At 70.0% G+C, this 46,241-nt stretch carries 42 protein-coding genes and 1 pseudogene; 27 read left to right on the top strand and 16 right to left on the bottom strand.

From position 1 onward, the window contains the following. Positions 1 to 676: 676 nt before the first annotated feature. A complete protein-coding gene (locus GF068_RS41790) occupies positions 677 to 1,819 on the top strand; it encodes a S1C family serine protease (protein ID WP_153825156.1) in 1,143 nt (380 codons plus the stop codon). Positions 1,820 to 1,826: 7 nt separating this feature from the next. On the opposite strand, the gene GF068_RS41785 is transcribed toward GF068_RS41790, so the two are convergent. Beyond that, on the bottom strand, positions 1,827 to 3,383 hold the full coding sequence (locus GF068_RS41785; RefSeq protein WP_153825155.1) for an MYXO-CTERM sorting domain-containing protein: 1,557 nt from the start codon (positions 3,381 to 3,383) through the stop codon (positions 1,827 to 1,829). Between the two features lie 32 nt (positions 3,384 to 3,415). On the opposite strand from GF068_RS41785, the gene GF068_RS41780 reads away from it, so the two are divergent. The 3 genes from GF068_RS41780 to GF068_RS41770 all read left to right on the top strand — a co-directional run bounded on the left by GF068_RS41780 (position 3,416) and on the right by GF068_RS41770 (position 7,660). Beyond that, positions 3,416 to 4,183 carry a fumarylacetoacetate hydrolase family protein gene (locus GF068_RS41780; protein ID WP_153825154.1) on the top strand — a complete coding sequence of 256 codons (768 nt, stop codon included), beginning with the start codon at positions 3,416 to 3,418 and terminating at the stop codon, positions 4,181 to 4,183. A gap of 39 nt (positions 4,184 to 4,222) precedes the next feature. Then, entirely contained in the window at positions 4,223 to 5,410 is a 1,188-nt protein-coding gene (locus GF068_RS41775) for an SUMF1/EgtB/PvdO family nonheme iron enzyme (RefSeq protein ID WP_240808206.1), read from the top strand. A 198-nt stretch (positions 5,411 to 5,608) separates the two neighbouring features. Beyond that, entirely contained in the window at positions 5,609 to 7,660 is a 2,052-nt protein-coding gene (locus GF068_RS41770; protein ID WP_153825152.1) for an ATP-binding protein, read from the top strand. Here the strand turns inward: GF068_RS41770 and GF068_RS41765 are convergent. From GF068_RS41765 to GF068_RS41755, 3 genes are all read right to left on the bottom strand, one after another. Further along, positions 7,657 to 9,291 carry an LA_2272 family surface repeat-containing protein gene (locus GF068_RS41765; RefSeq protein ID WP_153825151.1) on the bottom strand — a complete coding sequence of 545 codons (1,635 nt, stop codon included), beginning with the start codon at positions 9,289 to 9,291 and terminating at the stop codon, positions 7,657 to 7,659. The genes GF068_RS41770 and GF068_RS41765 overlap by 4 nt on opposite strands. A gap of 61 nt (positions 9,292 to 9,352) precedes the next feature. Beyond that, positions 9,353 to 10,189, bottom strand: a complete 837-nt coding sequence (locus GF068_RS41760) for a tetratricopeptide repeat protein (protein WP_153825150.1) — start codon at positions 10,187 to 10,189, stop codon at positions 9,353 to 9,355. Beyond that, a complete protein-coding gene (locus GF068_RS41755; protein WP_153825149.1) occupies positions 10,186 to 10,788 on the bottom strand; it encodes an RNA polymerase sigma factor in 603 nt (200 codons plus the stop codon). Before GF068_RS41755 ends, GF068_RS41760 begins: the two co-directional genes overlap by 4 nt. Before the next feature lie 215 nt (positions 10,789 to 11,003). Here GF068_RS41755 and GF068_RS41750 point away from each other — a divergent pair, with 215 nt between their 5' ends. The 3 genes from GF068_RS41750 (at position 11,004) to GF068_RS41740 (ending at position 13,397) form a co-directional block, all read left to right on the top strand. Further along, on the top strand, positions 11,004 to 11,642 hold the full coding sequence (locus GF068_RS41750) for a hypothetical protein (RefSeq protein WP_240808201.1): 639 nt from the start codon (positions 11,004 to 11,006) through the stop codon (positions 11,640 to 11,642). 91 nt (positions 11,643 to 11,733) lie between these two features. Then, positions 11,734 to 12,093, top strand: a complete 360-nt coding sequence (locus tag GF068_RS41745) for a hypothetical protein (protein WP_153825148.1) — start codon at positions 11,734 to 11,736, stop codon at positions 12,091 to 12,093. After that, entirely contained in the window at positions 12,072 to 13,397 is a 1,326-nt protein-coding gene (locus tag GF068_RS41740; protein ID WP_170320002.1) for a radical SAM/SPASM domain-containing protein, read from the top strand. Before GF068_RS41745 ends, GF068_RS41740 begins: the two co-directional genes overlap by 22 nt. Here GF068_RS41740 and GF068_RS41735 read toward each other — a convergent pair. After that, positions 13,375 to 14,685 carry an alpha/beta fold hydrolase gene (locus GF068_RS41735; RefSeq protein ID WP_153825146.1) on the bottom strand — a complete coding sequence of 437 codons (1,311 nt, stop codon included), beginning with the start codon at positions 14,683 to 14,685 and terminating at the stop codon, positions 13,375 to 13,377. The two genes, GF068_RS41740 and GF068_RS41735, sit on opposite strands and share 23 nt — an antisense overlap. On the opposite strand from GF068_RS41735, the gene GF068_RS41730 reads away from it, so the two are divergent. The 3 genes from GF068_RS41730 to GF068_RS41720 all read left to right on the top strand — a co-directional run bounded on the left by GF068_RS41730 (position 14,679) and on the right by GF068_RS41720 (position 18,096). Further along, a complete protein-coding gene (locus GF068_RS41730; RefSeq protein ID WP_153825145.1) occupies positions 14,679 to 15,239 on the top strand; it encodes a DUF6992 family protein in 561 nt (186 codons plus the stop codon). The two genes, GF068_RS41735 and GF068_RS41730, sit on opposite strands and share 7 nt — an antisense overlap. Positions 15,240 to 15,409: 170 nt before the next feature. Further along, the gene (locus tag GF068_RS41725) at positions 15,410 to 17,236 is read left to right on the top strand and encodes a vWA domain-containing protein (protein WP_240808200.1); all 1,827 of its coding nucleotides are present in this window, start codon (positions 15,410 to 15,412) and stop codon (positions 17,234 to 17,236) included. Positions 17,237 to 17,247: 11 nt separating this feature from the next. Next, positions 17,248 to 18,096, top strand: a complete 849-nt coding sequence (locus tag GF068_RS41720; protein WP_153825144.1) for a hypothetical protein — start codon at positions 17,248 to 17,250, stop codon at positions 18,094 to 18,096. A 19-nt stretch (positions 18,097 to 18,115) separates the two neighbouring features. Here the strand turns inward: GF068_RS41720 and GF068_RS41715 are convergent, their stop codons facing one another. From GF068_RS41715 to GF068_RS41705, 3 genes are all read right to left on the bottom strand, one after another. After that, a complete protein-coding gene (locus GF068_RS41715) occupies positions 18,116 to 19,249 on the bottom strand; it encodes a flavin-containing monooxygenase (RefSeq protein WP_170320001.1) in 1,134 nt (377 codons plus the stop codon). 34 nt (positions 19,250 to 19,283) lie between these two features. After that, entirely contained in the window at positions 19,284 to 20,486 is a 1,203-nt protein-coding gene (locus GF068_RS41710) for an aminotransferase class I/II-fold pyridoxal phosphate-dependent enzyme (protein WP_153825142.1), read from the bottom strand. Positions 20,487 to 20,598: 112 nt separating this feature from the next. Then, complete coding sequence (locus GF068_RS41705; protein ID WP_153825141.1) at positions 20,599 to 21,135, bottom strand: chalcone isomerase family protein; 537 nt, start codon at positions 21,133 to 21,135, stop codon at positions 20,599 to 20,601. Positions 21,136 to 21,339: 204 nt separating this feature from the next. On the opposite strand from GF068_RS41705, the gene GF068_RS41700 reads away from it, so the two are divergent. From GF068_RS41700 to GF068_RS41690, 3 genes are read left to right on the top strand one after another with little or no spacing between them, the layout of a single operon-like run. After that, complete coding sequence (locus GF068_RS41700) at positions 21,340 to 21,600, top strand: MoaD/ThiS family protein (protein WP_153825140.1); 261 nt, start codon at positions 21,340 to 21,342, stop codon at positions 21,598 to 21,600. A 9-nt stretch (positions 21,601 to 21,609) separates the two neighbouring features. Further along, the gene (locus GF068_RS41695) at positions 21,610 to 23,451 is read left to right on the top strand and encodes an aldehyde ferredoxin oxidoreductase family protein (RefSeq protein ID WP_153825139.1); all 1,842 of its coding nucleotides are present in this window, start codon (positions 21,610 to 21,612) and stop codon (positions 23,449 to 23,451) included. After that, positions 23,448 to 24,110 (top strand): tRNA-uridine aminocarboxypropyltransferase, encoded by a 663-nt coding sequence (locus GF068_RS41690; protein ID WP_153825138.1) that lies wholly within the window; start codon positions 23,448 to 23,450, stop codon positions 24,108 to 24,110. The genes GF068_RS41695 and GF068_RS41690 overlap by 4 nt, the downstream gene beginning before the upstream one ends. Before the next feature lies 1 nt (position 24,111). On the opposite strand, the gene GF068_RS41685 is transcribed toward GF068_RS41690, so the two are convergent. Genes GF068_RS41685 through GF068_RS41670 form a run of 4 tightly spaced genes read right to left on the bottom strand, consistent with a single transcriptional unit; the run spans position 24,112 to position 27,937 of the window. Beyond that, positions 24,112 to 24,918, bottom strand: a complete 807-nt coding sequence (locus GF068_RS41685; protein ID WP_153825137.1) for a hypothetical protein — start codon at positions 24,916 to 24,918, stop codon at positions 24,112 to 24,114. Positions 24,919 to 24,972: 54 nt separating this feature from the next. Further along, the gene (locus GF068_RS41680; protein ID WP_153825136.1) at positions 24,973 to 26,364 is read right to left on the bottom strand and encodes an ABC transporter permease; all 1,392 of its coding nucleotides are present in this window, start codon (positions 26,362 to 26,364) and stop codon (positions 24,973 to 24,975) included. Next, positions 26,361 to 27,050 (bottom strand): ABC transporter ATP-binding protein, encoded by a 690-nt coding sequence (locus GF068_RS41675; protein ID WP_338046785.1) that lies wholly within the window; start codon positions 27,048 to 27,050, stop codon positions 26,361 to 26,363. The genes GF068_RS41680 and GF068_RS41675 overlap by 4 nt, the downstream gene beginning before the upstream one ends. Further along, on the bottom strand, positions 27,047 to 27,937 hold the full coding sequence (locus GF068_RS41670) for a ferritin-like domain-containing protein (protein ID WP_153825135.1): 891 nt from the start codon (positions 27,935 to 27,937) through the stop codon (positions 27,047 to 27,049). Before GF068_RS41670 ends, GF068_RS41675 begins: the two co-directional genes overlap by 4 nt. 176 nt (positions 27,938 to 28,113) lie before the next feature. On the opposite strand from GF068_RS41670, the gene GF068_RS41665 reads away from it, so the two are divergent. Further along, a complete protein-coding gene (locus GF068_RS41665; protein ID WP_338046784.1) occupies positions 28,114 to 29,628 on the top strand; it encodes an HAD-IG family 5'-nucleotidase in 1,515 nt (504 codons plus the stop codon). Between the two features lie 18 nt (positions 29,629 to 29,646). Here the strand turns inward: GF068_RS41665 and GF068_RS41660 are convergent, their stop codons facing one another. Next, a complete protein-coding gene (locus GF068_RS41660; protein WP_170320000.1) occupies positions 29,647 to 30,402 on the bottom strand; it encodes an SUMF1/EgtB/PvdO family nonheme iron enzyme in 756 nt (251 codons plus the stop codon). Between the two features lie 116 nt (positions 30,403 to 30,518). On the opposite strand from GF068_RS41660, the gene truD reads away from it, so the two are divergent. The 8 genes from truD (at position 30,519) to GF068_RS41620 (ending at position 37,907) form a co-directional block, all read left to right on the top strand. After that, on the top strand, positions 30,519 to 31,628 hold the full coding sequence (truD, locus tag GF068_RS41655; protein ID WP_153825132.1) for a tRNA pseudouridine(13) synthase TruD: 1,110 nt from the start codon (positions 30,519 to 30,521) through the stop codon (positions 31,626 to 31,628). A gap of 91 nt (positions 31,629 to 31,719) precedes the next feature. Continuing rightward, entirely contained in the window at positions 31,720 to 32,523 is an 804-nt protein-coding gene (locus tag GF068_RS41650; protein ID WP_153825131.1) for a MotA/TolQ/ExbB proton channel family protein, read from the top strand. After that, the gene (locus GF068_RS41645; protein ID WP_153825130.1) at positions 32,523 to 32,984 is read left to right on the top strand and encodes an ExbD/TolR family protein; all 462 of its coding nucleotides are present in this window, start codon (positions 32,523 to 32,525) and stop codon (positions 32,982 to 32,984) included. The genes GF068_RS41650 and GF068_RS41645 overlap by 1 nt, the downstream gene beginning before the upstream one ends. Positions 32,985 to 33,047: 63 nt before the next feature. Then, positions 33,048 to 33,977, top strand: coding sequence for an energy transducer TonB (locus GF068_RS41640; RefSeq protein WP_240808197.1), 930 nt, complete (start codon positions 33,048 to 33,050; stop codon positions 33,975 to 33,977). Between the two features lie 73 nt (positions 33,978 to 34,050). Then, positions 34,051 to 34,521 carry a cyclic nucleotide-binding domain-containing protein gene (locus tag GF068_RS41635; RefSeq protein ID WP_136933370.1) on the top strand — a complete coding sequence of 157 codons (471 nt, stop codon included), beginning with the start codon at positions 34,051 to 34,053 and terminating at the stop codon, positions 34,519 to 34,521. Between the two features lie 73 nt (positions 34,522 to 34,594). Beyond that, positions 34,595 to 35,311: a cytochrome c3 family protein gene (locus GF068_RS41630; protein ID WP_153825129.1), complete on the top strand. Its 717-nt coding sequence runs from the start codon at positions 34,595 to 34,597 to the stop codon at positions 35,309 to 35,311. A 114-nt stretch (positions 35,312 to 35,425) separates the two neighbouring features. After that, entirely contained in the window at positions 35,426 to 36,889 is a 1,464-nt protein-coding gene (gene purF, locus GF068_RS41625; RefSeq protein ID WP_153825128.1) for an amidophosphoribosyltransferase, read from the top strand. A gap of 58 nt (positions 36,890 to 36,947) precedes the next feature. Next, a complete protein-coding gene (locus tag GF068_RS41620) occupies positions 36,948 to 37,907 on the top strand; it encodes a hydroxymethylglutaryl-CoA lyase (protein WP_153825127.1) in 960 nt (319 codons plus the stop codon). A 9-nt stretch (positions 37,908 to 37,916) separates the two neighbouring features. On the opposite strand, the gene GF068_RS41615 is transcribed toward GF068_RS41620, so the two are convergent. The 3 genes from GF068_RS41615 to GF068_RS41605 all read right to left on the bottom strand — a co-directional run bounded on the left by GF068_RS41615 (position 37,917) and on the right by GF068_RS41605 (position 40,975). Further along, positions 37,917 to 39,545 (bottom strand): putative metal-binding motif-containing protein, encoded by a 1,629-nt coding sequence (locus GF068_RS41615; protein ID WP_153825126.1) that lies wholly within the window; start codon positions 39,543 to 39,545, stop codon positions 37,917 to 37,919. Beyond that, positions 39,536 to 40,087, bottom strand: a complete 552-nt coding sequence (locus tag GF068_RS41610) for a hypothetical protein (RefSeq protein ID WP_153825125.1) — start codon at positions 40,085 to 40,087, stop codon at positions 39,536 to 39,538. The genes GF068_RS41615 and GF068_RS41610 overlap by 10 nt, the downstream gene beginning before the upstream one ends. Positions 40,088 to 40,150: 63 nt before the next feature. Then, complete coding sequence (locus tag GF068_RS41605; protein ID WP_240808195.1) at positions 40,151 to 40,975, bottom strand: peptidylprolyl isomerase; 825 nt, start codon at positions 40,973 to 40,975, stop codon at positions 40,151 to 40,153. A 78-nt stretch (positions 40,976 to 41,053) separates the two neighbouring features. On the opposite strand from GF068_RS41605, the gene GF068_RS41600 reads away from it, so the two are divergent. From GF068_RS41600 to GF068_RS41580, 5 genes and pseudogenes are all read left to right on the top strand, one after another. Next, on the top strand, positions 41,054 to 41,686 hold the full coding sequence (locus tag GF068_RS41600; RefSeq protein ID WP_206079669.1) for a DUF192 domain-containing protein: 633 nt from the start codon (positions 41,054 to 41,056) through the stop codon (positions 41,684 to 41,686). A gap of 164 nt (positions 41,687 to 41,850) precedes the next feature. Further along, positions 41,851 to 42,696 carry a lysophospholipid acyltransferase family protein gene (locus GF068_RS41595; RefSeq protein ID WP_338046783.1) on the top strand — a complete coding sequence of 282 codons (846 nt, stop codon included), beginning with the start codon at positions 41,851 to 41,853 and terminating at the stop codon, positions 42,694 to 42,696. After that, positions 42,678 to 44,069, top strand: coding sequence for a hypothetical protein (locus tag GF068_RS41590; RefSeq protein WP_153825124.1), 1,392 nt, complete (start codon positions 42,678 to 42,680; stop codon positions 44,067 to 44,069). The genes GF068_RS41595 and GF068_RS41590 overlap by 19 nt, the downstream gene beginning before the upstream one ends. A gap of 104 nt (positions 44,070 to 44,173) precedes the next feature. Beyond that, positions 44,174 to 44,356: pseudogene (locus tag GF068_RS41585) on the top strand (Rdx family protein); the annotation flags it as partial. 60 nt (positions 44,357 to 44,416) lie between these two features. After that, positions 44,417 to 45,994: a hypothetical protein gene (locus GF068_RS41580; protein ID WP_153825122.1), complete on the top strand. Its 1,578-nt coding sequence runs from the start codon at positions 44,417 to 44,419 to the stop codon at positions 45,992 to 45,994. Positions 45,995 to 46,241 lie beyond the last annotated feature (247 nt).

The raw sequence follows: 46,241 nt of genomic DNA, 5'->3' as shown, positions 1-46,241 counted from the left end.
GGTGACGGCTCATGCTCTAGGCATGACGTGATTGCTCGGCCGTGCTTGCGCAGGCTCGAGCGAGGGCCACGTCACCACACGTTTGCGTGTTGCGTACAATCCAGTTTTCAAGGACCGAGCCGAAGGTCTCCAGCAGGTACTCCTGCCATTCCTTCGTTCTGTCGTCTCGCCGTCCGTCCGGGCCGCTTGCGCGGCACCATTCCTTGCGGCGAGGTCGGTTGTTTTAGAGCGTCTCGTTCGCCCTGTCAACCTTTTTTGCTTCCGCTACGCTGGATCTTCCTTCCAGTTTCGCTTCTGCAACCCCTCTCGCTTGGGTCCGCTCGCTTGTTCAGCTCGCGTTTTCCTCGCGATCCAGCGCCTTCAGGGTTTGCCCTCCAGCGCGTCGGGGAGGCGGACTTTACTTACTGCGTTCCGCCTGTCAAGCACCCCGTCTCTTTTTTTCGTCCCGCCTCTCTCTTTCCTTTTTGAGGTGAGGGTGGCTGGGACGGCCGGGCCGGGGGGCCAGCCCCGTCTCGCCCTGGATCCGTCGTCCCGGGCGCGTCGGGGAGGCGGAACATACTCCCCCCCTCCGGCCTGTCAAGAAAATCGTCCGGGCACTCGTCCCTGGGCTTCGCTCGGTTGCCCGGCCCACCGAGCAGAGCCAGGATCCAGCCCGATTGCTCGCCTCGGTCATCGCATGAAAACCGCATCGAAAGTCCTCGGCATCCTGCTCCTCATCGCCGCCGTCTTCACCGTCGGGTTCTTCATCGGGCGATCACGACAGGGCCCGCCGCCCCCTCGTTCGTACGAGCTCGCGCCCCCCGCAGAGCCGACGCCTCCACAACAGCAGCAGCCGATCCCGCTGGATCTCACGGCCGAAGAGCGCCGCGACATCGACGTCTTTCGCCGCGCCTCCTCGTCCGTCGTGTTCATCACGAGCATCGCCGTTCAGCGCAACCTCTTCTCCTTCGACGTCATGCAGATCCCGCAAGGCACGGGCACCGGCTTCGTCTGGGACGACGCCGGGCACGTGGTCACGAACTTCCACGTGATCCAGCAAGGCGACCGCTTCTCCGTGACGCTCGCCGATCAGTCGGAGTGGGACGCGAAGGTCGTCGGCACGGCACCCGAGAAGGACCTCGCCGTCCTCAAGATCGAAGCGCCCAAGCCAAAGCTCGTCCCCCTGCCCGTCGGTCGATCACGCGAGCTTCTCGTGGGCCAACGCGTCCTCGCCGTCGGCAACCCCTTCGGCCTCGATCACTCGCTCACCGTCGGCGTCGTCAGCGCGCTCGGCCGCGAGCTCACCTCGCCCATCGGCCGGAAGATCCGCGACGTCATCCAGACCGACGCTGCCATCAACCCCGGCAACTCCGGCGGCCCGCTGCTCGACTCGAGCGGTCGGCTCATCGGCGTGAACACCGCGATCTACAGCCCGAGCGGCGCCTCCTCCGGCATCGGCTTCGCGATCCCCGTCGACACGGTGGTTCGGCTCGTCCCCCAGCTCATCGAGAAGGGCCGCGCCTCGGTCGCAGGGATCGGCCTCGAGGTGAGCCCGACCCTGGATCGCGCCGCGCGCCGCGCAGGGATCGAAGGCGTCGTCGTCTACGACGTGATCGAGGGGTCACCCGCAGAGAAGGTCGGGCTCGCGGGCGTACGCGTCACGCGCAACAAGCGCGTGGTGCTCGGCGACGTGATCGTCGCCGTCGACGGAAAACGCGTGCGGACGAACGAGGAGCTCCTCGACGCGTTTGATCACGTCGGCCCGGGACATCAGGTGAAGCTCTCCGTGATCCGAGAAGGAAAGGAGCGCGAGGTGGCCGTGGAGATCGTCGCGATGTGACGACCGATCAGGCCGAAGCGCGGCGGCGACGACGCGAGAGGACGACGAGGAGCCCGAGCAAGGCCGAGCTCGCAGGCATCGCAGGCTCGTCCGCGCCGAAGCGACATCCGCAGCCGCTCGTGTCTCCCGCATCGCCGCCGCCGTCCGCGCCGCCGCTGCCACCTTCGCCTGCGCCTCCGCTTCCGCCTGCGCCTGCGCCTCCGCTTCCGCCCGCGCCTCCGCTCCCGCCTCCGCAGACGACCGTCGGCTTGACGGCCTCGGCTGGCTTCCATCCAGGGTTTTCGCCCGCGCCTGCGTACGCGCCGCGGAACGTGAAGTCCTTGCGGGGGCTGCCGTTGAAGTCGCACGTGTGCTCGGGATCGTCCACGAGCTCGGTCGTGTCGAGCGGGCTCGTCTCGGCCTTGCCGGCGAGCGGGTAGAAGTCCATCTCGCCGAGCACGACGGACGGCTTCTGCACGTACTCGGCCGCGTTCGCCGCGACGTCGACGAGGTTCGAGCCCGTGCCCGTGCTCGGCCCGGCGACGGCCTCGTCCGCGAAGACGAGGTTGCCCGCGACGAGATCTCCCTCGGTCGCCGCGCTGCCGAAGAGGACAGCGCGCTTCGCGGCATAGAACGTGTTGTCGTAGACGCGCGCCGAGAGAAGCGGAAAGCCGTCGTGTTGCGTGAGGCGAAGCGCGACGTCGGCGGCGTCGACGAAGAGGTTGTCGTGGATGGAGACGCGGCCCGTGGCCTGCAGGAGCGACTCGCTCGTGTTGTGCACGAAGACGTTTCCGTAGACCTCGACGAGCGCGCCCGCGCCGGGGCCACTCGGAGGCGGGCCGCCGACGAGCAAGTTCGGCCGCGCGCCGTCCGGGCTCGGCTGGTCGTCCTTCACGAAGACGTTGTGCCGGATGATCGTGCGTGGCGCGTCTTCGTTCGGCAACGCGGCGTGCGAGGGCCAGGCGTTCTGGTTCTTGATCTGCATGCCGTAGCCGATCGTGCGCTTGACGAGGTTGTACTCGATCACCGCGCCGACGAAGGGATCGGCGAAGTTCGAGTTGCCGAAGTACATGCCCGTGCCGGCGCCGTCGATCACGTTGCGGCGCACGATCCAGCCGTAGGTCGGGGTCTTCGTGGAGATGCCGACCGTCTGCTGCGAGCCGTCCTGGCCGACGAAGGTGCAGCCCTCGATGCGGACGTGGTGCACGACGTTGTTCGTGCTGCCCTTGGCGCTGACGCCGAAGACGCCGGGGATGCCTTTGCCGTCGACCGTGATGTTCTCGACCGCGATGTACGACGAGTTCACGAGCTCGACGGTGTTGCAGCAGGCGTTGCCCTCGAAGATCGCGGGCGCGCCGGAGGCCGGGCCGCGGATGGTGATCCACGCGGCGTCGGTGCCGTCGAGGTTCGAGATCGGAAGGCCCTCCGTGTACGTGCCCGCGGCGAGGACGAGCGTATCGCCAGGCTCGAGCGTGCCGAGGAGGTCGCGGTAGTTCGACGGGTTCGCGTCGATGTCGGCGGCGCTCGCCGCGGCGGTGATCATGAAGAGGGAGAAGAAGGCGAGAGAAGCGGGGAGCTTGCGCATGGCCGCGCATGGTAGCCTCGGGGCCTACAGCGATGACCACGTTTGCACGCATCGATCGGGGCGAGAGGCGCGCGGCTTTCGCGCGTCTCGAAGGAGAGAGGCTCCTCTTGCTCGCGGGCGCTCCCTGGGACGGGCCGACCCCGACAGGGGACGAGGTGCCGCTCGAAGGCGCGCGACTGCTCGCGCCGGTCACGCCCACGAAGATCGTGTGCGTGGGCCGGAACTACCGCGCGCACGCCGCCGAGCTCGGCAACGATGTCCCCGCCGAGCCGCTCCTCTTCTTCAAGCCGCCCTCGTCGCTCGTGGGACCGGGCGAGGCGATCGAGCTGCCCGAGGAGAGCAGCCGCGTCGATCACGAGGCCGAGCTCGGCGTGGTGATCGGCGCGCGTTGCCGTCGCGTCTCCGAGGATCGAGCGCTCGACTTCGTCTTCGGGTACACGTGCGTGAACGACGTCACGGCGCGTGATCTGCAGAAGAAGGACGGCCAGTGGACGCGGGCGAAGGGGTTCGACACCTTCTGCCCCGCGGGCCCCTTCCTCGTCACCGGGATCGATCCGAGCGCGCTCGCGGTGCGTTGCCGCGTGAACGGGGAGGCACGGCAGGATGGAAACACGCGCGACATGATCTTCTCGATCGCGCGGCTCATCGCCTACATCAGCGGCGTGATGACGCTCGAGCCCGGGGACCTGATCGCGACGGGGACGCCGCACGGCGTGGGGCCACTCGCGGCCGGCGACCTCGTGGAGGTCGACGTCGAGGGCGTGGGGGCGCTGCGAAGCCCCGTCCGCCCGCGCGGCTAGCCGCTCTCTTCTTGGCCACGCGCGGCCGGCGTGGCCACAATGAAGGCGGACGAGCTCCACGATCCGCCGATGCCCCTCGATCCTCCCCGCCCCGACTCCGTTCCGCCGCTGGCCTCGACGCTCGTCGAGGCTCCGAGTGCGCCGCGTCCCGGGCGGCGAGTCATGGGCGAGGCGGCGCTCGTGATCTCCGCGCTCGCGACCGCCGCGACGCTCGTCCTCTCCGTCACGATCCCTCCCGAGCGGCGCCTCGAAGCGCGGCGGCTCGCGGCGCTCGTCCCCGCGCCGCCGCCTCCCCGCACGCTCGCCCCGGACGACGAGGATGAGGAGCCCGGGACGCTCGCCGAGCAACGCGCGCGCCTCTTCGAGCGTATGCGCGAGGACCTAGGTTTGTCCGAAATGCAGATAGACGCCGTCCGGGCCGTCTTCGACGCATCCCCCGTGCTCGGCCAGGGCAACCCTGCGATCTCGCGCCACCCGATGTCGCGCTCGGAGTGCCGGCGTCTCCGCATCGAGGCCGGGATCACGGAGGCGAACGTGCCCGCCTGCGGCGGCCCTTCCATGGTGCCGCTCTACGACCCTTCGTCTGGACAAACAGCGGCGGACGCGCGGGTCTGCATGGATCAGCTCGAGTTCCCGAACGTGCCGTGTGAATACCCCGTCGTGCACGTGCGCGCGAGCGAGGCGGCGGCGCTCTGCCGCGCCGTCGGCAAGCGTATTTGCGACACGCACGAATGGGAGGGCGCCTGCGCGGGCGCGGTCCGGGCGCCGGAGGTCGAGTACGAATGGGGGCGGCCGCGCGACGAGGCGACCTGGTACCACAACCTCGAGCGCGAGAAGGTCTGGGCCTACGGCGCCGTGAAGAACCACGCCCTCTGCGGCACGGCGAGCAGCCGCACCCCGGGTTGTCCGGGCGGCGGCTACGACCACTGCGGATCGAATACCTATCCCGCGGGCGCCTTCCCCGCATGCGTGAGCCCGCTCGGCGTCTTCGATCTGCACGGCAACGCCGCCGAGCACATGAACATGCCCACGCTCCCCGGAGAGCTGGCCGCGCGCGGAGGCCTCGGTTTTACCGAAATGAAGGGGAGCTGGTTCGTGTTCTCCACGATCGAGGCCCACGAGGACGATTGCCGCTGGCGCGCGCCGAGCTGGCACGAGACGCGCCTCACGAGCGAGAGTAGCCATTGGAATTACCACCTCGGCTTCCGCTGCTGCAAAGATCTCTGAGCGCATCGCCGGCGCGCTCCCGATCGCTGGAGAAACCTCCCAAGAGAGGAGCTCGCGAATCGCGGCGAAAGCCTCCGGCCTCGCCTCGGAGCTGCCCGCGCGTCGACGTGGCGCTGCGCCTGCTCCGCAGTACAATCGACGGCAAAGGCAACGGGACCGTCCCGAGGGAGAGCCCTCGGCGCCGTCTGTTCGGTACAAGTGCCGCCCAACCGGAAATTCGCCCTTGCAACCGAGACGCCCGGGCAGTCGGGGGTCGAGCACGCGCACCTGCGAATCCTGGCGAAAGCCGCGAGTCGACTGGTCCTTTGCCAGGATCCGGCGGATCTCCTCGGGTTGCTCTTCGAGGAGCTGGCGACCGACCTCGGCGTCGAGCTTTTCTTCAATTACATGGTCGGGGACGGTCCGGACGCGCTCGTCCTCGAGTCCGTCGCGGGGCTCTCCGCGGAGGGCGAGCATCGAGCCCGCCAGCTCGCGTTCGGCCAGTACATCTGCGAGACGGTGGCCGCGACCCGGAGGCCCCTCGAGACGTCGGGCGTGCAAGCCTGTGCGGGTTATCCCCTCCTGTCGCACGGGCGCCTGCTCGGGACCCTGGCCTTCGCCACCAGCAAGCGGCCGCGCCTGCGCGCCGACGAGCTCTCGCTCCTGCAGACGCTGAGTGATCAGGTCGCGGCCGTGCTCGAACGGAGTCGGCTCTGCCGGAGCCTGCGCGCGAGCGAAGAGGCCGCGCAGCAAAACCTCGCGCTCCTGCAAAACGTCTATTCGACCGCCCCCGTGGGCCTCTGCTTCCTCGGGCGGGATCTCCGGTACGTGAAGGTCAACGAGACGTTCGCGCGTATCACCGGTCGGCCCATCTCCGAGCACATCGGGCGCACGCTCGGCGAATTCATCCCCGAGGCCACGCCGTTCAAGGAGCTCTGCAAGCGTGTCCTCGAGACGGGCGAGGCGGTCACGAATTGCGAGCTCCGCCATGCGAGGCCCGAGGGGGATCGACACTGGCTGGTCAGCATTCACCCCGTGCGCGACGAGACGACCGCGCTGCTCGGCATCAACGCGGTGGTGCAGGAGGTGACCGAACGAAAGCGGGCCGAACAAGCGCTCCGCGAGAGCGAGCAGGCCCTCCGGGAGGCCGATCGTCGCAAGGACGAGTTCCTCGTGATGCTCGCCCACGAATTACGCAACCCGCTCGCCCCCATTCGTACGGCCATTCAGGTCCTCGACATCACCGGCGGCGACGCGCCGGACGCCGCCCGCACGCGCGACATGATCGAGCGCCAGGTGGCGCACATGGCCCGGATGATCGACGACCTGCTCGACGTCTCGCGTGTCGCCCGCGGCAAGATCGAGCTACGAAAAGAGCCTTGTGACCTCGCGAGGATCGTCCGTCAGGTCGCAGACGATTATGGTCCGGCCTTCCGGGGCAACGACATCGAGCTCTTGATCTCGCTGCCCGACGAGCCTGTCTGGGCGCACGGGGATCACACGCGGCTCGCGCAGGTCATCGGCAACCTCCTGCACAACGCGCTCAAGTTCACGGACGCGGGGGGGCAGGTGCTCGCCTGCCTGGAGACGGACGCGGCCACGAACACCGCGGTGATCGTGGTGCAGGACTCGGGGATCGGTATGGAGCCCGCGATGGTGCCGCGCGTCTTCGAGACGTTCAGCCAGGCCGATAGCAGCCTCGATCGGAGGCGGGGCGGCCTCGGCCTCGGGCTCTCGCTGGTGCGGAGCTTGATCACGCTGCACGGAGGGTCCGTCGAGGCCCATAGCGAGGGCCCGGGGCTCGGCTCGACGTTCCGCGTGCGGATCCCGCTCTCGTCGGTGCCCGCGTGTTCCATGGGACAACCTCCGCCCGTCCGGCCCGTGAGCCCCGCGCGGGAGGAGGCGCTCCGCGTGCTCGTGGTCGAGGACAACCGCGATACGGCGGACATCTTGAAGCAATTGCTCGTCCTGCTCGGATATCGCGCCGAGGTCGCGTACACGGGTCCTTCGGGGCTCGCCGTGGGGCGCGCGCTCGCGCCGGACGTGGTGCTCTGCGACCTCGGTTTGCCCGGGATGGACGGGTATGCCCTCGCGCGGGCGCTGCGGGCCGATCCGGCCACGGCGCGGGCGTACCTCATCGCGCAGACGGGGTATGGCCACGCGGAGGATCGCCGCCGCGCGAGGGAGGCGGGCTTCGATTTGCACATGACGAAGCCGATCGATCCCACCGAGCTCGAGCGTGTTTTGTCCTCGGTCTCGGCCCGCGCTTAAAATGTCCGCAAGCCGATCGTGACGCCGGGCCAGCCGAGGACGGGGTACGGATCCTGGAGATCGAGGCCCGAGCTGTCGTAGGGCGCGAGCAACGCGTCCTCGATCGAACGCGCGTACACGACGGAATAACTCGGCCCCCCGAAGACGCCGAGGCGCGCGCCGATCTCGACGGCGGCGACGAGGCGCACCTGCCCGAGGAACGCGGTGGGCTCGAAGCTCGGCATTTCGTGGAGGGAATAACCGAGGAGGTCGAGGTCGACGGAGAACCGCTTCGAGACCTGCACGTGTCCGCCGAGGCCCAGGCTGAAAGCGAGGCGCCGCTCGGCGCCCACGAGGCGCGTGCCGACGCCGTAGATGTTGTGCATGTAATCGCTGCCGTGCTCGATACCCGCCATCACGAGGCCCGTCTCCTGACCCCAGAGATCGATGTGCAGGCGACCGCGGCGGACGATGTTGAGCAGGCCAAACGAAAAGGACGAGCGCTCCGCGTAGTTCACGACCCCGATCTGCGCGCCTCTCACGGGCCCCGCGGCCACGTTCACGGCGCCGAGCTGCACGCCCGACACGGCGCCTCCGATGTTCAAGGCGCCGACCTGCGCGCCGACGACGTCGCCGGCGATGTCGATGGCCCCTGCCTGCACGCCGAAGACCGGGCCCGCGACGATGTCGACGCCGCCCATCTGCACGCCACGCAGGGAGGTGGCGAAATTCAATCCGATCGCCGCCTGAACGCCTCGCACCGGGCCGGCCACGATATTGGCGGCGGTCGATATCTGCACGCCGCAGGCGAACGCGCGCTCGATGTTCAGGCCGAGGCCGATCTCCAGGCCGTCGAGGCCCGTGGCAAGACCGGCGAGCAGGTTCGCCGAGAGGTGGGGAACGACGTTCGTGCCCCGGCTCGTCGACGTGCTGATCCCGGGAAGGACACTGGCGCTCGCAAAGACCTGCGTGCCGTCGGGGCGCCAGCAAGGCGCGAGCTCCTCGAGCGAGGGCGTACGCGCGGGGATGGTCGGCGGCGCAGGCGCAGGCGCGGCCCTTCGTGGCGCCGGTGCGCTCTTTTTCGGGGCCGGCGGCGCGGGGGCCTCCTCGGGGCGAGTTTCCTCTTCCTTCGCGGCGGGAGGCTCCGGCGCGGCGGGCGGAGGGTTTGGCGCGACATCCGCGGCCGCAGGTTTCTCCTCGGGTCGTTTGCCCAGCAATGCGGCGAGCTCCGCGGCCTCGTCGCGCGCGAGGTTCCCCGCCAGGAGGGCGAGCGTCTCCGCCGCGCGCTCGGGGTCGTCCGGGAGATCGATCGTGCGGCCGACGCTCGATCCCTCGCCCTCGGCGCTGTACGTCAAGGTCACGCGCCGCTCTCCCTCGCCGCGGAGCACAAAAGCCGCTCTCCCCGGGGGCGCCGCGCCCGAGAGGGCGACCGTCTTGCCAATCTCGCGCCCGATCGCCGCGCGCACGGCCTCCGGATCGACATCCCACGGCAGCCCGTCCACGACCAGGACCACCGCGCTGCCCGAAGGCTCCTCGGCGAGCGCCGCCCCGGCGAACGTGGACACGGCGAGCGGGCCCATTGCGAGCAGGGAGACGCGGAGCGCGAGGAGAATAGCGCGCGAGGCCCTCGTGGCGGCGTCGTTTCGGTTCATCGGGGGGTTCGTGCCCGGGAGGGGCGATTTCGTTCTCGCCGCGCGGACGATTCGACGCGGCTCACGGCTTCGGGCCGCGCATCGCGTCGAGCAGCGCCTTCGCCTCGGCCTTGCGATAACCACCGAAGGAGCCCGTGGCGAAGAGCTCGAGCGTCCGCTCGGCCTCGGCCGTTCGCCCGAGCCGCACCAGGCAAAGCGCGCGGTTGTAATGGGCCTCGGGCGCGAAGCGGCCGCGCGGCGCGGCCCGCAGGTAGGCGTCCCAGGCCGAGAGCGCCGCGGCCGGGTCCCGCGTGACGAAATGCGCCTGGTGCGCCGCCCGGTAGAGCGCGTCGTCCGGGTCGACCCGGGGCGCCTGCGCCGCCGCCACGGCGGGGGCCTCGGGTTCGGCGGCCCTCTCGTCCGTCTTCGCAGACGGCGCCTCCGTGATCGTGGGAGCTACAACCGTTTGAGCTGCAACCTTTGGAGCTCCAACGTCCTGCGGAGGCGCTGCTGCTCGGGGCTCGCTCGGCGGCTCGGCTTCGGGCTCGTCCGCCTCGGCGACGGGCGCCTCCTCCGGGGCCGGAGCCTCCGCGGGTGGCCCGTTTTTCGGGGCCGGGGCCGCCGCGGGCGGCGGGCTCGAGGACAGCTCCGCGGCCTCCTCCTCGCCTCGTTCGAGCCCGAGATCGTGCTTCAGCTCGTACCAGACGCTCGGCAGGCGGTGCGTCGCCGAGGCCCAGGCGACCGAACCCACGAGCACGGCCGCGATCGGGACGAACACGCGGATCGCCGCGAGCTTGCGCGCGCGGCGCGCCTTCAGCGTGGCGAGGACACGAGCGCGCGTCTCGACTTCGCGGCCCTTCGATGCGTCGGCCTCTTCGCGGAGCACGCGGGTTGCGGCGCGGAGCATGTCGTCCTTCATCGGCTCATCTCCTCGTCGAGAAGGGCCCTGAGCTTCTGCTTCGCGTGGAAGACGCGTGTGCGCGCCGTGGCCTCGGGCACGCCCATGATCTCGGCCGCCTCGCGCGCGCTGCGCTCCTCGACCTCGCAGAGCACGAACGCCACCCGTTGCGGCATGGGGAGCTGATCGAGCGCGCGGTCGAGCGCGCGGGCCAGCGCGGCGCGGCTCACGTCACGCTCCGGGTTCGGCGCGTCCGGGAGCGGCTCGTGGCCGAGCTTCTCGAGAGCCGCGCGGCGGCGCGCGGCGGCGCGCAGGTGATGGCGCGCGTGGTTGACGGCGATCGAGACGAGGAAGGTCTTGAGCGACGAATCACCGCGGAACCGCAGCGCCGCGCTGGGCAAGCTGACGAACACGTCGTGGACGAGATCCTCGGCCGCCGCGTCGTCGCCCGTGAGGCGGCGCGCGAAGGCGCGCACCGTGGCGTAGTGCTCGTCGTAGACCTCGGCGATCGCGGCGCTCTCGCCGCGACGCAGCCGCTCCACGAGCTCCTCCTCGTGCCCGGCGGCGCTGGCCGTGGGGCGCGAGAAGAAGAGGGGTGCAAGCAGATCGAGGGCCCTCATCGCCCCTCTTCGTGCCCGGAAGGACGCCCTTCGTTCAAGCCCTGATGTCGTTTTTGTTCCGCCCGTCGAACGGGCCTCACCGTCCGTGTTCTTCGCCACAAACGGAAAAAAATTGAACGAACGACGCGGCACGGGGCACCCACGGACGAATCGACGGTGAGGCGCGCGGTGGCGAGCCTTCGTCGGGAAAAACCAATTCACGTTCGAGGTGACGAATGAAGACGCGTCGCGCGGCCCACGCCTGGGCCCTCGGGTTGTTTCTGTCCATGGTGACGGTGGCGAGCGGGTGCTACATCGAGCACGACGGGTGGGACGATGACTGGTCCGAGGGATCCGGCGAATTCGGGCCCGCCGGCGTCTGCTTCGACATGTGCGACCACCTCGCCGGCTGCGGGGCCATCGACGGAGCGACGCTCGACGCGTGCATCGAGGGTTGCAATGCGAAGCACGTGTCGACGCCGTATCTGGTGGAGACGGGTTGCCTCTGCGTGATCGACGCGGGGTGCGCGGATCTCGGCGCCTACGAATGCCCGGGCGCGCCGCTGCCGCCGCAGCCGCCCGCTCCTCCGGAGCCCGGCGGCGGCAGCGGCGGCAGCGGTGGCAGCAGCAGCGGCGCGGGGGGTTCACCGGCCGGCGGCTCTTGCCAGGCCGATTGTGACTGCTCGAGCGGCGCCTCCTGCGTCGGCGGCGCGTGCAAGATCGCCTGCGCGGCCTCGTGTGAATGCCCCACCGGCCAGAGCTGCGTCGGCGGGTATTGCGAGGCTCCGCCGGCGCCGCAGATCCCCTGCCAGGTCGACTGTGATTGCCCGAGCGGCCAGGTGTGCAGCGCGGGGATGTGCGCCGGCGCCGAGTGAACGACGGCTTCTCCTCGTCCGGGGTGTCCGGCGGATTGACAAGGGCCGCCCGCTGCGGTGTCCTTGTCTCTCCCGGAGAGGAGAACCGCCGATGCCTTCCATGGTCCTCTGCCCGTCGTGCAAGCGGCACGTCTTCGCGCGAGAAGCCTCGTGCCCCTTCTGCGGCCTCGCCATTTCGGCCATCTCGACCGAGCCGGGCGCCGCCCGCGCCTCCGCCACGCAGGAGATGTCGCGCGCCCAGCGTTACCTCGTCGGCGCCGCGATCGCCGCGACCGTCGCCGTCGCGGGGTGCAACTCGAAACCTGCGCGCGACCCGAACGACGTCCAGAAGCAGGAGCACGGCAACAACGACGAGCCCGACTGGCGTCGCGATCGGCCCCCGTGCAACCCCACGTGTCCGCCTTACGGCTGCGTCTTCCCCGACGAGGCGTGCGACATCGTGCGCGTTTGACCGTGGACGACAAAACGCCGACCGGTCCCCTCGATCCCGAGGCGCGCCGCGCCGTCATGCAGGCGTCGCGGCCCCGCAGCCTGCCCCTCTTGCCGCGCGCCGGCCAGATGGCGAGCGAGGCGCGCGGCAAGCACCTCCCGCTCGCGAGCGAGGTCCGCGAGGTCGATCGCGAATGCCGGCCCATTTACGCGGTCTGGGAGCTGACGCTCGCCTGTGACCTCGCTTGCCGCCATTGCGGCTCGCGCGCCGGCGCGCCGCGCCCGGACGAGCTCACCACCGGGGAGGCCAGGAATCTCGTCCGGCAGATGGCCGCGCTCGGCGTGCGCGAGGTCGCCCTCATCGGCGGCGAGGTCTACCTGCACGACGGCTGGACCGAGGTTGTCCGGGAAATACGCCGCGCGGGCATGCAGAGCACGCTCGTCACGGGGGGACGCGGCATGACCGCCGAGCGCGCGCAGGCGGCCAAGGAGGCCGGCGTGCAGAGCATCGCGGTCTCGATCGACGGGACCGAGCCCACGCACGACCGGCTGCGCGGCCTCTCGGGCTCCCACGCCGCCGCCGTGCAGGCGCTCCGCAATTGCCGCGCCGCGGGGATCCCGATCGCGATCAACACCCAGATCAATCGATTGAACCTCGGCGAGCTCCCTGCGATCTTCGATTTGATCCTCGACGTCGGGGCCCACGGCTGGCAGGTGCAGCTCACGGTCCCGGTCGGCCGCGCCGCCGACGAGCCGGACGTCCTCTTGCAGCCGTACGATCTGCTGGAGCTCTTCCCGCTCCTCGCCTCGCTCGCGGAGCGCGCCGGCGCCGCGCGCGTCAAGATGCTCGCGGGCAACAACATCGGCTATTACGGGCCCTTCGAGCACGTCTTGCGGAGCTACACCACGGAGAAACACGCCGACTCGTGCAGCGCCGGCCGATCCACGCTGGGCATCGAGTCGAACGGCGACATCAAGGGCTGCCCCTCGCTCCCCACGGAGTCCTGGGTCGGCGGCAACGTGCGCGCCGCTCCTTTACGTGACATCTGGGAGCGGTCGTCCGCGCTCCGCCACATGCGCGATCGCACGGACGAGGAGCGCTGGGGGTATTGCCGCGCGTGTTATTACGGCGACGTGTGCCGCGGCGGCTGCACCTGGATGGCCACGGCCCTCTTCGGCAAGCCGGGGAACAACCCTTATTGCCACCACCGCGCCCTCGAAATGCAACGCCAGGGCAAACGCGAGCGTGTCGTCCGGGTCGCGCCGGCCGAGGGGCTGCCCTTCGACCGCGCCTCGTGGGCCCTCATCGACGAGGATCTTCGCTGATCAGCCCCTCGTGCGCGAGCCATTCGAGGGTCGCCCGGAGCAGCCCTTCATCCCACGCGCCGGCGCGTGGATTCTCGTAGCTCTGCGCGAGACTCTCGTGCCGGCGCATGTCGTGCCCGATCCCTTCGAGCAGCACGAAGCGCGCCCGCCCCGGCGACGCCGCCGCTATCTCGTCCGCGATCATCCGCCCCTCCTCGGGCGCCGCGGCATGATCGTAACCCCCGTGCAGCACGAGCACGGGCACGGTCGTCGTCCTCCAGAGCGCGGGCAGATCGAGGCGCTCGATCTCCTGGAACAACGAGGCATGCCGGCCGAACATCGTCTCGCCGTGGCACGAGGTCCCTTCGAGCCACGCGAGGTGGGGGCGCGCCGCGAAGACGTCTCGCGGGAACATGCCTTCCCGACAAACGCTCGTGTGCATCTCGCTCCACGCGGCGACGTATTCTTCCAGCGCCTCGCCTTCCATCCCGGCGAGGATACGCTGCCGCCGCGTCGCCCGGACCAGGCAATCGACCCACTTCAGCGAGGACGTGCCGAAGACGGCGACGCCGCGCGCCTGCGTGCCCTCGCCCGCGAGGAGGGGCGCGATCATCCCCCCGAGGCTATGGCCGAAGAGCACGATCCGGCCCACGAGCGGGTCGCTCGAGAGGGCGAGGAGCGCCGCCCGATACCCTGCCACCTCATCAAAAAAGCTCGTGGTTTGGCAGGGCGGCCCCTCGCTGTCCCCCACGCCGCTCCGCTCGACGCGCATCGTGGCGATCCCCGCGGCGGCGAGGCCCTCCAGCAGCCGTCGCATCGGATCTTCCGGATCTCGAGAGAGCTCACAGGACCCCGTCCCCAGGCCCGAAAGAAAAAGCAGCACCGGGAAGGGCGGCTCTCCGGACGTCGGGATCGCCAGCAAGGTCCGTTGCCTCCACGATTCATCCACGGTCACGTGTCCCAGACGAACCTCCGCGCCCGCGATTCGCTCGACCGGCAGCGGCGTGGCCTTGCCGGGGAGCGTCACGCGCGCGCCGCCGCGCAGGACCTCGAAGTGCAGCGGCGCGCCGGGCACGAGGCCCCGCACCAGCGCGACGAGCGCGCGTGGCTCGGACACGGTCGCGTCCCCGAGAGAAACGAGCCGATCACCCGGCCGCACCCCCGCGAGCGCGGCCGCCCCACCTTCGGCCACCCGCACGACCTCGAGGCCCTCGGAGGCTCCTTCGACGGGACGGGCCCTGAGCTCGAGGCCGAGGAAGGGTCTTCGGGGGAGCGCTTCGTCCTGGTACATTCCGAGGAACGATGCCACGGCGCGCCCTCGGGATCCACGCCCTCGCCCTTCTCCTCGCCCCTGCCCTCGCGCGCGCCGAGCCGCCCGCGCCCGCGATCGCGCCCACGGCCGTGCCTGCGCCGAAGCCTCCCGATCCCGCGGCCATCGCCGCGCGTGAGGCCCACATCGAGACGCAGACGCGGGCGATGACCGTGCTCACGAGCTGGGCCCTCGCCAGCATCGCGACGGGCGCCGCCCTCTGGGCCACGAGCGGCGACGATTACACCCGCTCGATCGGCATCCAGAACGTCGCCTGGGGCGCGGTGGACGGCGTCATCGCCGGGTTCGGGTACCGGGGCATCGTCAAAATGCGCGATCTCGACAAACCCGTTTCCTACTGGCGAGCCGAGGATCGCAAGATGAAGACGATCTTCCTCGTCAATGCGGGCCTCGACGTCCTTTACGTGACGGCCGGGGCCTTGATGGTGGGGTTTGGCAAGAACGACTGGGTCCGCGGCGCCGGCGCGGGCGTCGCCCTGCAGGGCAGCTTCCTCTTCGCCTTCGACGCGGCCATGGGCCTCGGCGCCCGCTGACACGCCCCGCGACACCGCACGGACAACACGCTTCGCCGCGAGTTCCCGCTCCCCATGTCCTCGAAGATCGGCGATGATTTGCGGCGCCGCCGTAGATCGACCGCGGCCCTGCTTCGTCAGACCGCACCGGACACGACGTCTCGAGCCTGAGGGAAATGACCATGTCGCGCATGTCGAAGAGCGGTACCTCGATGATCCTCGGAAGCCTCTGCCTCGCGAGCGCCCTCGCCGGTGGCGGTTGCAGCAAGTCGGCGCCGAACGAGGAAGCGACCGCGATGGCACCTCCCCCCGGGACGAACACCCGGGCCAAGGGCGAGCAAGGCTTCCTGGCCGACGATCCCAAGGCGGCGGCGCCCGAGGCCCCCCGATTGAGCGTCCGCGGCGACACCGGCGCGACCCGCGGGCCGGGCGAGAAGGACAAGAAGGCCGGGGGCGGCGCGGCGGCGGCGAACGAAGCGGCGCTCGCACCTCCGCCCTCCGCGAAGGACGCGCCCAGGATCGACCCGAACGGCCGGTTTGCCACGACGTACCGTCCCGGCGGCGGTCACCTCGCCGCGTTCGAGTCCGCGGTCGCGCGCGGCATCATCCCCACGGCCGAGCGCGAGCTCGTCTCGGACATCGGCGCGCGGTACGTCACGGGTTTCGAGGTCCCCAAGGGCAAGGCCCTCGGCATCCAGGCCGGCCTCGAGCGCGGAACGCTCCCGCCCTCGGGCAGCCCCTTCCACCTCCGGCTCACCTTGAAATCGAGCCCCGACAAACCCGCCGAGCGCCCGCACCTCTCGGTGCACCTCGTCCTCGACGTGAGCGGCTCGATGCAGGGCGAGTCGATCAAGCAGGCCCGCGAGGCCGCGAGCGCCCTCGTCGACAAGCTCGCGCCGAGCGACGACTTCTCCCTCGTGACCTTTTCGAGCGACGCCGAGGTGAAGATCCCCGACGGCCCCGTGGGCGCGCGCCGCGAGGCCATCAAGAGGGTCATCGCCGAGATCAAAGAGGGCGGCGGCACCAACATCTCGAGCGGCCTCGAGCTCGGTTACGCGCAGGCCGAGACGAAGAGCATCCCCAACGACGCGGTGAAGGTCGTCCTCCTGCTCTCCGACGGCCGCGCGAACGCCGGCATCAAATCGGTGGGCGGCGTCTCCAAGCTCGCGCTCGACGCCTTCCAGAAGGGCATTCAGACGAGCACCTTCGGCCTCGGCGCCGACTACGACGGCGCGCTCATGAGCGCGATCGCCGAGGACGGCGCGGGCGGTTATTACTACCTGCGCGACGCGGCGCAGATCGCGCCGGCGCTCGGCACCGAGCTCGACAAACGCCTCGACCCGGCGGCGACGGCGGTCGAGGTCCGCGTGCGCCTGAAGAAGGGCTTCGATCTGCTCAAGGTTTATGGCTCGCGCAGGCTCTCGGAGGCCGAGGCCCAGCGCGTGCGCGCGCAGGAGGTCGCGGCGGATCAGCAGGCGGAGAAGCGCGACGGCATCAAGCAGGATCGCAAGGACGACGAGGAGGGCGGCATGCGCTTCTTCATCCCGGCCTTCGCCGCGGGCGACAGCCACGCGCTGCTCTTTCAGCTCCGCGCGGGCGCCGGCGTGGGCAAGGCGCAGCTCGCGCTGGTCGAGCTCAAGTACAAGGACCGCATTTCCAAGAAAAACGTGACCGAGGAGTTCCCGATCGAGGTCGCGTGGGCCGACTCCGACGCGGCGAGCGGGGCGACGATCGATCCCTCCGTGGCCCGCACGATGCAAGGTTTCGCGGCGGGCGAGGCGCTCGCGCTCGCGGCCCGCAAGGTCGCGGAGAACGATCGGCCGAGCGCGATCCAGCTCCTCACCGAGCGCGAGACGATCCTGCGCGAGGCGGCGAAGACCCTCGACGAGCCGCTCTTCCTGAAGGACGCCGATCGCCTCGCCCGCATGCGCGAGCACGCGGGGCAGAGCACGGGCATGGGCGATCCGCTGCTCTTCGCCATGCTGCTCGAGACCGCGAGCCGCTCGCACCTGCGCTAGGCTGAACGCCCATGTCCGCTCCGATCGTCATCGAGGTCCCCCTGGACAAACCCGCCGTGCACGTGGACGTCGCGGCGGGCAAGACCATCACCTTGCGCGGGTTCTACACGTCGAAGCACGACGGCTCGATCCTCGACGCGGCCACGACGACCTGGCCGAAGGAGGCGCCGGGCGGCGCGTCGGTGGACCCCGTGGGGCTCATCGCGGTCGAGTCGGGCGGGTTTCACCTGTCGAAGCGGGACGTGGACAAACACGAGGTCGAGCTCGTGGCGACGGGCTCGGGCGCGGAGGCGTGCGCGGCGGCGGGCGTCGAGGCGCCGTGCCTCGTGGTGAACAAGGGGGTCGCTTTGAAAAAGCGGCTCATGGGCTGGGAGGAATTCAAGAGCTCGCTCGCCGGCGAGGGGATCGAGGCGGTCGTCCCGCCGCCGCCCGTCGTGGAGGTCGCGCCCGGGGCCATGCCCTATTTGCAGGCGGGCGCAGGGGTCGCCATCGCCGCGGTGATCGGGTTCGCCGCGTGGACGTGGAAAAAGAAGCGGGACGCCTCGCCCGCGGGGCAGATGCTCGCGCTCGCGCGGGGCGTGAAGGAGCGGCTCCGGCGCGCCGATCCGGTGCTCGCGGCCCCGCTCGCGCCCGCCGTGGACGCGGCGATCCGGTCGTTACGCGCGCGGCGCGTGGACCCGGCCTCGGTGGAGGGGAAGCGGGTCGCTGAGGCGCTGCGGCGCGCGGAGACGCGGCTCGATGCCTCGATGCGCGAGGCGCAGGCGGCGAAGGAGCAGGAGGCCGCCGACGAGCTCGTGCAGGAGATGGAGGCTGCGCTCGAAGCAGCCGACGAGGTGCGGCGCGCGCACCGGGCGAGCTGACTTCGGGCGCGGTACCACCTCAGCGCTTCTCTCCGGCGAGGTGCTCGGCGATCCGCTGGGCCTCGATGGCGATGTCGTGCAGCGCCCCCGTGAGCGGGTTCCGGTAGCCGACGAAAAAGAGCCCCGGCGCCCCCGGCACCGGCTCGCCGAAATAACGCGGATACCCCCGTTCGTCGAGCCAACCCTCCGCGTCCTCGAAATACTCCGCGATCCCCGTCCGATACCCCGTCGCCAGCACCACCGCGTCGAACGGCCGCGTCGCCCCGTCCGCGAAATGCACTTCGCCGGGGCTGAACGAGCGCACGTCCTTCATCACGTCGATCTGCCCTTGCTTGACGAGCTCGAGCGTCCCCACGTCGATGAGGGGGACACGTTTTTTCAGGACAACCTGCGAAATCGGGCCGATCTCGGGCCGCGTGAATCCATAGGGGCGGAGGTCGCCGAGCGCCCGATCGAGGACGAAGAGCGACACCGCGTCGGCGACCTTCGACGGCAGGCGCGAGAAGAGGAAGAGCGAGCTCATCTGCGACGGGACGCCCGTCAAATCGCGCGGGATGACGTGCACCGGGCCCCGCACCGAGAGAGCGGGCCTCGCGCCGTGCTCCCAGAGATCGAGCGCGATCTCCGCGCCCGAGTTGCCCGCGCCCACGACGAGGACACGCTTGCCCCGGTAGGGCTCGCCATTCTTGTAGCGGGAGCTGTGCAGGATCGGGCCGCCGAACGACTCCTCGCCCGGCCAGGCCGGGATGTTGGGCACGCGGTTGTATCCCGTGGCCACCACGAGCGCGCGCGACCGATACTCGTTCGCCTCGGTGCGCAGGACGAACCCCGAATCCACGCGCCGCGCCGCGCGGACGTCCTCGCCGAAGCGGGGGTTCAGGTCGAAGCCACGCGCGTAGGCTTCGAGATAAGCGACCATCTGCGCGCGGGACGGGTAGGTCGGCGTGCCGGCGGGCCAGGGCATGCCCGGCAATGCAGAGAACCGCTGCACCGTGTGCAGGTGCAGCCGCTCGTAATGGTTCCGCCACGACGCTCCCACGTCGCTCGACCGTTCGAGGATCTCGAAAGAGACACCGCGGGACCGCAAGCACGCCCCGACGGAGAGCCCCGACGGACCGGCGCCGACGACGATGACCTCGGCCTCTTCGTGCATGCGGCGCATCCTAGGCGATCCGGCGCGCTCGCGCTCAACCCTTTGCGACCGAAGCGACGACGCTCGTGATCGCGCGCGAGAAGACCTCCGGGCGCGGCAGCAGGCTGATCACGAGAAACCCTTCGCGCTCCATGTCGAAGAAATACCCCGGATGCACGACGATCCCGTGCTCCCGCACGAGCGACTCGACCCAGGCGTCCTCGTCCCGCGTCCGCGGCACCTCCAGGATCGCGTACCAGCCGCCATCCGTGGGCAGGCGCCGGACCGCCGCGTCCTCGCCCGCGGCCGCGATCGCACGATCGAGCGCCGCGAGGTTCTCCGCCGCCCGCGCCCGGACGGGTCCCTGCACCGAGGCGCGCGCGGCGAGCAGCTCCGGCAGCGCGAGCTGCACGGGCGTGGATGCCGAGAGGTAGGTGTCCGCCACGAGCTCGAGCCGCGCGAGGGCCTCGTGGCAAAACACATCCGGGCCGTAGACGAGCGTCCAGCCGAGCTTGCATTGCGGCAAGAGCAGGCTCTTCGAGAGGCCGCCGAGCACGAACGTGAGGGCCTCGTGCTCCCCCGCGAAGCTCGGGAGCCGATCGGCCGGCAAGACCCCGTGTGGATACTCGGCGAAGACCTCGTCCACGATGAGGGCCATGCCGTGGCGCGCGGCGATCGCATCGACCAGGGCGGCCTCGTCGCGCCGCACGTAGGTGCCCGTGGGGTTGTTCGGGTGCACGAGCACGATCGCACGCGCGTGGCCCTTCGCCTCCTCCGCGGCGCGCTCGAGCGCGCCGAGATCGATACGGAACCCCTCCTCGCGCACGAGCGGGTACGTCTGGAGCTCCACGTCTTCGAGCCGCGCGAGGAACTCGAAGAGCGGATACGAAGGCGCCGGGACGAGGACCCGGTCGCCTCGCTCGCAGAGCAGCTTGAAGAGCCAGGCATACGCCTCGCTGGTGCTCGCGCTGAGCACGACGCGGTCCTCGCGGGCGGGCAAGCCGCGCTCGTGGAAGGAGGCGGCGACGGCGGCGCGGGCCCTGGGGTGGCCGAGGGGCAGCGGCGCGTACGTCGTGCCGCGGGCATCGCCGAGCAGGGCGACGAGGGGCGCGGCGTCGACGAGCCCGGCGCGGGTGGGGTTCGACTCCGTCAGGTCGACGAGGGCGCGGCCCGAACGCGCGGCGTCGGCGAGCAGGGTCGTCAGCGGGTTTTCGGTGCGATCCCAGTCGGTTCGCCGGGTGAAGGGGACACGGGCCATGCGGGCGCGCAGCTTGTCGCCCGGGGGAGCTCGGGGCAAGGAGACGAAAACACGAAGGCCGGCCTCGTCTCCCGGGAGACGAGCAGCCGGCCTTGTGCGAAAAACGCTGCGTTTACAGCTTGCTGATGAGCGCGTCGCCGAGCTTCGGCTGGTCGATCTTGCCGAACCAGATGCTCCAGACGCCCTTCATGAAGTCGACGCCTTCGACCGTCGCGCTGCCGCCGCCGCCCACGGAGACCGTCGTGGCCTTCTTCGTGGAGTCGTACACGATCGAGATCTTGGCGTTCTCCTTGAGCTCGGCCGAGAAGGCGCGGACGAACTTGTCGATCTTGCCCTTGTCCGTGTAGCCGTTCATCGCGAACGCGTCACGCAGCGTGGTCACGACCTTCTCGTGGTCCACGTCGCGCTTCATCGTCCACACGAACTTCTTGTCGATGTCGGCGTCGATCACGGCCCGCTTCGACTTCTCCACCGCGCCCTTGACGAAGTGGGAGATCGAGTAGACGTTCACGTCGACAAAGACCACGGTCTTGACGCGGGTCCCGCTGCCGGTGAGTTTCCACTCCTCGGCGAACGCGCCGGTGCCGAGCATGAAAAGCGCTGCGAGGACCGAGAGGAAGAGGGGAAGCTGTCGCCTTCGAAGTTGCATCGCGCTGACCTCCGCCGATGGGGGTGGTGGCTGGGGGAGAACCGCCCCGGCCCGCAAACGCGTGCGCGGGCTGCCGGAATGACCCACGGCCTTCGTTCGACGAGAAACCATGAGAAGCCACGCAACGTCAAGCGACGAATTTCCAGGGACCTTCGTGACGGATCGCGTCAAAGGTTTCGCCGAGGGCAAACCACGGTTTGAAGCATGGTGACCATCGAACTTTACGGCGTGGCTCGACTGCGCGCCGGTCGCGAGGTGATCGAGCTCGACGCGCGCTCGCTCGGCGAGGCGCTCCTCGGCCTCGGCGCCACGTGCCCGGTGCTCGAGCCCTCGATCGTCGCGGGCGGACGGCTCGCGCCGGGCTGGCTCGTGGCCCTCAACGGGGCGCAAATCACGGCCGATCCGGAGACGCCGCTCGGTGACGGGGACGTCGTGGTGCTGGTGTCCGCGGACGCGGGCGGTTAGAAAACGCCCATGGGGCGCGGCGGCTTCTTCGGGCGATACCTGCGCGTCGACCTCGGCCAGAAGCGCGCCGAGCACGTGCCGCTCGACGAGGCGACGCTACGAGCGGTCGTGGGCGGGGTCGGGCTCGGCGCGCTCCTGCTCGGTCGCGAGACGCCGCCCGGCTTCGATCCGCTCGGCCCCGAGGCGGCGCTCGTGCTCGCGTTCGGCCCGCTCGTGGGCACGCCCCTCACGACCTCGGCGAAGCTCGCCTTCGTGGCGAAATCGCCGCTCACAGGGAGGATCTCGGACGGGCTCTCGTCGTCGGCGTTCGCGATCGCCGGCAAACGCGCAGGCGTCGACGCGATCGTGCTCGTGGGCGCGGCCGAGGAGCCGTCGATCGTGCTCGTCGACGAAGCGGGGGCCACGCTCGTGCCTTGCCCCGAGCTCTGGGGGCGCGATTTCGCGATTTCGGAGGCGAGCGAGCGGCTCGGGCAGGCATATCCGGACCATCGCTTCGCGGTGATCGGCGTCGCGGGCGAGCGGCTCGTGCGTTATGCCGGGATCGCGAACGACGGGCGCCACGCAGGCAGGGGCGGGCTCGGCGCGGTGCTCGGGGCGAAGCGCGTGAAGGCGATCGGCGTGCGCGGGATCCGGCCCGTGCCGCTCGCGGACGCGGAGGCGACGTTGCGGATCGCGAAGGACCTGGCGCGGCGCTCGCTGGGGCCCGCGACGGAGAAATACCGGTCGCTCGGGACCGTGGCGAACCTGTCGACGTTCAATCGGCTCGCGGCCCTGCCGACGCGCAATTTCCAGGCGAGCACGTTCGAGGATGCGCGGCGCATCGAGGGCGAGGCGCTGCACGAGACACGCGAGCGAGGGAGAGGGTCGTGCAAGAGCTGCACGATCGGCTGCGAGCATTTCTTCGAGGTTCGTCCGGGGCAGCGGCCCGTCAAGATGGAATACGAGAACCTCTTCGCGCTGGGACCGCTCTGCGGGATCGGCGATCCGGAGGTGGTATTGCGGGCGTCCTCGGCCTGTGACGAGCTCGGGATCGACACGATCTCGGCGGGCGGGACGATTGCGTTCGCCATGGAGTGCGCCGAGAAGGGCCTCTTCCCGGCGGGCCCGCTCGCGGAGGAGGCGCGGGATCTCGTATTCGGCGCGGGCGAGCGGCTGCTCTCGATGCTCGAGGACATCGCGCGGCGGCGCACGCCGCTCGGGGATCTGCTGGCGGAGGGGAGCCGGCGCGCGGCGGAGATCGTGGGCGGGGAGGCGCCGTCGTTCGCGCCGCACGTGAAGGGGCTGGAGATCCCCGGCTACGAGCCGCGAGCCCTGCAAACGATGGCGCTCGGGTTCGCCGTGGGGACGCGGGGCGCGGACCACAACCGGAGCGGGGCCTACGAGGCTGATTTCTCCGGGAAGGTGAATCGATTCGAGCCGGACGCGGCGGAGGCGGCAGAACACGCGGTGGCCGCGGAGGATCGCGCGGCGGTGATGGATTCACTCATTCTGTGCAAATTCTTGCGCCGGGCGATGGATGATTTTTACGGGGAGTCGGCGGAGATGCTCCGGGCCGTGACGGGATTGCCCTTCGAAGCGAAGGATCTCGTGGAGGCGGCAGGGCGGATCACGCTCGTGCGTCGGCTCTTCAACGAGCGCGAGGGGTGGACGCCGGCGGAGGACACCCTGCCCGCGCGGTTCTTCGAGGAGAAATTGCCGGGGGGCGCCGCGAAGGGCGCCGGGATCGATCGCGCGCGGTTCGCCCGGTCGATTGACGCGTATCACGCGCGGCGCGGCCTCGACGAACGCGGGTTCGTCCCGGCGGAGGTCGCGCGGGAGATGATGGCCTGGATGGGCGGGAAATACCGATGAGCGCGTACGTCCCGCCCCCGCTGTCCCCGCCGGGCAAAGAGCCGATACGGACGCAGCGAATCCTGCGTTGCGAGGCGTGCTGGCTGCCGCCGTCGGTCTGCATGTGCGCGGAGCTCGCGCCGATGTCCGTGCGCACGCAGGTCGTCTTGCTCGTGCACCACCTCGAGCGGTTCAAGAGCTCGAATACGGGTCGGCTCGTCGCAAGGATGATCCCCGAGACAATCGTACGCGTGCACGGCGATCCGAGCCGCGAGCCCGCGGCGCCGCTGCCGGAAGGGCGCGTGTTCTTGCTGTTCCCGGATCCCGAGGCGCGCGTGCTCACCGCCGATCTCGCGGAAGGAGGGCGCGCCGTGCTCATGGTGCCCGACGGGACGTGGGGGCAAGCGCGGCGGATGGCCCGGCGGGATCCGGACGCGCAAAGAGCCCTCGCCGTGAAACTTCCAGAGGGACAAACCACGCGGTTCGGCGCGCTCCGACAGAGTGATCGCGCGGGGACGACGTCGACGATGGAAGCCGTGGCGCAGGCGCTCGGGATCCTGGAGGGGCGCGAGGCCTTCGAGCGAATGTCGCGGGCGTTCGAGACGTTCGTGGAGCGAACGATGTACGTCCGGACGAACGCGGCGCGCGTGGCGATGGAGAACCCGCGGGGCGGGCGCTGAATCAGCCGGGTTTGGCGAAGATGGATCCCGCGGCGCCGCGGGAGAGCTTTTGCCATCTGGCATAAGCGGCGACGGCGCGGTCGCGGATGACGGTAGGCGTCGCATTCTCGCCGATCGCGGTGACGACGGCGTCGAGGACGTATCCCTCGGGGGCCATGAGCGAGCGCGTCATGAGCCAGGTCTCGGAGCCGGCGGCGCGTAATGCGGGGCCGAAATACGGCTCGGAGTCGCAGGCGAGGACGAAGGAGGGAATGGCGCGGCCGCGCTCCTCGGGGCCGGGCGGCGGAGGGAGGCGGACGCCGTCCATGAGGCGATTGTGACCCGCGTACCCGGCGACCGTGACACGCACCTCGCGTGATCCGCCGCCGTCGTGGAAACGGACCCGCCCGCCGCGGGTCGCGAGGTGATGGAAGGCCTCGACGGCGCGGTCGATGGAGTCGCCGTGGTAGGCGTCGAGCACGACGAGCTGCTCGACGGTCTCGTCGGACGTGCCACCGAATGGCGCGGCGGAGACGCGGCGGCGATAGACGACACGTTCGAGGCGCGGGCCCTCGGCGCCCATCACGTCGAGGCGGGAAAAGCCGCTCTTTTTGCGGTCGAAGAAGCGGCGATGGCCAAAGGCCGCGCCCCAGTAGAGGTTCGTGTCGAGGCGGTCGGGATCACCGGCGACGTTGCTGCCGCAATCGATCTGGGCATTCGAGCAAAGGGGGACGATGACGTGGACGACGAGCGGCTCGGCGGCGAGGGCCGAGGTGGCGGCGAGGAGGGTCGCGACGAGGACGAGGAGGAATGGAAGGGGTCGAAGCATGGCGCTGTCCCTCCATCGGCGGAGCGGGGCGAAGTGTGACGAGATCGCGGCGCGCTAGCTCCCGGCGAGCGCCCGCGCCGGATCCACCTTCGCCGCGGCCCGCGCAGGGCCGATCGCGCCGAGGACCGAAAACAGGACGGAGAAGCCCATCCCGAGGAGCCAGAGCCAGAAGGGGAACGCGAAGAACGTGTCGGGCTTGAACGGGAAGTCCGGGAGCTTCTCGGCCGCGAGAACGTCCGCGACGAGCGCGAGGATCCGCGCGACGAAGAGGCCCACGGCACCCGCGAAGAAGCCCACGACGGCCGCGAGCGAGACCGTCCACGCGCCAATCTCGCCCGCCGTGGCCCCGACCGCGCGGTACAGGGCGATCTCCCCGCGACGCTCGAGCACGAGCGCGCGGAAGGTCTGCGTGATGCTCGACGCGCTGACGACGAGGACCACGCCCGCGACGAGCGAGAGCAAGGCCATCACGCCCGAGACGAGGACGCTGACGTCCCGCGCGCGGGTGTCCTTCGGGGACAAACCCATCCGCGCGCCGGCGTCGATCACCGACGCGACCTCGGCGCCCGAGCGCGAAAGGACGACGGCGCTCGAGTATCGCTCGGCCGCGCGCTCGCCGCCGAACTCGCGGTTCCAGCGGCGCACGACGCCGAGCGGGAGCGTGAGCCCGAGGTCCGTGGCGCTGCCCGAGATGCCCACGATGCGGGCCTTGACGGTGCGAGGGCTGCCCTGCTTGGCGCGGCCGAGCAGGCTCTCGCCGAGGCGGATCGTGAAGGTGATGCCCTGCGCGCGGCCGAGGAGCGTCTCCCCGACGGCCGGGAAGCCGTGCGCCGGGGCGATGGTCTTGTCGAAGATCTCCACGAGGTAACGGCTGACGATCGCGGGCACGGGCGCCGAGCAGCGCCCCTCGGCGGCGCCGGTCGGGCGCTCGCAGTAGTCGCTGCCCGTGCAGCCGTCGTCGTCGACACACGCGGCCCCGGGCGCGTCGAGCGGGTCGACGAAGAGGCCGGGCTTCACGTCGCTCGCGGCGAGCGCAGGATCGATGCCGTCGCCGGGCAGCTCGCTCGCGCCGACGTCGTGGCCGAGGATCTCGCGGCCGCCACGCGCGCTCGCGGGGAAGGCGAACGAGAGCTTGGGCAGGACCCGCGAGGCGCCCGGGAGACGCTCGAGCTTCTCGACGTCGCCGGCCGTGATGCCCGCAGGCTCGCCGCCGCCGCCGAGGAGCAAGCCGAGCAGGCCCGGATCCTTGGCCTTCGGCGGCTCGAGCTCGATCCGATCGATGGGGAACACCTCGCCGAGCAGGACGGCGCGAACGCCGAGGCCAAGCGCGAGGAAAAACACGAGCGTGGCCGTGCCCGCGGCGATGCCGAAGGCGCTGCCGGCGAGGGCGCGGCGAGCGCGGGCGAGATCACGGCGCACGAGGCGGACGAGCGCGGCGAGCTTCATGGAGCGTGCTCCTTCGTGTCGACGCGTCCCTCGTGCAGCCGGAGGATGCGGGTCGCGGCGCGCGCGAGGCGCTCTTCGTGCGTGACGGCCACGATGGTCAGGCGCTCTTCGCGGTGGAGCTCTTCGAAGAGCTCGATGATGCGCGCGCCCGTCTCGGCGTCGAGGTTGCCCGTGGGCTCGTCGCAGAGCAAAAGCCTCGGCTCGCGCAGGAGCGCGCGCGCGATCGCCACGCGTTGCCGCTGCCCACCCGAGAGCTCCGCAGGCGTGTCGAAGGCGCGATCGGCGAGGCCGAGCCGCTCGAGCAGTTTTGTCGCGCGCGAGCGGCTCGCCTCCTCGTCTGCGCGTGGATCGAAGAGCGCGGGCGTCGTGACGTTCTCGATCACGGTGAGGTGATGCAGGAGGTGGAAGTGCTGAAAGACGAACCCGATGCGCTCGCCGCGGAGGCGCGCGAGCGCGGCGTCGCTCATGCGGCCGAGGTCCTCGCCGAAGAGCTCGACCTGCCCCTCGTAGCCACGATCGAGCCCGCCGATCACGGCGAGCAACGTGCTCTTGCCCGAACCACTCGGGCCGAGGACGCAGACGAACTCGCCCTCCTCGACGACGAGGTCCACGTCCGCGAGCGCGCGGCGCGTGTCGCGCCCGCCGTCGTGCACGCGCGTGAGAGCGCGGGTGCGGATGGCAATCACAACGCGCTGACCGCGACGCGCTCGCGATCGACGGCGGCTTCGGCGGCGCGCACGCTCACGGCCGACGTGTCCTCGCCCTCGCGGAGCGCCTCGTCCGTGAGGCCGAAGATCCAGAGCAGGAGCCGCGGCGGCCGCAGTTGCAAGTCGTCCTCCTTCACGAAGAGGCGCGCGAGGTGCTCGGCGTAGGCGCGGCAGAGGACGCGGAACGGGATGTGATCGAAGGCCTCGGCCCGGCGACGGCTGGCGTAGGAGGAGAGCAGCAGGGCCACGTAGAGCACGTCGTGGATCACCTGCATCCGCAGGCGCGAGGTGCCCGGGTTTCGCGCCAGCGTCTCGCGGAGGAAGTGCACGTTGAGCGGGACGTGGAAGGACTCGTCGCGCGTGAGGATCGTGAGCATGTGGCGCACGGCCGGGTGACGCGCGCGGCGCAAGGCGAGGCGGTAGGTCGTCGAGCCGATGGTCTCGAACATGAGGTTCGTGAGCACGATCGTCTCGATGCGCTTGGCCTTGCCGTAGAGCCGGTAGAACGTGCCGGTGACGCGGCCCATCGGGCGGACCTCGCCGCCGAGGTAGGCGAGGAACTCGGTGAGCAGCTCGCGATGCCAGCCCTCCTCGTCGCCGTAGAGGCGCAAGCACTCGGCGAGCTCGGGATCCCACGAGGCGATCTCGTCGGCGAGCTCGTGGGCCTGGCGCAGGCCCGACTCTTCGGCGCGGAAGGCCGCGTTGAAGAAGGCGATGGCCGCTTGCCGCTCGGCCTCGGACGCCCAGACGATGGGCTCGCCGAGATCGAGCTTCTCCTCGTACATCCGTTCGGCCCGCCTCCGCAGCATGCCGAGCCACCACGAGGTGGGACGCCGCAGAGGGCCACTCTCCCTGTTCTTCGTCATGGATGCCTGGGACGGAAGGTGCTGGCGGACGATAGCGCACGCAGCCCGGACGGGCACGGCCTCACGGAGAAGGCGGACGAGCGAGCGAAGACGAGCGGGCTGGAACAAGAACGCACGCATGCAACGTGGACGGCGCGCTTCCGTGATGCGGATGAGGTAGGATGGCTGTGGGTCCCGTGGCGTTCGAACAGCTCTCTCTACCGTTCGAGGGGCACCTCACCCCGACCGCGCCGGCGCGAATCCCGCGCACGCGTCGGGTTTTCGTGAACCGCAACCTCAAGATGGCGGGGATCGACTGGGTGGGGTTCGACATGGACTACACCCTGGCGATCTACAACCAGGTCGAGATGGACAAACTGTCCATCGAGGCCGTGATCCCCAAGCTCGCCAGGCGCGGCTACGACGAGGACATCCTCCGCGCGATCGACTGGCCGATCGACTTCCCGATCCGCGGCCTGCTCATCGACAAGAAGGCGGGCAACGTCCTCAAGATGGACCGCTTCAAGGTGGTCCACAAAGGCTTCCACGGCCTGCGGGAGCTCACGAAAGAGGAGCTCCGCTCGCTCTACCACCAGAAGCGGGTCAAGCCGAACACCGGCCGCTACCACTTCATCGACACGCTCTACGCGCTGAGCGAGGTCGCGCTCTACACGGGGATCGTGGAGGCGTTCGAGGCGAGGCGGCTCGAGCTCGACTTCACGGCGTTGTTCACGGACATCCGCGAGTGCATCGACGAGGCGCACCGCGACGGATCCATCCTGGACGTGGTGCTCGGGGATCTGCCGCGGTTCATCGAGCGTGATCCCTTGCTGGCGCCGACGCTGCACAAGCTACGTTCGGCGGGCAAGCGGCTGTTTCTGCTGACGAACTCGCGCTGGCCGTACACCGAGCGGATGATGACGTACCTGCTCGGCGACGCGATGCCGGAGTACCCGAGCTTCCGTCACTACTTCGATCTGGTCATCGTGGCGGCGCAGAAGCCGGCGTTTTTCCAGGAGCGCAGGCCGCTGCTCGAGCGCGACGGGGAGAACCTCCGCCCCGCGACGTACCCGCTCGAGCGAGGCGTGATCTACGAGGGCGGCAACCTCCACGATCTCGAGGCCGCGCTCGGCGTCGGAGGGGATCGGATCCTCTACGTGGGTGATCACATCTACGGCGATATTTTGAGGTCCAAGAAAGAGTCGGCCTGGCGCACGGCGATGATCATCCAGGAGATGGAGGCCGAGGTGATCGCGCACGAGATGTGCCGCGAGGAGCACCAGAAGAGCGCGGAGCTCGAGCAGCGCAGGGACGAGCTCGAAGATCAGCTCCGGTACTACCAGCAGCGGTACAAGGACCTGACGCGGAAGATCGAGGACGCGGCGCAGGCCGCGAAAAACGGGCACGGGAACGGCAACGGGATCGGCATCTCGTACGAGGCGGAGCGAGGCCGGGCCAAGCGCGCCGTGGAGCGCATCCGCGGGATGCTGCGCGCGGTGGACGCGGAGGCGACGAAGCTCGAGCGGGAGATCGATCAGCGCTTCCACCCCTACTGGGGGTCGCTGCTGAAGGAGTCGATCGAGCCGAGCAGCTTCGGCGATCAGGTCGAGGAGTTCGCCTGCATCTACACGTCGCGCGTGTCGAACATGCTGGCGTACTCGCCGCTGCAGTACTGGCGGAGCCCGCGCGATCTCATGCCGCACGAGCTCTGATCGCGGCGCCGGGCGGCGTCACTTGCAGCAGCGAAAGCCCGTCGAGTAGTCGTGGTACTTCGCGTTGTGCGAGGTGGTCTTGTAGTCGCAGCCGTCGCCGTTCTGGTGCGTGTCGAGGTAGTAGCCGCCGCGGAACGTGCCGTTCTTCGACCCGGTCCACTCGTGCAGGTTGCCGACCATGTCGAAGACGCCGTAGCTCGACCTGCACTTCCTGTAGGCGCCGCTCTTCGCGACCGTGCCCTTCATCTTGTTGAGGCGCTCGTCGTTCATGTTCGCGAACGTGTACGCCTCCTGCGGCGGCGGGGCGCCGGCGACCCCGTAGAGCGCGTTGAACGAAGAGAAGCCGCCGTCGTTGCAAGCGCCGGACTTGTGCTCTTTGCCGTACGGGTACGTCGTGGGCCTCTTGCCCTTGCACGCCGTGATCCACTCGTCGTCGGCGCAGAGCCGTTTGCCCGCGTTCTTGCAGGCCTCCTCGGCCTGGTTGCGGCTGATGTACGCCTGCGGGACCTTGCCCTTCTTGCTCACGGCCTTCACGCGCAGGCCGTCGACGGACAGGTACGGCGAGTGCGGCTTCGTCTTGTTCTTGCCGACGATCTCGACGACGTGCGCCTCGTACACGTCGATGCAGAACCTGCCAGCGACGCTCACCATGCCGCCCGGGCACTTCTTGCCCTTGGCCTCCGCCTCGGAAGGCGCAGGCAAGGTCGCCACGAGCAGCGTGACGGCCGCGAGGCCCCAGAACCGAGGAGAGCGGAAAAAGGCGAAGGACTTCATGGCGAGCCGAAGGACGAACGAGCCGCCTCTTCGACTCATACCCAAGACAAAGGCGGGGAGCAAATACGCCGTGGCCGCTTGGACGGGCCTCGGTTTTCGGTCAACCTCTGCCGCCCATGTCCGCCCCCCTGCCGATCGCCACGATCCGCACGAGCCCCGAGGACTTCGTCGTCGAGGAGATCCCCGCCTACGCGCCGAGCGGCAAGGGCGAGCACCTCTACGTCACCCTGCGCAAGACCGGGAGAAACACGCCCGACGTGGCGCGGGACCTCGCGCATTACCTGGGCGCCGATCCGCGCGGCACGGGCTGGGCCGGGATGAAGGATCGGCACGCGATCACGACGCAGACGATCTCGATCCAGGTGCCGCTGGGCGACATCGAGGACGCCGAGGCGAGGATCATGGAAGCCTCGCTGCAGGGGGTCGAGATCCTCGAGGCGAGCCGGCACGGGAACAAGCTCAAGCCGGGGCACCTCGTGGGCAACCGGTTCACGATCACGCTGCGAGGTCTCGCGCCCGAGGACGCCGCCCGCGTGGGGGAGAAGCTCCTCGAGACGGGCCGCGTCGGGGTGCCGAACTCGTTTGGGCCCCAACGGTTCGGGCGTGACGGCAAGAACCCGACGCGCGCGCTCGCCTGGCTGCGCGGCGAGGCGCGGGGGCCGCGGGATCGGCGCGAGCAGCGGCTGCTGTTCTCGGCCCTGCAGTCGATGCTCTTCAACGAGGTGCTCGCGCGGCGGGTCGCGGCCGGGAGCTGGGCCTCGATCCTGCCGGGGGACCTCGCGAAGAAGCACGATTCGGGCGGGATCTTCGCGGTGCCCGCCGAGGGGCGGGAGCTCGAGGACGCGCAGGCGCGAGCCGAGGCCGGGGCGATCTCGGCGACGGGGCCGATGTTCGGCGCGAAGATGCGCTGGCCCGAGGGCGCGCCGCGAGAGCTCGAGCGTGAGGTGCTCGCAACGGCGCTGCCGGACGCGAGCCGGCTGGAGGCCTTCCGCGCCCTCGGCGAGGGCACCCGGCGTCCCTTGCGCCTGATGGTCGCGGACATGTCGGTGCGACCGATCGACGCATCCGGCGGGCTCACCGTTTCTTTTGTGCTACCGAAGGGGGGCTACGCCACAACGGTCCTCGCCACGGCTTGCCAGATCGCCGACGCCACCTTACGCGGAGGCGAAGCCGCCGAGGGCGAAGAAGGCGAAGAGTCCCCCTCCGAACCTTCCGATCCCGCTTAGCGCCACTTCGCGCCCGCCTCGTCGGGGGGCGCGCAAACCAGATGAAAAGCTCGGGCTGCAACGGCCCACGAGTGAAAGGCACAACCGGAAGATGAATCTCATCGAGTGGCTGCAGCGCATCATGGTCGGCTTCGGCGCTGCCTGGGTCATGTGGCTCATGATCGGGCTCTCCGTGGTGAGCGTCGCGATCATCCTCGAGCGCGCCTGGTTCTTCTGGTCTCTGCGTGACGACGTGGTCGTGCTGGCGCGTGACCTGCGCAATGCGCTGAAGGACTCGATCGAGGCCGCGCAGAAGCGCATGGAAGCCTCGCCCTCGGCGGAGGCGGCGGTCGTGAAGGCGGGCCTCATCGAGGCCGATCGCGGGCCGAAGGCTGCCGAAGAGGCGATGGCCGGCGCGCTCGCCCTCCAGCGCATGAAGCTCGAGCGGCGCCTCGCCTACCTCGGCACCCTCGGCAACAACGCGCCGTTCATCGGCCTCTTCGGCACCGTCATCGGCGTCGTCGGCGCCTTCGACGCGCTCGGCAAGGCCGCCGAGAAGCCGGCCGCGCAGGCCGCGGCCGCGGCCATGGCGCCGCAGCAGGTCATGTCGAGCATCGCCGAGGCGCTCGTCGCGACGGCCGTCGGCCTCGCGGTCGCCATCCCGGCCGTCGCCTTCAACAACTACTTCCAGCGGATGATCCGCTCGACGCTGGCGAACACCGAGGCGCTGACGCGCGTGCTGCTCGCGCACCTGCACGGCGAGAAGGACGCGCTCGAGGCGGGCGCGGGCGTGGCCGTCGCCGCGGCCCCGGCCCCGAAGAAGGCCGAGCCGAAGGCGCAGGCGAACGGCTCGCGCGGCAAGAAGGCCCCCGCGAAGGACGAGGACGAAGAGGAGTCCAGCGAGGAGAACGGCTGATGGCCGCGTCGAGCTCGAACAACGACGAGAACATGGTCGAGGGGATCAACGTCACGCCCCTCGTCGACATCACGCTCGTGCTCCTCATCATCTTCATGGTGACGGCGAAGATCATCGTGTCGCAGGCCCTGCCGCTCGACCTGCCGAAGGCCGCGTCGGGGCAGGAGGTGCAGATGGTCTTCAGCGTGGAGCTCCGCGCGAACGGGGACATGGTCATCGACGGCAAGAAGCTGCCGAACGACGACGCCGCGCTCCCGCTCGCGAAGGAGGCGCAGGCGAAGACGCCCGATCTGCGCGCCGTCATCCGCGCCGAGCAGACGGTCCAGCACGGCCGCGTGCTGCACGCGCTCGATCTGTTGAAGCGGGCCGGGATCACGAAGATCGCCTTCGGCGTGACGCCCGTGCCCGCGGAGGACGGCAAGGCAGCCCCTGCCCCGCCGCCCACGCCCGTGACGCCGTGATAGCTTCGGAGCTCCGAGAGACCTCGCGGAGCTCCACGACCGAACCTTGGAGATAAGACGATCATGAGCTCGGCGGCGAACAGAGTCGTGATGGGGGAAAGCCAGTTCCACCACACCGCCGAGCGCGACCGTGATCCGCTCGCGCCCGTCGTCGCGCTCGGGGACCGCGCGGCGAAGACGGGCACGGCGATCGGGCTCGTGCTCGCGCTGCTCTCGCACGGATACGCCTCCGCGCAGGCGATGACCGCGCTCTTCGACATGCGGCGCGCGATCGGGGAGATGCGCCAGGGCCTGCACGAGTACTTCTGGACCGAGTACGACATCGACCTGACGCCCAAGGACGAGGACAAACCAAAGCCCGAAGAGAAGCCCCCGGAGCCCGAGCCGGAGCCGGAGGCGCCGCCGCCCGTGCCCGCGCCGAAGGCCGAGGCGGCGCCGGAAGAAGAGGTCCCCGACAAGGATCCGGAGCCTCCTCCGCCGCCCTCGCAGGCCGCGAAGGTGCTCACGCAGGAGCCGGACGAAGAGGAGCCCGTCGACATGACCGGGCAAGGCTTCGTGAGCGGCGACGGGAGCGGCCCGGGCTACGGGATGGTGAGCGCGCAGGGGACCGCGAAGACCCCGACGTACAACAAGGCCGCCGCGCTCGACGGAAAAGAAGGCAGCAACGGCACGGGCAAAGGCGGTCCGCCGCCCGCGCCCGCGGGGCCGGATCTGTCGAAGGCCCCGGGCCTCGTCGGCAGCTCGGCGTGGGATTGTCCCTTCCCGCCCGAGGCCGACGCCGAGCAGATCGATCAAGCCGTCGTCTCGATCATCGTAACGGTGCGGGCGGATGGAAGCCCGCAGGCCGTGAAGGTCGTGAACGATCCGGGCTACGGCTTCGGCCGCGCCGCGCGCCTCTGCGCCTTGTCGCGACGCTACACGCCCGCGCTCGACCGCACCGGGACGCCGATGGTGGCCGCGACGCCGCCGATCCGCGTGCGCTTCACGCGCTGAACCTCATCGACGCGGGGCCGAGTCACCACGCTTCTTCCTTTCCGCGCGCCGGCTCATTATCCTCGGCGCACCCGTGGACGTCGCCGAACGCATCGAGAAGCTCAGCAAGGTGCCCCTCTTCGAGGGGCTCACCACCCAGGCGCTCGAGCTGATCTCGCGCGTCGCCAACGAAGAGTCCCACGCGCTCGGGACGAAGATCTTCCAGCACGGAGATCCGGGCGACAAGCTCTACATCATCCTCGAAGGCAAGGTGCGCATCAGCCGCGAGGTGCCCGGCATGGGCGAGGAGGCGCTCGCGGTGCTCGGGCCGGGCTCGGTCTTCGGCGAGATGAGCCTGCTCGACGAAGCGCCCCGATCCGCCGACGCCCGCGTCCACGAGCGCTGCCGCCTGCTCACCGTGCCCAAGGACGCCTTCGAGGACCTGCTCTTCTTGCACAAGGACCTCGCCTACGAGGTGCTCTGGAGCTTCGTCCGGATGCTGACGCAGAGGCTCCGCGAGACGAACGACAAGCTCACGTTCCTCACGGTGACGGGCAAATTCTGAAGGACGTGCGCGCGTTTCGCGCCGGGGACTTCCGTCCTCGCGGCCCAGTCGTGTACTGTCTCCCCTAGACAACATGGCTGCCAAGAAACACCTCGCTCTCGCCTTCATCCTTGCCCTCTCGGGCGTCGCTGCGGCCTGCGGCGGCGGTTCGACGCCTCCGCCCGACACCGCGAACGATCAGAAGACGGACGGGACCCAGACCGACAAGCCCGCCGATCCCGGCGCCACCGACGCGAAGCCCACGGGCGACGCGCAGCCCGGCGGCGACACGAAGCCCGCGGACCCGGGCGCGGGCGGGACGGCGGCGACGCCCCCGGCGGGCAAGGGCTCGACGAACATCAAGCAGAGCCAGATGCTCGAGGACATCAAGAAGATCGGCCTCGCCCCGGACAAACTCGCGGACCTGCCGAAGATCCCCCTCGCGCAGAAGAAGAAGCTGATGCCGCTCTTCCAGAAGGCGCTCGGCTACAAGGACTGCAACGGCTGCCACGTCGAGGGCGACTACAAGGCCGAGACGCGCAAGATCAAGATCACGCGCGGCATGTGGAAGAACTTCGTCGTCGCGCTCCGCGACGAGAAGGGCGGCGCCGTCTTCTGCGACACGTGCCACGACGGCAACGAGCACAACCTCGATCACTCCAACAAGGAGGCGCTCGAAAAGTTCATGGACGAGCAGTACGAGGACAAACTCTCGCGCGCCGACAAGAAGGACATGGAGTGCGGCACCTGCCACGGTGATCCGTTCGAGGGCGACATCATCACGAAGGTCTGGGGCATCGCGAAGAAGTAGCGCTCGCCCGGAAGTGCGGTTTTCTCCCGCGGTTTCCGCCCTCTCCGTCCCTCACCCTCCCCCAAGGCCCACCTCCCGTGGCCGGCTCTCGCTTTCGTACTAAAGAGACGCCGCATGTGCGGTGTGTTCGGCATCTATGGCCACCCGGAGGCCGCCAACATCACCTACCTCGGCTTGCACGCGCTGCAGCACCGAGGTCAGGAGGCGGCGGGGATCGTCACGAGCGACGGGGAGCGGCTCACGCCGCACAGGTCGATGGGCCTCGTGCAGGCCGGCTTCTCCCCGAAGGACCTCGCGGCGCTGCGGGGTGACCGGGCGATCGGCCACGTGCGGTACTCGACCGCCGGCGGCTCCCACATCCGCAACGCGCAGCCGTTCGCCGTGGACTACGCGCGTGGCTCGATCGCCGTCGGGCACAACGGCAACCTGACGAACTACGAGGCGCTCCGCGATCGACTGGAGGCGCGCGGCAGCATCTTCCAGAGCGCGAGCGACACGGAGGTGATCGTGCACCTCATCGCCGCGAGCACGCAGGCGAGCGTGGAGAGCCGCGCGGCCGAGGCGCTCGGGCAGGTCGAAGGGGCCTACTCGATCCTGTTCCTCACGGAGCGCGAGCTCATCGCCGTGCGAGATCCGATGGGCTTCCGCCCGCTTTGCATGGGACGCCTGACGCACGGCGAGGCCGAGGCGATCGTGGTCGCCAGCGAGCCCACGGCGTTTGATCTGATCGGCGCGACGTACGTTCGCGACATCGAGCCGGGCGAGATGCTGATCGTCGACGCGAACGGCACCCGCTCGCTCCGGCCCTTCGCGCCGCGCGCGCGCAAGCTCTGCATCTTCGAGCACGTGTACTTCGCGCGGCCCGACTCGCTCATCGAAGGCGCGAGCGTCTACGAGGTGCGCAAGGCGCTCGGCCGCAAGCTCGCCGAAGAGTCCCCCGTTCCGGGCGGGAGCGACGCGGGTGACGTCGTCGTGGTGCCCGTGCCCGACTCGGGCGTGCCCGCGGCGGTGGGCTTCGCCGAGCGCGCCGGCGCGCCCTTCGAGATGGGGCTCATCCGGAGCCACTACGTCGGCCGGACGTTCATCGAGCCGCAGCAGTCGATCCGGCACTTCGGCGTGCGCCTGAAGCTCTCGCCGAACCGCGCGGCGCTGGCGAACAAGCGCGTGGTGATCGTGGACGACTCGATCGTCCGGGGCACGACGAGCCGGAAGATCGTGAAGATGGTGCGCGACGCCGGCGCCCGCGAGGTGCACCTCCGGATCTCGAGCCCGCCGACACGCTGGCCCTGCTTCTACGGGATCGACACGCCCACGCGCGCCGAGCTCATCGCGGCGACGCACAACCTCGAAGAAATCTGCAAGTACGTGACGGCCGACTCGCTCGGTTACCTGTCGCTCGAAGGCCTCGTCACATCGGTGCGGACGATCGAGCGGAGGGCCTCCCCGGACGCGCCGGCGTCCCCGCGCAGCGGCGAGGCCTCCGAGGACGGATACTGCTCCGCCTGCTTCTCGGGCGCCTACCCGGTGCCGTTCTCACCGAGCCCGAAATCGCGGCATCTCCGCCTCGTTCATGGTTAACCTCGGGTGCGCGGGCGGGCGTTGACGACGCCCGCGCTTGCCGAACAATGGTCACCCCATGACGGATCGCCCCTCGAGCTCGAGCGTCGCCCCGCACGATCTGTTCGCCCACGCGCCCGATCGGGTGTCGATCTACGAGGTGAGCCCGCGTGACGGTCTGCAGAACGAGCAGAACGTGGTCCCGCTGGCGCAGAAGAGGCAGCTCGTGGAGGCGCTCGTCGCGGCGGGCGTGAAGCGGCTGGAGATCACGAGCTTCGTCTCGCCGAAGTGGGTGCCGCAGCTCGCGGACGCGGAGGAGCTGGCGCGCGAGATGCGTCCGCCCGAGGGCGTGACCTTCAGCGCGCTCTGCCCGAACGCCAAGGGCCTCGAGCGCGCGCTCGCCACGGGGCTCAGCGAGATCGCGGTCTTCATGAGCGCGAGCGAGACGCACAACCAGAAGAACATCAACAAGTCGATCGACCGGACGCTCAGCGTGTTCTCGGAGATCGTGCCGCCGGCGATCGAAGCAGGCCTGCGCGTGCGCGGGTACGTGTCATGCGTGTGGGGGTGCCCGTACGAGGGCCCGGTCTCCGCCGAGCGGAGCGTCGAGATCACGAAGAAGCTCCTCTCGCTCGGCTGCTACCAGGTGTCCCTGGGCGACACGATCGGCGTGGGCACGCCGAAGCAGACGCGGGACATCGTGCTCCGATGCCTCGACGCGATGCGGGTGGATCAGTTCGCGTTGCACCTGCACGACACGCGCGGGACGGCGCTGGCGAACATCCTGGTGGGGCTCGAGCTCGGGGTGCGCGACTTCGACGCGTCGGTGGGAGGGCTCGGAGGTTGTCCATACGCGCCCGGCGCCGCAGGGAACGTGGCGACGGAGGACCTCGTGTACATGCTGCACGGGATGGGGATCGAGACGGGGATCGACCTCGACAAACTCATCGAGGCCGGCAACGTCGCCGAGCGCGTGCTCGGTCGTCCGCTGCCGGGCAAGGTGCACAAGGCGGGCGCGTTCCGGCGTCGTCCGAGCTGAGCGCTCGTTTCAGGGCACGATGCAGCCGAGGCGCGTGAAGAAGACGTGCTGCTGGCCCTCGCGATCGTCGCGGAAGAGGATGCCGACGTTGCCGTCGGGGCCGAAGGTGGCGATCGGATAGATGCTGTCGCGCTTGGCGAACGTGACGCGTTGCTCGGAGCCGGAGGGGCTCAGGTCCTGGTTGAGCATGAGGGCGTAGAGCTCGTAGCCGTCGTTCTGATCTCGATCGTCGGCGTAGACGAGCAGGACACGATCGCCGAGGGCCTTCAGGGTCGGGTAACGCGAGCGGAACGAGCCGGGGTTCGTGAGGGCCTTCGGCTGCACGAGGACGTTACCGTCCTCGTCGACGACCGCGCCGTAGATCGCCTTCGGGTTCTTGGTCTTGTCGTACCAGGCGATGACGTACCGATCCTGGTTCCACACGACCGTCGGGTACACCGAGTCGCTCGTGCCGTCCGTGAGCGAGACGGCCTGCGAGCGCGGTGAGAGATCCTGGTTGAAGACCTGGAACTGGATGAAGTGCTGGGTCGCGTCGCCAGGCGCCCAGGCGACGCCGATCGAGGCGAGGCCGGGTGCCATCTGCGGCGCTTCGTTGCCCACGTTGATGGCCTGCGTGAGCTTGACGTTGCCGCCGATCGGCGCGCCGTCGATGGTGAGGCGCTGGGCGTAGAGATCGAAGAGGCCCTCGCGCTCGTCCTGCCAGGCGACGATGAACTCGGCGCCGGTCCAGCCGAGCGAGACGTTGATCGAAAAACCCTCGGCGAAGGAGAGGCGCGTGTCGGGCAGGACCTTCGCGCCGGCCTCGTCGAGCAGCGTGAAGTAGACCTCGTAGTCGCCGCTGCGACGATCTTGCCACGCGATGCCGTAACGATCGCCGATCCACACGAGCGGGCCGCCGGCGTTGTCGCCGTTCTGGAAGACGATCGGCGCCTCGGGGCCGAGCGGGATGCCCTCCGGGGCGAGCATGCTCAGGCGCATCGAGAAGCCGGAGATCGACGAGGTGTATGCCGCCGCGTACGAGGTGCCGCTCCACGCGAGGCCGCCAGGGCCCGACGGCGACGCTCCCTCCGCGGAGAGGCGGATGGGATCGTTCAGCAGCGGGATGTACGTGGCGCCGTCGTCGACGACGCCGTTGCAGTCGTTGTCGACGCCGTCGCAGACCTCGGTGCCGCCCGGATACGCGAGCTCGCTCTTGTCGTCGCAGTCGTCGCCGCACGCGTTGGGATCGCCGGGGAGCGTGCCGGGCCGCGGGCCGCGGAAGCCGTCGCCGTCGTTGTCACGCGTGGCGATCTCGTACGTGCATTGCCCGGTCTTCGGGACGCACGCGTCGTCGGTGCAGGGATCGTTGTCGTCACACGCGACGGGCGGCAGATCGACGCAGAGCCCGCCGTTCCGCGGCGCGCCCGCGTCGGCGCCCGCCGCGAGGTCGCAATACACGGGCTCGCAGAGGTTCTTGTACCCCGGGCAGTCCGAGTCGACGAAACAAGGCGGCTGCGGCGGGCCGACGTCGAGCGGCGTGCGCGCGCCACATCCGCCAGCGGCCATCACCGAGACCACGAAGGCGCCCGAGAGCGCGGCGAGCGAGGCCCCGACCAGGCTCCGTCCGCCGCGCGCCTTCCGCGTACGCTTCACAGGCATCCGCCGAACCCTTCGACGTCGATGGGCTCGCACACGAGCCCCGACGGACAATCATCATTGCCATCGAGCGGACAGAGCTTCACGCACTGCGTGCCCGAGCCGGTCACGACGCAAGCGAACCCCGCCGCGCACCAGAGGCCCGAGCCCGAGCCGCACGGATCGCCCTGCACGCCGGTGCCCGCGGGCGCGCAGAACGCGCCGTAGACCTCCTGGCCGCAGGGTTCGTCCGGGTACGAGACGAAGATGAAGCACCCCTCGCCGGGGAAGCAGCCGCTGTTCAGTTGATCGAAGGGATCACACTGGAAGTCCTCGATCGGCGGAGGCGTGGAGGGACAACCGGGATCGACGTACTCGTCGAACGCGTCCTTGCCCGCGTCCCAGATGGGGCCCGTCGCGGAGCTGTTCGGCAAACCTCCGCCCTCGCCGCCGCCCCCGCCCTGGCCCTCCGTCTCCCGCACGATCGTGCTGCCGCAGCCGCCGAGGCCCGCGGCCGGGACGACGAGGCCGAGCGCGGCGGCCACCAAGATAAGCCGCTTCTGCATGCCGGAAGGGTAACCGAATTTTTTCGCGCGCGCCGTGGGGACGAGGGCGCGGCGCAGAAAAGATCACTTGCGGGTGATGGTGACCTTCTTGATGACCGGCGGGCTCTCCGGCTTCTCGCGGACCACGGGAACGGAGGCGATCTTGTGGACGGTGTCGACGGGCGCGCACTCGCCGAAGATCGTGTAGCCGCCGTCGAGGTGGAAGGCCGCCTCGTCCGTGATGAAGAACTGGGCGCTGTTGGTGTTCGGCCCGCGGTTCGCCATGCAGAGCAGGCCGGGACGATCGTGGTTCGCGTCCTCCCAGACCTCGTCCGGGATGACGTACCCGGCCTCGCCGCTGCCATTTTTCTTGGCGTCTCCGCCCTGGATCATGAAGCCCTTGATGATGCGGTGGAAGATCGTGCCGTCGTAGGCGGGCTTCTTCTCCCACTTGCCCTCGGGCGTCTTCCACGGGCGAACGCCGCGCGCGAGGCCGACAAAGTTGGCGACGGTGATGGGCGCCTTGTCGTGGAAGAGCGTGCACTCGAGGTTGCCGAGGTCCGTCTCGATGGTGGCCACGAGCGTCTTGCCCTCCGGCAGGCCCTTCGTGGCGTCGTCGAGGGTCCACTTGCCCTTGACCGGGTCGTCCGCGCTCGGCTTGACCTCGGCGACGGGCTTGGCCGTGACCTTCTTCTTCGTCGGCTTGGGCCTCTCGATACGCGGCCGCGAGGTCTGGACGGGCGCGGGCGTGCCGTTATTGGCCTGCGTCTGGGCCGCGGGCTTGCGATCGGGGTCCGCCGTCGGCTCGGGTGGGCTCGACTCGCAGCCGCTCGCGAAGGCGGTGACGACCAGGGCAGAAGCCGCCGCGAAGGCGGCGAAGGGACGACTCTGGATCGAGGGAAGTTTCATAGGAGGTCTTTCCCTTGCGGCGAGGCGCGGCGAAGGTCAAGCGCGGGCTCGCATCGTGCTACGAAGGGGCCGGAGCCGATGCCCGTCACGAAGCGTTACGCTGTCCTCACGCTGGGTTTTTTGGTCGTCGCCTGCGAGCCGCGCGTCGAGGAGCCGGTCCCGCCCACGCGAGACCGGCCTGCCGCGCCCATCGTCGGCCTGCAAGAAGCCGAGCCCGCGGACAATCAGCCCTCGCGGGCGCGGTGCATCCACCCGACCGAGGACAAACCCAGGCGGACGCTCCTGCGCGAGGGCCCCGATCCGTCTTGCCCGCCCGACGATCTGGCGAAGCCGCCGGTGCTGCGCGAGGGCAAGGTGGTGTTCACGGACGCGAAGGACGAGACGGTCACGGTGGAGATCGCGCAGCGGGATCACGAGCGCGCCCGCGGGCTCATGTACCGCAAGCACATGCCCGAGGAGCGCGGGATGATCTTCGTCTTCGATCGGCGCGAGCCGCACCAGTTCTGGATGCACAACACGTGCATCCCGCTCGACATGCTCTTCGTGGACGACGACGGGACGATCGTGGGCATCGAGGAGAACACGCCGACGATGAACGACTCGACGTTCTCGGTGCCGTGTCCGTCACGCTACGTGATCGAGGTGAACGCTGGTTTTTCCCGTCGACACGGGGTGCGCGCGGGGCAGAAGGTGCGGCTCGAGGGGATCTGAAGCGCTTCCCCGCGCGCTTCCCCCCCCGCGCGCGGCGGCCTTTCGAGCCGCGATGGAGCGCGGGTCTTGGCACGCTTTTCTTGGTTTCGGTATACGAGGAATGCGTGGTTGCTTTCGTCGTTCCACATGAACCAGTCCCTCCCGTCGACGCGCTGAGAGACGGCGTGCGCGCGCTCGCGGAGAAGGCGCGCGTGAAGGTGCGCCCGAACGATCTCGAGGCCCGCGATCCGCGCTTCATCGAGCGCGTGATGCCGCTGCTCGGGACGCTCTACGACCACTACTTCCGCGCCGAGACCGAGCTCGAAGCGCCCTTCGTCGATGGCCCCGCGCTCGTGGTCGGCAACCACAACGCGATGACCGGCACGCCGGACATGTTCTGCCACATGCTCGCGTTCTGGCGGCTCCACTCGCCCGCGCGCCTCGCGTACGGGCTCATGCACGACGTGCCCTTCGGCTTCCCCGGCGCGGGCGCGTGGCTGAACGGCGCGGGCGCGCTCGCGGCGAGCCCCGAGAACGCGGCGCGCGCGCTCGATCGAGGCGCGGCCGTGCTGGTCTTCCCGGGCGGGGACATCGACGCGTGCAAGCCGTTCTCGCGCAGGTACGAGATCGAGTTCGGCAAGCGCCGCGGCTTCGTGCGCGCGGCGCTGCGCCACGGCGTGCCCCTCGTGCCCGTGGTGAGCGTGGGCGCGCATCACTCGCTCTACATCTGGACCGACGGGCGGCGCATCGCCGAGGCGCTGAAGCTGCCGCAGCTCGCGCGCTCGAACGTGGCGCCGCTCGGCCTGGCGCTGCCCTGGGGCATCATCGCCGGCATCCCGCTGCCGCACCTGCCGCCGCCCGTGAAGATCCACACCCGGATCCTCGCGCCGATCCGCCCGAACCTGCCGCCCTCCGCGGCCGACGATCCGGAGGCGGTGGAGGAGGTCTTCGAACACGTGCGGAGCGCGATGCAGGCGGCGATGAACGATCTGAAGCAGCAAGGGCGCCACGGATGGTTCCCCGCCTCGTGAAGGCGCTCGGCCCGCTCGTCGTGCTCTCGATCGCCGCGGTCACCTCGCCCGCGGGCGCGGTGGCCCTGGGCGGCGCGACGCCTTCCCCGGTGGTGCACGAGGACTACCTGATCGTGAGCCACGACGAGCCGAGCGGCAGGCAGCACGTACTCTTCGCCGCGCGCCTCGCGCCCGCCTCGCCGCGTGTCCTCGTCGGCCTGCCGACGCCGAGCACGCCGACGGTCGAGCCGATGCCGAAGCTCGATCTCGCGGCCCTCGTGTTCGCGCTCGTCGAGCCTCACGAGCAGCGCACGCGTGGGAGGCTGTCGGCTCGCCCGGCGCCCTGGGTGATGGACCGCTCGACGCTCTCGAGCTTCGTCGTCGCCCCCGCCGCGAGCGAGCAGCCGTTCGACGCGGCGTGGACCAAGAGCTACGTCGATCGGGGCTTTTCCTTCGCCGTGCTCGACGTGGTCACGCCGCCGGGGAACGTCCTCGAGATCATGACGCCGGCCGCGCACGTCTCGTTCGATACGCCGCGCGTGATCGTCGCGCGTCGCGAGCCGCCGCGCGCGGAGGCGCCTCCAGACGATCCGCCGGAAGGCGCGGCGCTCCCGATGGTGGTGGAGTCGCTGCGGGCGGCGCCGAAGGACGCGGCGCCGAGCATCGAGGCGATCGAGCGTGCGCTCCGCATGCGGAGCGGGCCGATGCTCCGCTGCTACGAGCGGTTCCTCGAACATCGCCCCGAGGCCACGAAGGTGACGATCGAGGCTGCGATCCGGCCGAAGGGCGACACGGCTTCGTTGCGCTCCCCGGGCGAGCGTGACGGCGACGAGTCGTCGCGCGAGCTCGCGAGGTGCGTGGTCGCGATCCTGCGCGCACAAAAATTCCCGCGGGCAGACGAGGGCTGGAAGTTCTCCGCCGAGCTCGCCTTCACGCCGCCGCGCACGCCCGCGCGACGCACGCACCTCGTGCTCGTCGGGCCCTCGCGCCACGTGTGGCGTGATCCGCCCGCGTCGGCGCGCCTGCTGCACGACTTCGAGGCGGCGCCCGAGGACGTGGCGCGTGTCATGACGCCCGAGCTCCGCCGCGTGATGGCGTTGCCCGAGGGGCGTCGCTTGTGGGTCTCGCACTGGCTCGACCGGGACGTGCGACGCGCGCTCGCCGAGGACGTGGTCTTCGAGCGCGAAGCTCTGCCCGCGGACGGTGAGCCCGGCACGCTCTCGGTCACCACGCCCAAGCCCGATCTCCTCCCCGCTGCCGAGAGCCCACGCGAGACGCGGCGCAGCCGGCTGGTCTCGAAGCGAGCCCGCGCAGCCCTGGCGGCGGCGACGGCGTTCGCCCTGGCGGTCGCGCTCGCCCTCTGGCTCGCGCGAGACGAACACCGCGCCCGGTGACGTTCATCGCCCCTTGCGCCCGCGCGCGCCCGCATCCATGGATTCCCGAGGAGGCGCCCATGAACGTCGTGATCAAGTACTGCCACGTCTGAAACTACAAGCCCCGGGCCGTGAGTTTCGCGGCCGCCATCAAGGAAGCGTTCGACGTCGACGCCAAGCTCGAGATCGGCAAGCCCAGTCAGTTCGACGTGCTCGTCGATCAAAAGCTGATCTTCTCGAAGCAGGCGGAGGGCCGGTTTCCGGAGATCCAGGAGGTGCTCGACGCCATGTCGAAGCTCGCGCGTTAGGCGCCGCGGAGGACCGGGCGCGGCTTGACGGCCGTGCGTCGATGAGGTCCCCTATCTTCGATGCGCCCCTCCCTCGCGCTTCCCTTCCCTGCCCTGCTCCTCGCGCTCGTCGGGTGCAGTGATCCCGAGACGTTCGTCCCGGATATCCCCGGGTTCAGCGGTCCCGCGGGTGTCATCGACGGGACCCTGACCTACTCGGGTCCGCCGCCCTGCACGCAAAACGGCCACGTCGTCGGCGCGGCCGTCGTGCTCGCCTTCGAGAAGCGCCTCCTGCCGCCGCCCTCGGGCCTCGGCACGGGCCCCGCGAGCCTCGACGCGATCCCGGGCGACGTGCTCTTCGGGAGCATCCGCGACAAACTCGTCTTCGACAAGGACGGCGCGCTCCGGTGCCCCGACGCGATGGCGCCCCACGTCACCGCGAGCGGGACGTGGACCATCGCGCCGCTGAGCGGAGGGACCTACCAGATCCGCGGCTTCTACGATCGCGACGGCGACTTCAACCCGGCCTTCTCCATCTCGAACCTGCCGACGGCCGGCGACGTGGGCGGCGGCGCGATCGACAACGCCGCGGAGGTGCTGATGGGCGCCGCGCCGAAGTACACGGAGGTCGAGGTCGGCGAGCCCGATGGGACGGGCAAGCTCGTCGTTCCGCCGACGGGCACGCGCGTGGTCGGCGTCGGCGTGACGCTCGGGCAGGTGCTGCCGCTCGAGCGGCCCGTGTTTTACCCGTCGAGCGTGGACGACAGCGTCGCCGGCAACATGGATCCGCGCAGGGTCACGGTGCCGTCGGACTTCGAGTTCGCCACGTTCCCGCCGACCGACGCGTCCTTCATCCGGATCAAGCTCGCCGCGGGCGTCGCGCCCGAGGAGGTCGACAACGCCGCGAAGACGCCGTTTTTCCTGCCGGTGAAGGACCCGCCGGCCGCGATCTACATGGCGATCGAGGACGTGAACCGCGACGGCGTGATCGACACGCAGGACCACATCACCGAGTCGCCGTTCGTGCCGCAGCTCTACCCGACGTCGGTGTTCTCGAAGATCGTCTCGTCGAGGCTCGCGAACGACAAGCGGATCGAGACACAAGCGCGGCCACGCGTGATCATGCAGGGGATCACGCTGCTCGGCGACCTCGCGACCACGGCCATGCAGATGCCGCCGGCGATGCCGGATCCGATGAACCCGGTGCCGCCCTTCCAGTCGTTCCAGCCGGAGGTGACGGTGGCGGTGCGGCCCGCTGCGATCTGCATCGATCCGGTCGACACGTCGAAGAAGGGCGTGTTCGTGCTGAGCCGCAAGACGGCCGCGGACGGGACGCCGATCGTCGCCGACGAGGAGATCCTGAAGCTGGGCCTCGCGGCGCGGTTCGGGCGGCCGTTCGACGTCGTCTACGGCTGCCTGCCGGAGGGGCAGTACTCGATGAACCTCGTCTACCCGACGGGACAGGCGTGGAGCCTCCCGAACGAGGCGGGCGTCTGCGCGAGCGCCGAGCCGCAATCATCCGACGGCAAGTCCTGCCAGGGCGTGCCGAACCCGCGCCCGCGCCTCGTGTCGCAAGACGCGATGCTCACCGTGGGCCCGCCGAAAGACGCGGCGTACTGCCAGGCGAACCCGACGCCCGCGACGTGCACCGCGCTCTAGTCCCGAGGGGGACCAGAGCGCCCCCTCCTGGCCAGGCGAAGCCCGGCCCATCACCCCCCGAGGCCACCTTCGAGCCCCGCGCGGAGCCGCAACCCACCCCCCGAGGCCACCTTCGAGCTCCGCGCGGAGCCGCAACCCACCCTCCGAGGCCACCTTCGAGCTCCGCGCGGAGCCGCAACCCACCCCCCGAGGCCACCTTCGAGCTCCGCGCGGAGCCGCAACCCACCCTCCGAGGCCACCTTCGAGC

The sequence above is a fragment of the Polyangium spumosum genome, from assembly GCF_009649845.1.
Taxonomy (GTDB): Bacteria; Myxococcota_A; Polyangia; order Polyangiales; family Polyangiaceae; genus Polyangium; species Polyangium spumosum.
The sequence above is the reverse complement of the archived record's forward strand: the minus strand, read 5'-3'. Positions and strand labels throughout refer to the sequence as shown.

What these genes read in the sequence shown, in the direction of transcription:
- GF068_RS41790 (WP_153825156.1), top strand. Translation starts at nt 677, where the DNA reads ATGAAAACCGCATCGAAAGTCCTCGGCATCCTGCTCCTCATCGCCGCC.
- GF068_RS41785 (WP_153825155.1), bottom strand. Translation starts at nt 3,383, where the DNA reads ATGCGCAAGCTCCCCGCTTCTCTCGCCTTCTTCTCCCTCTTCATGATC.
- GF068_RS41780 (WP_153825154.1), top strand. Translation starts at nt 3,416, where the DNA reads ATGACCACGTTTGCACGCATCGATCGGGGCGAGAGGCGCGCGGCTTTC.
- GF068_RS41775 (WP_240808206.1), top strand. Translation starts at nt 4,223, where the DNA reads ATGAAGGCGGACGAGCTCCACGATCCGCCGATGCCCCTCGATCCTCCC.
- GF068_RS41765 (WP_153825151.1), bottom strand. Translation starts at nt 9,291, where the DNA reads ATGAACCGAAACGACGCCGCCACGAGGGCCTCGCGCGCTATTCTCCTC.
- GF068_RS41760 (WP_153825150.1), bottom strand. Translation starts at nt 10,189, where the DNA reads ATGAAGGACGACATGCTCCGCGCCGCAACCCGCGTGCTCCGCGAAGAG.
- GF068_RS41755 (WP_153825149.1), bottom strand. Translation starts at nt 10,788, where the DNA reads ATGAGGGCCCTCGATCTGCTTGCACCCCTCTTCTTCTCGCGCCCCACG.
- GF068_RS41750 (WP_240808201.1), top strand. Translation starts at nt 11,004, where the DNA reads ATGAAGACGCGTCGCGCGGCCCACGCCTGGGCCCTCGGGTTGTTTCTG.
- GF068_RS41745 (WP_153825148.1), top strand. Translation starts at nt 11,734, where the DNA reads ATGCCTTCCATGGTCCTCTGCCCGTCGTGCAAGCGGCACGTCTTCGCG.
- GF068_RS41730 (WP_153825145.1), top strand. Translation starts at nt 14,679, where the DNA reads ATGCCACGGCGCGCCCTCGGGATCCACGCCCTCGCCCTTCTCCTCGCC.
- GF068_RS41725 (WP_240808200.1), top strand. Translation starts at nt 15,410, where the DNA reads ATGTCGAAGAGCGGTACCTCGATGATCCTCGGAAGCCTCTGCCTCGCG.
- GF068_RS41720 (WP_153825144.1), top strand. Translation starts at nt 17,248, where the DNA reads ATGTCCGCTCCGATCGTCATCGAGGTCCCCCTGGACAAACCCGCCGTG.
- GF068_RS41715 (WP_170320001.1), bottom strand. Translation starts at nt 19,249, where the DNA reads ATGCACGAAGAGGCCGAGGTCATCGTCGTCGGCGCCGGTCCGTCGGGG.
- GF068_RS41710 (WP_153825142.1), bottom strand. Translation starts at nt 20,486, where the DNA reads ATGGCCCGTGTCCCCTTCACCCGGCGAACCGACTGGGATCGCACCGAA.
- GF068_RS41705 (WP_153825141.1), bottom strand. Translation starts at nt 21,135, where the DNA reads ATGCAACTTCGAAGGCGACAGCTTCCCCTCTTCCTCTCGGTCCTCGCA.
- GF068_RS41700 (WP_153825140.1), top strand. Translation starts at nt 21,340, where the DNA reads ATGGTGACCATCGAACTTTACGGCGTGGCTCGACTGCGCGCCGGTCGC.
- GF068_RS41695 (WP_153825139.1), top strand. Translation starts at nt 21,610, where the DNA reads ATGGGGCGCGGCGGCTTCTTCGGGCGATACCTGCGCGTCGACCTCGGC.
- GF068_RS41690 (WP_153825138.1), top strand. Translation starts at nt 23,448, where the DNA reads ATGAGCGCGTACGTCCCGCCCCCGCTGTCCCCGCCGGGCAAAGAGCCG.
- GF068_RS41685 (WP_153825137.1), bottom strand. Translation starts at nt 24,918, where the DNA reads ATGCTTCGACCCCTTCCATTCCTCCTCGTCCTCGTCGCGACCCTCCTC.
- GF068_RS41680 (WP_153825136.1), bottom strand. Translation starts at nt 26,364, where the DNA reads ATGAAGCTCGCCGCGCTCGTCCGCCTCGTGCGCCGTGATCTCGCCCGC.
- GF068_RS41670 (WP_153825135.1), bottom strand. Translation starts at nt 27,937, where the DNA reads ATGACGAAGAACAGGGAGAGTGGCCCTCTGCGGCGTCCCACCTCGTGG.
- GF068_RS41660 (WP_170320000.1), bottom strand. Translation starts at nt 30,402, where the DNA reads ATGAAGTCCTTCGCCTTTTTCCGCTCTCCTCGGTTCTGGGGCCTCGCG.
- truD (WP_153825132.1), top strand. Translation starts at nt 30,519, where the DNA reads ATGTCCGCCCCCCTGCCGATCGCCACGATCCGCACGAGCCCCGAGGAC.
- GF068_RS41650 (WP_153825131.1), top strand. Translation starts at nt 31,720, where the DNA reads ATGAATCTCATCGAGTGGCTGCAGCGCATCATGGTCGGCTTCGGCGCT.
- GF068_RS41645 (WP_153825130.1), top strand. Translation starts at nt 32,523, where the DNA reads ATGGCCGCGTCGAGCTCGAACAACGACGAGAACATGGTCGAGGGGATC.
- GF068_RS41640 (WP_240808197.1), top strand. Translation starts at nt 33,048, where the DNA reads ATGAGCTCGGCGGCGAACAGAGTCGTGATGGGGGAAAGCCAGTTCCAC.
- GF068_RS41630 (WP_153825129.1), top strand. Translation starts at nt 34,595, where the DNA reads ATGGCTGCCAAGAAACACCTCGCTCTCGCCTTCATCCTTGCCCTCTCG.
- purF (WP_153825128.1), top strand. Translation starts at nt 35,426, where the DNA reads ATGTGCGGTGTGTTCGGCATCTATGGCCACCCGGAGGCCGCCAACATC.
- GF068_RS41620 (WP_153825127.1), top strand. Translation starts at nt 36,948, where the DNA reads ATGACGGATCGCCCCTCGAGCTCGAGCGTCGCCCCGCACGATCTGTTC.
- GF068_RS41615 (WP_153825126.1), bottom strand. Translation starts at nt 39,545, where the DNA reads ATGCCTGTGAAGCGTACGCGGAAGGCGCGCGGCGGACGGAGCCTGGTC.
- GF068_RS41610 (WP_153825125.1), bottom strand. Translation starts at nt 40,087, where the DNA reads ATGCAGAAGCGGCTTATCTTGGTGGCCGCCGCGCTCGGCCTCGTCGTC.
- GF068_RS41605 (WP_240808195.1), bottom strand. Translation starts at nt 40,975, where the DNA reads ATGAAACTTCCCTCGATCCAGAGTCGTCCCTTCGCCGCCTTCGCGGCG.
- GF068_RS41600 (WP_206079669.1), top strand. Translation starts at nt 41,054, where the DNA reads ATGCCCGTCACGAAGCGTTACGCTGTCCTCACGCTGGGTTTTTTGGTC.
- GF068_RS41590 (WP_153825124.1), top strand. Translation starts at nt 42,678, where the DNA reads ATGGTTCCCCGCCTCGTGAAGGCGCTCGGCCCGCTCGTCGTGCTCTCG.
- GF068_RS41580 (WP_153825122.1), top strand. Translation starts at nt 44,417, where the DNA reads ATGCGCCCCTCCCTCGCGCTTCCCTTCCCTGCCCTGCTCCTCGCGCTC.